Consider the following 56,826-nt stretch of genomic DNA (forward strand, 5'->3'; position numbering starts at 1 on the left):
CGCCGGCCCACGTCCACCAGGTGCGCGCGCCGACGTCGGCCGAGCGCAGGAGCAGCAGCACGCCGCCGAGCAGGGTGACGGTGCCCAGGGGCTCGAGCAGCGTGAGCCGGTCGGCGTAGGCGGCCGGGGCGGCGACGGCGTAGAGCAGCCCGCCGACGACCGCGGCGGCGGTGCCCCACCGCCAGGCGATCCGGGTGACCAGGACCGCGCTCACCGCGCCGACCACCATGAAGCCGACCCGTGCCGCGACCAGGGCGTCCGAGTCGCTCACCAGGTGCGTCAGCGCGGCGAACGGGGTCAGCGCGAGCGTGATGCCGGGTGGGTGCAGGAAGAGGAAGTCGCGGTAGGGCAGCTCGCCGTGCACGAGCGCGACCGCGGACGCGAAGTACACGCCGTCGTCGTACCCGTGGTACCCGCGGACCCCAGGACCGCCGCCGCACACGATCCAGCGGACGACGAACGCGACGACGCCGGCGCCGGCGGCGACCAGCCAGCCGAGCGTGCGCCGGGGGAGCACGAAGCGCACCGCGGGTGTCGCGGCGGGGCGGGTGCTCAGGTCGACGGCCAACGCAAGGCTCCAGGGTTCGGGTCGAGGGGCGCGTCGTTGCACCCCGATTCTCGCACCCCGCCTGCGTCGGCCGGGTATCGCGGCCGAATAGGGTGATGCCCTCGCCGACGAGAGGGAACGCTTCCGATGGACAAGGCCTGGCTGGACGCCACCCGCACCGCTGCGGAACGCGCCGAGCTGCTGCTCGCCCGGATGACCCTCGCAGAGAAGGTGGGGCAGCTGCACCAGCCCGCCAACATCAGCGCGGTGGACGACGCCGACGACCTGCGCGCCGGGCGGATCGGAACGTCGCTGTCGGCCAGCGGCGCGACCGCGGGCAACATCCGCGACGAGGGCGTCGCGGTGCGCGCGGTCAACGACGTGCAGCGCCTCGCGGTCGAGGAGTCCCGGCTGGGCATCCCGCTGCTCCTGGCCCGCGACGTGATCCACGGGCACCGGACCGTGCTCCCCATCCCGCTCGGGCAGGCCGCGACCTGGGACGCCGGGCTGGTGCAGCATGGCGCCCGGGTGGCCGCCGTGGAGGCGAGCGCGGTCGGGATCGGCTGGACCTTCACGCCCATGATGGACATCACCGGCGACCACCGCTGGGGCCGGGTCGCGGAGAGCCTGGGGGAGGACCCGGTCCTCGCGGGCCGGCTCGCGGCGGCGATGGTGCGTGGCCTGCAGACGGACGACCTGTCGGCGCCCGACGCGATCGCGGCCTGCGCGAAGCACTTCGTCGGCTACGGCCTGGCCGAGGGCGGGCGCGACTACGGCTCGGTGACCGCGGGGGAGACCAGCCTGCGCAACCTCCAGCTGCGTCCGTTCCATGAGTGCGTGCGCGCCGGCGTCGCCACGGTGATGTCGAGCTTCAACGACATCGACGGCGTCCCGGTGCACGCGAACAAGCGGTACCTGCGCGAGATCCTCAAGGACGAGTGGGGGTTCGACGGCGCGATCGTCAGCGACTGGGACGGCGTCGGCGAGATCGTGCAGCACCGGGTCGCGGCGGACGCCGCCGACGCCGCGCGCCAGGGCCTCGAGGCGGGCGTCGACATGGACATGGTGTCGGGGTCCTACGCCGCGCACCTCGAGCAGCTGGTGTCTGACGGCGTGGTCCCGACGGACCTCCTCGACGACGCCGTGCGCCGGGTGCTCACGCTGAAGTTCCGCTGCGGAGTCTTCGAGCACCCGTACACCGACGAGGGTCGCGAGGCGCAGGTCGCGGGTTCCGACGAGCACCGCGCCGCCGCGCGGCAGACCGCGGCGTCATCGCTCGTGCTGCTGAAGAACGACGGGATCCTCCCGCTGACGGCGGGCTCGGAGGAGGCCGTCCTGTTCACGGGACCGCTGCTCGACGCCACCGACGCGCTGTTCGGGACCTGGACGCTCGACGGCCGCGCGGACGAGGTGGTGACGATCGCCGCCGGGCTGGCGCCGCACACGGGGTCGGGCGCCCGGTCGGTGCCGTGGACGCACAGCGACCAGGTGCTGGCCGCCGCCCGCGAGGTCTCGACGGTCGTCGCCTTCGTCGGCGAGCACCCGGTGCGCTCGGGCGAGGCCAACTCGGTCACCACGCTCGACCTGCCGGTCGGCCAGCTGGAGACGCTGCAGGCGATCAAGGCGGTCGGCGTCCGGCTCGTGGTCGTGGTGCTCGGCGGACGCGCGCTCGCGATCCCGTGGCTCGCCGAGCACGCCGACGCGGTCCTGTACGCGTGGCACCCGGGCTCGGAGGGCGGGAACGCTATCGCCGACGTGCTCTTCGGCGCGGCCGGTCCGCGCGGGCGCCTCCCGATCACGCTGCCGCGGTCGACCGGCCAGCAGCCGCTCGTCTACAACCACCGCTCGACGGGCCGGCCCATCGAGCCGGCGCAGGACCGGACGACCGGTCGCTACCAGGACAGCCTCTCCTCGCCGCTGTACCCGTTCGGGTTCGGGCTCACCTACGGCCAGGTCGAGTACGCGGACGTCACCGTGTCGGCGGGGTCGTCGGTCGCCGCGTCGGTCGTCGTGACCAACACCGGCGACCGGGCGTGCACCGAGGTCGTGCAGGTCTACGTGCGCGACGAGGTCGCCGCCGTCACGCGACCGGTCAAGGAGCTCGTCGACTGGGCGGTCGTCGAGCTGGCACCGGGGGCCTCGCAGACGGTCCGGTTCACGATCGACGCGGACGCGCTCGGCTACTACGGCCCCGACGGCCGCTTCCGGGTGGACCCGGGCGCGTTCGCGCTGTGGATCGCGCCGGACTCCGCGAGCGGGGAGCCCGTGTCGTTCGCCCTGGGGTGAGCGCTCAGCGGGTGGTGGTCAGGTGCCGCGCGCGGCGGGGTTCCGGCACGCCGTTGTGCGTCGGGGCCGGCACGCGGCGCTCGAGCTCGTCGGCCACCGCCCGCCAGCAGCGCTCGGCCTGCCGCAGCTGGGCCGACACGTCGTCGGGCCCCACGTGGCCCACGCTGCCCAGACCGTCGGCGGCGTCGAGGGCGTCGAGACCACGCTCGATCGCCTGCTTGGACGCCCAGTAGTTCGTGGTGTCGCGCGACGTGGCCGGCGTCATGACCTCGAGGGCGGCCGCGGCGTCGTCGAACAGGGCACGGACCAGCGCGATCGCGTGCGGCCGCTCGCTGAGCGACATCTGACCCGCCGCGACCGCGACCGCGCTGACGATCGTCGACTGGGCCAGGTGCTCGACCGTCTCCCGCAGCGCGCCGGGCCGGACCTGGATCAGCAGGAGCAGCGCGACGGTCCGGCCGAGCAGGGTCTCGTGCCGCGCGCGGTTGATCCGCTGCCGCTCGGCCGCCTCCCGGGCCTCGCTCTCGGCGCGCAGCGCGTCGGCGAGGGCCGCGCGCTCGCGCCGCTCGGCCTCCTGCCGGGCCGCGGTGGCGTGCCGCGACACGATCTCGCTGGCGGTCCGCACCTGTCGGGTGCTCTCGGCCTGGGCCTTGAGCACGAGGTCGGTGGCGCACTGGTTCATCGGGGACGCGTACCCGGAGTCGGTATACCCGAACAGGGCGACGTGGTGCTCCTCGGCGTAGAGGATCGCGACCTTGGCGAACCCCGACCGCGAGTAGAAGACGGCGACGGTCGACCCCGCTGCGGACCGCAGGCGCTCGATCTCCGCCCGCTCGACCGGGCTGCGCCCGTGCTCGACCCGGCCCGAGAAGTCGTAGCCGATCAGGTCGATCGCGTTGTCCGGCTGGGTCTGGGGGTCGAGGTTCACGCGGACGTCGACGAACGCCAGGACCGTGCGGGCGTGACGCTCGGCGAAGTGCTCGGCGTCCCGCCACTGCGGGTTCTTGGCCACCTGGTTCACGTCCACCTCCTCGCGTCGTCGTGGGCGTCCAGTCGTCACACCGACGCTATGCGCTGTGACAGACGGGGCGCTCGGGCCGTTGGAGTGACCCGCGGGCGGACAAATCGGCACCGCAGCAGGACGCACCCGGACGAATGCGGCTGGTGGGCGTCAGTCGTTCGTGGTGGCAGGGTGGGGGCATGACGGCACGGTGGCCGCAGTTCGAGCCGGCGCTCGAGCGCGCGACGGAGCACACCCGCGAGTGGATCACCTCGCTGCACGACCGGCCCGTGCACCCCAGGGAGCGCAACCTCGCGTTCGGCGGCCCGCTCCCCGACGGTCCCACCGACCCGGCGCTCGTCGTCGACGAGCTGGCCGCGCAGATCGAGCCCGGGCTGATGGGCATGCCGTCGGGGCGGTTCTTCGGGTGGGTGATCGGCGGCTCGCACCCGGCCGCGCTCGCTGCCGACTGGCTCACGAGCGCCTGGGACCAGAACACCGCGATGCGGTACGCGACGCCGGGCACCGTGGCCGTCGAGGACGCGGCGGCGACGTGGCTGCTCGACCTGCTCGGGCTGCCGGCCACCGCGGACGTGGGGTTCGTGACCGGCGCGACGATGGCGAACTTCACCGGGCTGGCCGCCGCACGCCAGCACGTGCTCTCCGAGGCCGGCTGGGACCTGAACCGGGATGGGCTGGCGGGCGGGCCACGCGTCCGGGTGGTCGTCGGCGAGGAACGGCACGGGACGCTCGACCTGGCGTTGCGCTACCTCGGACTGGGCGTGCCGCAGACCGTGGCGGCCGACGCCCAGGGGCGTCTGGTGGTCGACGCGCTCGCGGAGGCGCTGGCCGCCGTCGACGGTCCGACGATCGTGTGCCTGCAGGCGGGCAACCTGCACTCCGGGGCGTTCGACCCGATGGCCGAGGCGATCGAGGTCGCCCACGCGCACGGCGCCTGGGTGCACGTCGACGGCGCGTTCGGTCTCTGGGCGGCCGCGTCGCCGCGCCTGCGGCACCTGACCGACGGGCTCGCGGGCGCCGACTCCTGGGCCACGGACGCGCACAAGACGCTCAACGTGCCCTACGACTGCGGCGTCGCCGTCGTCGCCCGGCGTGAGCCCCTGCGGCGCGCCTTCGGCATGCAGGCCGAGTACTTCGCGGCGTTCGCGGGCGAGGGCGACCCGCACGACAAGGTGCCCGAGCTGTCGCGACGGGCGCGCGGGGTGCCGGTGTGGGCGACGCTGCGGTCGCTCGGGCGGTCGGGGGTCGAGGACCTGGTCGACCGGCTGGTCCTGCGGGCCCGGCAGATCGCCGACGGGCTGGCCACGATCGAGGGAGTCGAGATCGTCAACGACGTGGTGTTCACGCAGGTCAGCGTCGCGTTCGGTTCCGACGAGCGGACCCGACGGGTGGGGGAGGCGTTGATCGCCGACGGCGGCACCTGGATGTCCGGGTCGCACTGGCAGGGCCGCGACATCGTGCGGGTGTCGGTGAGCAACTGGTCGACCGACGAGGAGGACGTCGCCCGGTCGGTGGAGGCGGTGCGTCGAGCCGTGGCCGCGGCGGGCTGAGCGCCGTGGCGCCCCGCCCGCCGCTGCTGCTGCTGCCTGCTTCCCCCTACTCGTACGGGTTGTGCGCGGGCGGCGCCTGCGGCGGCTGACCCGCACCGACGCCGACCGGGATCCGCTCGTGCTCGATCGGGCCGGGCTCCGGCTGCGGGTGGCGCCGCTGGTAGCGCCGGTAGAGGACGACGGCGCCCCAGGTGATCAGGCCACCGGCGACGAGCCACGGCAGCAGGACCCCGAGCACGATCGCGATGCCCCCGAGGACCTCGACGAACGAGCCCCAACCGGCGGACAGGCCGTCGAGGAACGAGTCCGGTCCCGGTTCCGCGACGACCTCCTCCTCGACGGGCGGAGGCGCGACCGCGGGGCCGTGCAGCGAGATGGTCAGCGTCGAGAGGGAGACCTGCTCGGCCAGCCGCGCCCGCTGGCTCTTGAGCTGCTCGAGCTCCGTCTGCCGCTCGGTCAGCGCCGCCTCCGCCTGGACGATCTCGGCGTTGGACTGGGCCTTGCTGAGCAGGTCGGACATGCGGGCGACGGACAGCTCCAGACCGGCGATGCGCGCGTCGAGGTCCTCGGCTGCGCTCGTCACGTCCTCGGTGCCCAGCTCGATCGTGTCGACCGTGCCGAGCTTGCGCAGCTCGACGACGATCCCGTTCACCGACGTGGACGGGATCCGGATCGTGAGCTCGGCGGTGGCCACGCTGTCCTCGGTCGCCGCCTTCTCGGTGCGGCTGTCGGTGCGCCCGCCCTGCTCGTCGGTGAGCGTGACGATCGCCTGGGCGGCGTCCTGCGGCTCGTCCACGGTCATCGCGATGTCGCCGGTCTGGATGACCTGGCGTCCGTCGTCGACGTTCGTGGCCGTCGCGTCGGTGCCGGAGTCGGTGCCGACGTCGGCTGGGGGCGCCGCCTCGACCGGGCCGGCGGGGTCCCCGCCGACTGCGTCCTGCACGGAGCCGTCGGTGCTGCCGCTCGTCTCGCCGGCGCTGCAGCCGGCGAGCAGGGCGCTCAGGGACAGGACGACGCCGGTTGCGAGGACGGCGCCGCGGTGGGCGGTGGATCGGCTTCGGTGACTCGTCGTGGGCTTCATGGCGCGAACGTAGGGGAGTCGCAATCGTCATGGTTCGGTGCGGTGTCAATCGTGACCGCCGACCCCCCGAAGTGGCCTGATCGTGACCGCGCCGTGGCGCTTCAGATGCTGGACGCGCGTCCGACCTGCACGAACGGCGTACGGCAGTGAGGGTTACACCGCGTACGCACTGCTGGTCCACAGGTGGACCGCGGCGAACGCGCGCCACGGACGCCAGCGCTGCGCGGCGTCGGCGACCGCGCGTGCGTCGGCGACCCCCAGGGCGCGCCGCAGCACCAGGTCGCCGACCGGCATCGCGTCGCGGTCGCCGAGCACGCGCAGGGCGAGGTAGTCGACGGTCCACGGACCGATCCCGGGCAGGGCCAGCAGGCGCGCCCGGACATCGGCCTCGTCCTGCGCGCCCGGCTCCAGCGAGAGGCCGTCAGCGCACGCGACCGCGAGCGCGTGCAGCGTCCGGGCGCGCGAGTGGGTGATCCGGACGACCCCCTGCAGCTCGACCGGGTCGACGGCCGCGAGCTCGGGTGCCGACGGGTACGCGAGGAGCCCGGCAGGCCCCGGCGTCCCGTAGGCGGCCGCGAGCCTGCCCCCGAACGTGCGTGCGGCGCCGAGCGAGACCTGCTGCCCGAGGACCGTGGTGACCGCGGCCTCGAACCCGTCGGGATGCCCGAGGATGCGCAGCGCCGGCCGCGCGGCCACGAGCGGTCCCAGGACCGGGTCGTCGGCGAGGGCGTCCACGACGAGCCCGAGGTCGTCGGCGAGCCCGAACCACCGGCCCGCCAGGCGCTCGAGCGCGGCCGTCGAACCCGCCGAGGCGTGCAGGGTGACGCAGTCCACCGCCAGGTGGGCCTCGACGACCGAACTCTGGCCGTCGAGGACCACGAGCCGCCGGACCGTGCCGTCGGCGACCACCTCGACCCCGGGAACGGCGTGCGCGACGAGCGAAGCGAGGGCGGGCGCAGGGTCGAACGGGCGTCGGACGGTCACGGTGGTGCTCACGGACACCCACGCTACTTTGCGTTTTCGAGGAGGATTCATGGTCCGCTTGCGGCAGTTCTGTGGGAGGGTGAGAATCGTCGCAGCCGACCTCCTCACGAACCTGGGGTGATCGGCTGGTCGAAGGTCTGAACCGCGTTGCAGAGGGTCACGGCGAGAGCCGGACCGCCCTTCCAGGGTTCAGGGAGTGCGCCAAGCCTCGTGCCGGCGAGACGCCTCTCCGGTGGGCCCCGTCTCCGAAGCAGGGGACGGGGCCCCTCTACGTCCGGGACCCGAAAGATGAGGTCTGCGCCGCATCTGCCTACGCTGAGGCGCGTGCCCCTGCTCAACGTGCTCCCCGCCACCACCACCGACGACGGCGTCGCCCACGACGTCCAGGGCGTGGCCGTCCCGGTTCTCTCGATCCTCGCCGCGATCGTCGTCGCCTACGTCCTGGCGACCCTTGTCGCGGTGCTCGTGGGCCGGGTCGCGCGCAAGTCCCCGCTCGCCGCGGACCTGAGCCGCCGGTCGCGCCGGCCGCTGCGGGCCGTGCTGCTGGTGATCGCCATCTGGGTCGCGCTGCGGCTCAGCACCGATCCGGCGGACTGGACGGTGCAGGTCGAGCACGTGCTGCTCATCGCCCTGATCATCACCGTGACGTGGCTGATCGGGAGCCTCGCGTTCGTCGTCGAGGATGCCGCAGTCCAGAAGTACCGCATCGACGTCGCGGACAACCGGCACGCCCGCCGCGTCCGCACGCAGGTGCAGGTGCTGCGCCGGATCACGGTCGCGATCCTCGTGGTGTGCGCGATCGCGGGCATCCTGCTCACGTTCCCGCCGGCCCGCGCGCTCGGCGCGAGCCTGCTCGCCTCTGCGGGCCTCATCTCGATCGTCGCCGGCCTGGCCGCGCAGAGCTCACTGGCCAACGTGTTCGCCGGCGTCCAGCTGGCGTTCACGGACGCGATCCGGGTGGACGACGTGGTCGTCGTCGACGCCCAGTGGGGCCGGATCGAGGAGATCACGCTCACCTACGTCGTGGTGCACATCTGGGACGACCGTCGGTTGATCCTGCCGTCCACGTACTTCACGACGACCCCCTTCGAGAACTGGACCCGGCGGGCGGCCGACCTCCTGGGCACCGTCGAGCTCGACCTCGACTGGGAGGTGCCGGTGGAGCCGATGCGCGCCGAGCTGGTGCGCCTGCTCGAGCACACCGACCTCTGGGACCGGCGCGTCGGCGTGCTGCAGGTGACCGACGCGGTCAACGGGTACGTGCGGGTCCGCGCCCTGGCCAGCGCCGTCGACGCCCCGACCCTGTTCGACCTGCGCTGCTACGTGCGCGAGGGGCTGCTCGCCTGGCTGCAGGACGTGGCGCCGCAGGCCATGCCGCGGACGCGGTTCGAGGGCGCGGCGCCCGTCGCGAGCGAGACCCGGCGCGCTCGTCGCGAGGAGGCCGCTTCCCGGCCGACCCCGGTGCTGCCGCCGCCGGGCCGGTGGGCCGGGAACGACTCCGACAACGGCACCGCCGACGACACGATGACGATCACGACCGGCAACAACGACGCGCGCCTGTTCACCGGGAGCATCGAGGGGCTCGAGCGGTCGCGGCAGTTCTCCGGGCCGGGCAAGGACGTGATCGAGGAGCGCGAGCAGGCGGCCGAGGAGCACGGCGAGGGTCGATCGAACGCGTGAGCATCGAACCGGTCTCGCTCGACGTCCTCGTCGAACGGGTGGTCGTGGCCGTGCTCGCCGCGGGTGCCGGACGGGTCCGCGTGATCGTCGACGGCGCACCGCCCACCGAGCCGGCCGCGCTCGCCGACGCCCTGGTCGGGCCGCTGCGCGCCGCCGGACGGTCCGTGGCGCGCGTGCACGCCGACGACTTCCTGCGGCCCGCGTCCCTGCGCTGGGAGTTCGGCCGGTACGAGCCCGATGCGTACCTGGAGGACCGGCTCGACCTCAACGCACTGGGCCGCGAGGTGCTCGACCGGTTCGCCGACGAGGGCCGCTACCTGCCGACGCTCTGGGACGCCGAGGCGGACCGAGCCACCCGCGAACCGTACGCGGAGGCGCCCGACGGTGCGGTGCTGGTGCTCGACGGGAGCCTGCTGCTCGGCCGCTGGCTCGAGCACGAGCTCGCGGTGCACCTGACGCTGCGTGCGGCGTCCCTGGAACGCCGGACGCCCGCCGACGAGCGGTGGACCCTGCCGGCGTTCGCGCGCTACGACGAGGAGATGCTGCCGTCGGCCGTCGCGGACCTCGTCGTGCACGTCGACGACCCGCGCCGTCCTGCGCTGGAGGTCACGCGACCGCCGCAGTGACGCGGTCGGCGAGCCGGCGCATGGCGTCGACCAGCTCGGTCGGGCCGACGACCTGCAGCGGCGCCCCGAACATGGCCATCTGCGCGGCGAGGCCGTCCCACGACCACGACGACAGCACGACCCGGCTGCGGCCGTCGGGCAGCGCCTCGACCAGGCCGTCCCGGCCCGCCCACCGGACGATCTCGTCGGCCGGCCGGTCGATGAGGGCCTCGCCGCGGATCGACGACTCCCACGGCGAGATCGACCGGAACCGCTCCGCGACGAACGTCGCGACGTCGGCTTCCGGCAGGTCCCGCGGTGCGTACCGCGGACCCGACGGCGTCTTCGGGGTCATCCGGTCGACACGGAACGTGCGCCAGTCGTCGCGCTCCAGGTCGTAGCCGACGAGGTACCAGCGCCCGCCCCACGTGACCAGGTGGTGCGCCTCGGCCCGGCGGGGGATGCCCAGCGCGTTCGCCGTGCCGCCCGCGTAGTCGAACCGCAGCACCTCGCGCGCCCGGACCGCGCCGCCGACGACCATGAGCGTCTCGGCGTCGACCGACGGTCGCTCTCGCGCCGGCGCCCGGGTCACGGCCGTGACCTGCAGGGCCTCCGCGGCCGACCGCAGCCGGGCGGGCATCACCTGGCGCAGCGTGGCCAGGGCCCGGACGGCGGCCTCGTCGACACCGTCGACCCCCGTCGACGCGGTCTGCAGCGCGACGACGAGCGCGACGGCCTGCTCGTCGTCGAGCAGGAGGGGCGGCATGTGCGTGCCGGGCTCGAGCCGGTAGCCGCCGTCGGGGCCCTTGGCGGCGTGCACGGGGTAGCCCAGGTCGCGCAGCCGGTCGACGTCGCGGCGCACGGTGCGCGGGCTGACGCCGAGCCGGTCGGCGAGCACGTCGCCGGGCCAGTCGCGGCGCGTCTGGAGCAGCGACAGGAGCGAGAGGAGTCGCGACGACGGCGTGGACATGACCTCAGGATGGCACGCAGTAGCGGACAGGATCTGACCTCTATCTCCGAGAGAGTCGTGTCGTACCCCTCCCGAGAGGAAGAGCCCATGATCCAGACCCGAGGACTGACCAAGGATTTCGAGGTCAGCAAGTCGCAGACCGTGCACGCCGTGCGCGGGATCGACCTCGACATCGCACCCGGCGAGCTCGTCGCGGTGCTCGGCCCGAACGGTGCCGGCAAGACGACGACCATGCGGATGCTCACCACGCTGGTCCGGCCCACCTCCGGCACGGCCACCGTGGCGGGCGTCGACGTGGTGCAGGACGCCGCGACCGTCCGTCGGCACATCGGCTACGTCGGCCAGGGCAACGGCGCAGGGCACACCCAGCGCGGCGTCGACGAGCTGTACTCGCAGGGCCTGATCTACGGCCTCGACCGCGTCTCGGCCCGGCGCCGGGCGAACGAGCTGGTCGAGGCCCTGGACCTGTCCGCGCACGCGACCCGCAAGGTCAGCGAGCTGTCCGGCGGGCAGCGGCGCCGGCTCGACGTGGCGCTCGGGCTCGTGCACGCGCCCCAGCTGCTGTTCCTCGACGAGCCGAGCACGGGCCTCGACCCGCAGAACCGCGCCAACCTCTGGGACCACATCCTGCGCCTGCGTGCCGAGCACACGATGACGATCATGCTCACCACGCACTACCTCGACGAGGCCGACACGATGGCCGAGCGGGTGGTCGTGGTGGACCACGGCCAGGTCATCGCCGACGACACCGCCGACGGGCTCAAGCGCACGCTGGCCGGTGACCGGGTGGTGCTCACGACGACCGGGTCTGCGTCCGTCGTCGCGGGGCTGCTCGACCGCTTCCCCGGGGCGCGCGACGTGACCGTGGACGGGTCGCGGGTCGAGGCGCGCGTGGCCGATGCCGGGACCGCGATCCCGGAGCTGGTGATCGCCGCCTCGCAGGCCGGCGCTCCTCTGCTCGAGGCGCTGGCGGTTCGGCCGACGCTCGACGACGTGTTCCTGGCCCTGACCGGTCGCTCGTTGCGCGACGAGGGGCCCTCTACCTCCGACGAGACCGAAGGGCAGGACGCAGCATGAGCACGCTGACACTCGACACCCCGACCCTGGCCGCCCCGACCCAGGCGCGCCGTTCCTGGTTCTCGGACGTCTGGCTCGTCATGACCCGCGAGCTGCGGCCTGTGGTCCGCGAGCCGTTCTCCGTCGTCTTCGGCCTGGTCCAGCCGCTGGTGTTCCTGGCCCTGTTCGGTCCGCTGCTCGCGGGGTCGACCGACCTGCCGTCCGCCGACGTCTGGCAGTGGTTCGTGCCGGCGATCCTCGTGATGACCACCCTGTTCGGCACGTCGATCACGGGCTCCAACCTGCAGGTGGACATGCAGACCGGCGCTCACGAGCGGCTCCTGGTCACGCCGCTGTCGCGTTCGTCGCAGCTGGTCGGGCGCTCGCTCAAGGAGATGGTGCCGCTCGTGGCGCAGGCACTCATCGTCATCCTGGTGATGCTCCCGTTCGGCTTCCGCGCCGACCCGCTGGGTGCCGTCGTGGGCCTGGCGATGCTCGCGGTGCTCGGCATCGGGCTCGGGTCGCTCAGCTACGCGCTGGCCATCGCGGTGCGCAAGCAGGAGTGGATGTTCTGGGTCGTCCAGCAGACAGTGCTGTTCCCGCTGCTGATCCTGTCGGGGATGCTGCTGCCGATCGAGTCCGGGCCGCAGTGGATGAAGGTGGCCTCGGCGTTCGACCCGCTGCGCTGGGTGGTCGAGGCCGAGCGGTCCCTGTTCGCCGGTGACCTGACCGCCTCGGTGGTCGGGTGGGGCTGGATCGCGGCGGTGCTGACCGCCGTCGTCGGGCTCGTCGTCGGGGTGCGGACCCTGCTGCGCTCGACCGACTGACCTCACGTTCCGGGCTCGTCGCGCGTCTTCCACCCGAGGGCGCGCGACGGGCGTGTCGGAGGGAGGGACCAGGATGGGCACCATGCTTGTCGACGTGGAACGTCTGGTGGTTGCGGATGCGGTGGTGACGCACACGGTGGTGCCGACGCCGCTCGGCCCGACCACGCTCGTCGCGCACGACGGTCGGTTGAGCGCGCTCCTGATGCCCAGCTCCAAGTACTCCGAGGTCCAGGGGCCGTTCGGCCAGCGCGACGACGAGGGTTTCGACGAGGTCCGCACGCAGCTCGAGGAGTACTTCTCGGGTGCGCGGACGACGTTCGACCTCCCGCTGGCGCTGCTGGGCACGGACTTCCAGGTGCGGGTCTGGGAGGGGCTGCTGAAGATCCCCTACGGGCAGACGTGGTCCTACGGCGAGCTCGCCGAGTCCGTCGGCCTGGACCCGCGCACCTCGTCGCGCGCCGTCGGCGCCGCCAACGGGCGCAACCGGATCGCGATCGTCGTCCCGTGCCACCGTGTCATCGGCGCGAACGGCTCCCTGACGGGGTTCGCCGCCGGTCTGGACCGCAAGCGGTTCCTGCTGGACCTCGAGCAGGGCGTGCCCGATCTGCTGTTCTGACGGGGTGCTGACGCTGCGCGACGGCCGCTGACCTGGAAGGGTCGTCCCATGCGGGTCGTCGTCGTGGGTGCGAGCGGGAACGTCGGCACCGCCGTGCTGCGCAGGTTCGCGGCCGATGCGACCGTCACCTCGGTCGTCGCGGTCGCGCGCCGCGCCCCCTCGGACGCCCCGTACGACGCCGCCCGGTGGGTCTCGTGCGACGTCGCCGACCCGTCCTCGGTCGGCGAGCTCGCCGCCGCGTTCGCGGGCGCCGACTCGGTGATCCACCTGGCCTGGGCCGCGCAGCCGTCGCACGACCGCAAGAAGCTGCACGCGGTGAACGTCGACGGCACGCGCAACGTCGTGGCAGCGGCCCGTCGCGCGGGTGTCGGCCAGCTCGTCGTCGCCTCGTCCGTCGGTGCCTACTCGCCCGGCCCGGACGACGTGCCGCGGGCCGAGGGCTGGCCCACCGACGGCGTGCCGACCTCGTCGTACAGCGCCCACAAGGTCGAGGTGGAGCGGCTCCTCGACGAGGTCACGGACCTGCCGGTCGCCCGCCTGCGGCTCCCGCTCGTCCTCCAGCACGACGCCGGGAACCAGCTCGCGCGCTCCACCCTGGGCCCGTGGGTGCCCAAGCGTGCGCTGGCCGGCCACCTCGCCACGCTGACCTGGCCGACCGGCCTGCGGTTCCAGGTGGTGCACGCGACCGACGCCGCCACCGCGTTTCGTGAGGCCGTGGTCCGCCGCGTGCAGGGCCCCGTCAACGTGGCCGGCCCGGGCGTGCTGCGCGGGCAGGACGTCGCGGACGTCGTCGCGCGCGGGCGTCTGCGCGAGATCGCGCCCGCACAGGCCCGCCGCCGACTGGCCCTCGCCTGGCACGCCCGCACCGCTCCCGTCGGGCCGGCCTGGCTGGACCTGGCGCTCGCCGCTCCACTGCTCGACACCGCCCGCGCCGCCCGCGAGCTCGACTTCCGCCCGCAGTGGTCCGCCCTCGCCACCCTGCGGGACGCGGTCGCGGGCATCGCCGCCGGCGCCGGGACGTCGAGCGAGCCCCTGCGTCCGCGCCGGTGACGGCCGAGCGCGCGTTCGCCCGGCTCGACACGGTCGCGCCCGGGCTCGTCGACGTCATTCGTGCGGCAACGCTCGACGAGCAACGACGGATCGCCCTGGCTGCGGCCCGACGCGCCGTCGTGGATGCCGGGGTCGAGGATCCGGTGCTCGTCTCCACAGTCGGGTCGGGTTCGGCCGACGCCGCGGCGCTCGACCATGTCCGCCGCGTGGCAGGGGTCCTGGACCAGCAGTCGTTCGAGCTGCAGGACGACGTCGACACAGGGCGTGCCGCCGCCCGTGACCACGCGATCGCGTTCGCTCGCGCGCGAGCGGCGAGCGCGGTGGCGTTCGCGCTCGACCAGGACGCGCTCGAGGCCGTCTACGAGGCTTGGCACGCGGTCGACGACACCGCAGGTCTCACGCGGGTGGTCGAGAACTCGGGAGTGGAGTGGTGAGCTCGAGCTTCTCCGAGTCAGGCCGATCCGTCGTCTGTGAGGCATCCTCGACCCATGGCTGACGAGTTCCCCGCCGAGCGGCACGTGTACGGCCGCCCCGACGCCCCGGTCACGATCCTCGAGTTCGGGGACCTCGAGTGCCCCTACTGCCGCGCGGCGGCGGGTCCGCTCAAGGAGCTCGTCGACACGTCCGACGGGCGGGTGCGGCTGGTCTGGCGGCACTTCCCGCTGTTCGAGGTGCACCCGTACGCGCTGTCGGCGGCGCTCGCGGCGGAGGCGGCCGGCAAGCACGGCAAGTTCTGGGAGATGCACGACGCGCTGCTGGTCGACCAGTCCCGGCTGGGCGAGCGGGACCTCCAGCGGGCGGCCGCTGCGCTGGGCATCGACCCCGCCGAGGTCGTCGGCGACCGGGCCCAGGCGCTCGCGCTCGCGGTGCAGCAGGACTACACCGCGGGCATCGAGCTGGGCGTGCGGGGGACGCCGGCGATCTACGTCGACGGCGTCTACTTCCGCGGCAAGGTCACGCTGGAGCGGCTGCGGGAGGCGGTGGACGCGGCATGAGCGTGCTGCGGACGGCGATGGTCACGGGGGCCGGGCGGGGGATCGGCCGGGGGATCGCGATCGGGCTCGCGTCGGCGGGCTACCGGGTCGGCCTGGTCGGGCGGACCCGATCGTCGCTCGATGCGGTGGCCGACGAGATCGGTGGTTCGGCGTTCGTGGCAGCGGCCGACCTGATCGACCCGACCGAGGTCGACGACGCGGTCGCGCGGGTCGAGGACGAGCTGGGCGGCATCGGGCTGCTGGTCAACAACGCGGGCGTGATCGAGCGCGGCGCCACCGACTTCGTCGACGACGACGTCGAGGACTCCTGGCGCGTGATCGAGGCGAACGTGCGCGGCCCGCTCCTGGTCACGCACGCCGTGCTGCCGGGGATGCTCGCGCGCGGCAGCGGGCACGTGGTGAACCTCAACTCGGGCGCCGGGCACCGCGCGATGACCGAGTACACCGGCTACGCGATCAGCAAGGGCGCGCTCGCGCGGTTCACCACCCAGCTCGACGCGCAGTACCGCGACCGCGGCCTGCGCGTGATCGACCTGGCGCCCGGCCACGTCGAGACGCAGATGACCACGGGCATGCCCATGCACGCCGGGCGGACGGACTGGACGCCGGTCGAGGCGGTCGCGGACCTGGTGCGCGCGTTCGGCGACGGCGAGCTCGACGCGTTGTCGGGCCGGTTCGTGCGGGCGGGGACGGACACGCTCGAGTCGCTCGAGGCGGCGACCGCGCAGATCCTCGCCACAGACGCGCGCACCCTGAGCCTGACGCCGTACGGGTCCGAGGACCCGATCAGCTGAGGACGCCGGTCACACTCCGCCGTTTCGTCTGGACCGGTCCGCGGACGACCGGCACCATCGACCGATGGACACCTCGCCGATCCGCCACGAGTACGTCCTGCCGGTCACCCCGCGCGAGGCCTTCGACGCCTACGTCGAGCACATCGGCGACTGGTGGGACCCCACCTACTCCCCGAGCGTCGACGACTACCGCGGGATGACGATCGAGCCGCGCGTCGGCGGTCGCGTGTACATCGCCGACGCCTCTCTGGGCGACGTCGTCTGGGGTCACGTCCTCGCGATCGCCCCCGGCGCGATCGTCGTGCACACCATCGCGATCGGTCCGGGCACGGATCACCCGAGCCGCGTCACCGCGCAGTTCGTCCCGCTCGACGAGGGCGGCACCCGGTTCGAGTTCGAGCACGGCGGCTGGACCGAGGAGAACGCCTCCGATCGGGCGCGGTTCCGGGACTGGACGCACATCCTCGACCGCTACGCGTCCTTCGTCGCGACGCTTCCTGCGTAGCTCCGCGGCCTACGTCACCGGGGCCGTCCACGGGAGCGGTGGGAGCGCGGGCGGGGGACCGTCGCCGGCGGGGGAGCACAGCGGCAGCTTCTCGCCGAGCCACCGCAGCAGGATCGAGCCCAGCACCGCGGCGGTCAGCGACCCGGCCAGGATGCCGATCTTCGCGTCGTCGAGCATCGCCGGGTCGTCGAACGCCAGCTCGGCGATGAACAGCGAGATCGTGAAGCCGATGCCGGCCAGCACCGCGCCGCCGAGCAGGTGGCCCCAGCGCACGCGTCCCGGCAGCTCGCCCAGGCCGAACTTCAGCGCGATCGTCGAGGCACCGGTGATGCCGATGGCGTTGCCGAGCACGAGCGCGACGGCGACGCCGATGGCCAGCCGGGAGTGCGCGGCGGCCTCGATCGTGTCGGCGTTCAGCACGATGCCGGCGTTGGCCAGCCCGAACAGCGGCACGACGACGAACGCGGACCAGGGGTGCAGGATGCGCTGCAGCCGGTCGCTCGTCGGGACCGCCGCCCGCGCCGCGAGCTCGGCGGCGTGCTCGCGGTCGGCCGTCGGGGTGTCGATCAGGTCGCGACCGTACTCGGCGACCTCCTCGACGACCTCGCGGTCGGCGGGCCGCGCGGGCACCAGCAGCCCGATGATCACGCCGGCCAGGGTCGCGTGCACACCGGACGCCTGGACCGCGAACCACAGGGCGATGCCCGCGACGGCGTAGGGCGCGAGCTGCCACACCTTGAGCCACCGCATGACCACGATGCCGAGCACGATCGCGGCGGACAGGGCCAGCGCCATGCCGTCGATGTCGGAGGTGTAGAAGATCGACATGACGGTGATCGCGCCGATGTCGTCGACGATCGCGAGCGTGAGCAGGAAGAGCCGCAACCGATCCGGGCACTTGGGCCCGAACAGGGCGAGGATGCCGACGAGGAACGCGGTGTCGGTCGACATCACGACGCCCCAGCCGTGGGCCGCGTCGGTGCCGCCGTTGAACGCCAGGTAGATCAGGACCGGGACGAGCAGCCCGCCGAGCGCGCCGAGGGCGGGCACGGCGACGGTCCGCTTGTCGCGCAGGTCCCCGGTGGTCGCCTCGCGGCTGATCTCGAGCCCGACGACGGCGAAGAAGATCGCCATGGCCGCGTCGTTGACCCAGCCGTGCAGGTCGAGCTCGACCCCCCACGTGCCGATGTGGAAGCCCGCCATCGTGTGCCACAGCGACTCGTAGGCGTCGGACCAGGGCGAGTTCGCCCAGACCAGCGCGACGATCGTCGCCGCCAGCAGGTAGACGGCGCTGCCGGCCTCGTTGGTGAGGAAGTCCTTGACGGTCGGCTGCAGGCCGGGCAGCGAGACCCGCAGCGACGGCCCTGGACTAGTGGAGGTCGCCGACATGCGCACCAAACTTGCAGGTCGACGACCCCTTCGCAACGGCGTTCACGCTGAGCGTCAGAAGTCCTTCTCGGGGTCGCCCCGCAGGAGTGCGGTGGCGTGGTCCGGGACGTACGACGACAGCTCCCGCGGCGGGCGGACGTAGCCGGTCGAGGCGGGCGGCCGGTCGGGCAGGACGACCTTCTCGTGGGGGACGTCGGTGTAGGGGATGGTCGAGAGCAGGTGGCTGATCATGTTGAGCCGGGCGTGCTTCTTGATGTCCGACTCGATGATGTTCCAGGGGCTGGCCGGCACGTCGGTGTGCACGAGCATCTCGTCCTTGGCGCGCGAGTACTCCTCCCAGCGGCTGATCGACTCCAGGTCCATCGGGCTCAGCTTCCACTGCCGCAGGGGGTCGCTCAGCCGCGAGCGGAACCGCCTGAGCTGCTCCGTGTCCGACACGGAGAACCAGTACTTGCGCAGCAGGATGCCGTCCTCGATGAGCATCTGCTCGAAGATCGGCGTCTGGCGCATGAACCGGCTGTACTCCTGTGGGGTGCAGAAGCCCATGACCTTCTCGACGCCCGCGCGGTTGTACCAGGAGCGGTCGAACAGGACGATCTCGCCTGCCGCGGGCAGGTGCGCCACGTAGCGCTGGTAGTACCACTGGGTCTTGTCACGCTCCGTCGGCGAGGGCAACGCGGCGATGCGCGCGACGCGGGGGCTGAGGTACTCGGTGATCCGCTTGATGGTGCCGCCCTTGCCGGCCGCGTCTCGTCCCTCGAAGATCACGACGACCCGCGCCCCGGTGGCCTTGGCCCACTGCTGGACCTTCACGAGCTCGGCCTGAAGGCGGAAGAGCTCGGCCTCGTAGACGTCGTTGGGAATCTTCCCGGACTTCTTCTTGTGAGATTTCTTCGCCATGTCCAGACGCTATCTGCTGGACGGTTCGGGCACGTGTCCAACGGCCCTCACGGAGTCGCGCCGATGCCGTCCGCCCGGCCCCCGAGGCGGGGACCGGGCGGCTCGGGGCTGTCAGACGGCGGGCTCGGGCTCGGCGCCGACGGGCTCGGGGATCGTCTCGTCGGGCATGCCGTCGGCGATCGACCAGGCCTCCTCGCTCACGGTGCGCGGCCAGATCGCGGCGGCGGCCAGGTAGGCGAGCAGCGACGCACCGAACGCCCAGAACGTCGGCCAGCCGTCGAACGACGGGTCGATCCACGTGTTCTCGATGTACCAGACGTCGTTGGGCACGCCGTAGATCGTCGGCGTCAGGACGAACAGCACCAGGCGGACGCCGATGCCGAGCACCATGGCCGCGACGGCCGCGCGGGTGCCTCCGCGCTTCCAGAACAACCCGAGGATGAACGGCACCAGCAGCCCGGCGAGCATGAGGTCGAACGCGAGGGTGAGCAGGATGCCGGTCTGCGCGACCTTGAGCGCGATCGCGATGCCGAGCAGCACGATCGGGATCATCGCGACCCGGGTCCACAGCAGCAGGGGGTCGCGGACGCCCTCCTCCTTGACCGACACCACGCGGCGGACTCCGAAGATGTTGCGCACCGCCACCGCCGAGGTGGCCAGGATCGCTCCGGAGGCGGTCGAGAAGGAGGCTGCGACGATGCCCGACAGGACGAGGATCGTCAGGCCGGAGGGCGCGTAGTCGTCGAGGAGCTGGAACAGGATCGGTCCGGCGTCGGTGGTCAGGCCCAGCACGGACGACGCGGACAGCGCGACCATGGCGAAGGCGATGCCGATGATCGCGGTACCGGCCGCACCGGTGAAGCAGGACTTGCGGGCCGTCTCGGGGTTGCGGGCCGCGAAGATGCGCTGCATGAAGTCGATGGCGACGATGTCGCCGATGCCGAGCGCGACGAGCGTCGCCCAGTTGATCGGGGCGCCGGCGCTGGTCTGCGTCAGCTGCTCCAGGTCGAACGGACCCATCCCGTCGGCCACCTGGAAGCCGTACGTCGCGCCGAACCAGATGACGAGCGAGGCCGTCGCGACGATCGTGATGACGATCTGGATGGCGGCCGTGTAGGCGTCGGAGAACATGCCGCCGCCGATCGTGTAGACGAGCACGAGGGCGACCGCGATCAGCACGCCGACGGTGTAGTCGATGCCGAGGAACCGCTCGAGCAGGAACCCGCAGGCCACCAGGTTGCCGGCCATGAGGATGGCGAACGCGAAGATCATGAAGATCGACGACGCCACCTCGACGCCGCGCCCGTACCGGAGCCGGTAGAAGTCGGCCAGCGTGAACAGCTTCATGCGGTTCATCGGCTTGGCCAGGAACAGGCCGGTGAGGAAGAGGCAGATGGCCAGGCCGAGCGCGAGGGACGCGCCCGCCCAGAAGCCGAAGGACGCCGAGAGGTCGGTGTTCCCCACGGTGGCGTTCGAGTCGACGGCGGCGGCCATGAGGGAGGCCGCGACGAGCGGGACGCCCAGGCGGCGTCCGGCGACGAGGTAGTTGGCGCTGTCGCCGTCGACCTTGCGGGCGACGACGATCCCGACGATGACGACGGCCAGGACGGTGAGACCGACTCCGGTGATGATCATGAGGGCTCCGGGAGGAAGGCCGCGGACACGGGTCCGCAGGCGGGGCCAGCAGGTCGGGGCATGGACTCCGGCCGGAGTTTCTGTCGGCCGACAGGTTCATTGACCACCCGGGCTGTGTCAGATCCGCTGCGGGCACGAAACGCTTGTGTTAATTCGGCGGCTGCAGCACTCGCGTGACGCCCGCACGCGCGAGGGCGTGCGGGACGCGCGGGACGGGCGGCGGCTCAGACGTTGAGGGCGACCGGCAGCGCGCGGGCCCGCGCGACCTCGGCCGGCGTGCAGCCGACCAGCCGCAGGACGCCGTCGGCGACCGCGTCCTGCACGGCGGCGACGTCGAGGTCGGGGGTGTCCCGGCGGCGCAGGATCACCGACTCGACCAGCCCCAGCACGAGCTCCCCGCGGTCGGGTGCGTCGCCCACGGCCTGGTCCGCCGCCGCGTCTGCCAGCTCGCTGTACCGGGCCCGCAGCCGCGACCGCAGCGCGTGGAACTCCGTGAACTGGTCCCCGGCCACCTCGGGCAGGACGTAGAGGACCCCGAGGTTCACCGGGCCGGCGCTGAGCAGCCCGACGTCGGCGTGCGCCAGCGCCCAGAGCCGGGCGGGAGCGGGCTCGGTACCGGCGGCGAGGGCGTCGGCCAGGTCGAGCGACGGGCGGACGGTGCCCAGCAGGAGCTCCAGCAGGATCGCGTCCTTGCCGGCGAAGTGGTGGTAGATCGAAGCCTGCCGCACCCCGGCGGCATCGGCGATCGCCCGGGTGCTCGTCGACGTGAATCCGACGGTGCAGAACAGGGCCGCGGCGGCGTCGAGCACGTCCCGACGAGTGTCGCGCTCGCCGTCGGGATCGCCGCTCGCGCGGGGTCGTCCGGGTCTGCGTGCCATGGCGAGCCGACGCTACCACCGGGCCCTGCGCGCCCCGTAACAGGAGGTTTACCTGGCGGTGATCGCGGCGGAACGTCGGGGTCGGAGCCTGTTTCTGTCAGCCGACAGAAATCGAGGACGCGATGACCGCCACCACCACCGGGACCACCGCCGGTGCCCGTGAGCACGCCCGGGCGCAGGAAGCCGCCGCCGTCGGCACGGTCGCCACGATGCCGATCCGGCCCGCCAGCAGCTGGCCGAGCCCGCCCAGCGAGGTCGACCCGGAGACGCTCGTGCACGCCGAGGTCGTCGCGGGCGGCGGCTACACGCACCTGAGCGTCGCGCGTGGCACCCACATCCGTCTCACGGACCTCGCCGGCGACGCCTGCGCCCACGTCCTGGCCTACCGGCTCGACCGACCGTGGGAGCGGCTCAACGTCGCCGACACGGTCAAGGTCCAGTGGCAGGTGTACCTGACCGCGGGTCACTTGCTGCTCAGCGACCAGGGCCGGGTGCTCGCGAGCATCGTCGGGGACTCGTCGGCACACCAGGACGCCCTCTACGGCACGACGACCCGCGCCCGGAACGACGAGCGCTACGGCGACGGCAGCGCCCAGGGTCCGACTCCGGCGGGCCGCGAGCTCTTCGCGCTCGCGGCCGCCAAGCACGACCTGGCCCGTCGCGACCTGCCGCCGAGCATCTCGTTCTTCCAGGGAGTCAGGGTCGACGACGAGGGTCGCCCGGTGTTCGAGGGATCGGCCGGCCCCGGTGCGGCGGTGACGCTGCGCGCCGAGGTGCCGCTGCTGCTGCTCGTCGCCAACACGGCGCACCCGCTCGACCCGCGCGAGTTCACGAGCTCGCCGCTCGAGGTGCTCGCGTGGACCGGGCTGCCGACGACCGAGGGCGACCCGCTCTGGGACGCCACCCCCGAGGGCCGCCGCGCCTTCGTCAACACCCGGGAAGACCTCACCGCACGGGGGATCGCATGACCACGCTCGTCGACGACGTCGTTCCCGCCCGCGCTCCCTGGTCCGCCGTCGTGCGGCGGGGCGACGTGCTCACGATCATCGACCTCGGCGGCAACCAGGCCGTCGACTTCCTCGTGTTCGACGCCGCCGACACCACCCTGCGGTACAGCGCCCCGGACACGATCCAGGGTCAGGACTCGGTGTTCCTGACCACCGGGTCGGTCCTGCGCGACTGCGAGTACGGGCCGCTCATGACGGTCGTCGCCGACGAGGTCGGGCGGCACGACACCCTGGGCGGCGCGTGCTCCAAGGAGTCCAACACGCTGCGCTATGGCAACCACACGTGGGCCCAGCACGCCTGCGTGGAGAACTTCCTGGCCGAGGGCGGCCGGCACGGCCTGGGCAAGCGCGACCTGGTCTCCAACATCAACTGGTACATGAACGTGCCGGTCGACCCCGACGGCGCCCTCGGCATCGTCGACGGCATCTCCGCGCCGGGCCTGTCCGTGTCGATGCGCGCCGAGCGGGACGTGCTGGTGGTCGTCAGCAACTGCCCGCAGATCAACAACCCGTGCAACGGCTTCGACCCGACGCCCGTGCGGATGGTCGTCACCACGGGAGACCTCGCATGAGGTTCGACACCCTGCTCGTCGCGAACCGCGGCGAGATCGCCGTCCGGATCCTGCGCACCGCCCGCGAGCTCGGGCTGCGCACGGTCGCCGTGTACTCCGACGCCGACGCGGGCGCGCCGCACGTCCACCTCGCCGACGCCGCGGTCCGCCTCGGCCCGGCGCCGGCCGCGCAGTCGTACCTGCGCTCGGACCTCATCCTGGAGGCCGCGCTCGCACAGGGCGCCGGCGCCATCCACCCCGGCTACGGATTCCTGTCCGAGAACGCCGAGTTCGCGCGCGCGGCCGAGTCGGCGGGGATCGCGTTCGTGGGTCCGACGCCGGCGCAGCTCGAGCTGTTCGGGTCGAAGCACACGGCTCGCGACGCCGCCCGGGCCGTGGACATGCCGATGCTCGCCGGCACCGGCCTGCTGGACACCGTCGAGGAGGCCGTCGCGGCTGCCGGGTCGATCGGCTACCCGGTCATGCTCAAGGCCACGGCGGGCGGCGGGGGGATCGGCATGCGCGCGTGCGCGAGCCCCGACGAGCTCGTCGCCGCCTGGGAGGCCGTCCGGCGCACCGCCGGAGCTGCGTTCGGGTCCGCCGGGGTCTACCTCGAGCGGCTGATCACGGCCGCCCGGCACGTCGAGGTGCAGGTGTTCGGCGACGGGCTGGGCCGGGTCGTCACGCTCGGCGACCGCGACTGCTCCCTGCAGCGCCGGCACCAGAAGGTCGTGGAGGAGGCCCCGGCCCCCGGGCTTCCCGACGAGGTCCGCGCGCTCATCGCGTCGTCGGCGCGGACCCTCGCGGAGTCGGTCGACTACCGGTCCGCGGGCACCGTCGAGTTCGTCTACGACGCCGAGCGGCAGGAGGCTGCCTTCCTCGAGGTCAACACGCGCCTGCAGGTCGAGCACCCGGTCACCGAGGCGGTGTTCGGCGTCGACCTGGTCGGCTGGATGATCCGCCTGGCGCAGGGGGACACGTCCGTCGTCGACACCCCGCTCGACCCCCAGGGCGCCGCCGTCGAGGCCCGCGTCTACGCCGAGAACCCCGACCGCGACCACCTGCCCAGCGCCGGCACGGTGACCGCCTTCGAGGTCCCCGACGGCGTCCGCGTCGACACGTGGGTCGAGCCCGGGCTCGAGGTGTCCACCCACTACGACCCGCTCCTGGCCAAGGTGGTCACGGCAGGCCCCGATCGCGAGAGTGCCTGGTCTGCCCTGGGTGACGCCCTGCACGGGACCCGCCTGACGGGCATCGCGACCAACCTGGGCCTGCTCGCCACGATCGTGCGCGCTCCCGAGGTCGCCGCCGCCGTGCACCACACGGGCACCCTCGCGCACCTGCGCGACGAGACCCCGCGCATCGAGGTCCTGCGCCCCGGGATGCTCACGACGGTCCAGGACTGGCCCGGCCGGACCGGCCTGTGGCACGTCGGCATCCCGCCGTCGGGGCCGATGGACGACCTGTCCTTCCGGCTCGGGAACCTCGCGCTCGGCAACGCCGAGGGAGCCCCCGGCCTGGAGTGCACGATGGCCGGGCCGGAGCTGCGGTTCGCCACCGGCGTGACCGTCATGGTGACCGGGGCCCCGGCCGCGGTGACGCTCGACGACGTCGCCGTCCCGCAGTGGGAGCCGGTCGACGTCGCCGCGGGCGGGGTGCTCGCCATCGGAGCCCCCGCCGTGGGCATGCGGACGTACCTGCTGGTCCGGGGTGGGCTGGACGTCCCGCGGGTGCTTGGCTCGGCCGCCACGTTCGACCTGGGGCGTATCGGCGGCACGACCGGCGTCCCGCTGCGGCCGGGCGACCAGCTGGCGATCGCGCCGTCCGCGGGGCGTGCCGCCCGACCGGTCCCTCACGAGGACCGGCCCGTGCTCACCGGCGACTGGGAGATCGGCGCGCTCGAGGGTCCGCACGCGGCGCCGGAGTTCTTCACGCCGGACGACGTCGAGGAGTTCTACGCCACCACCTGGGCGGTGCACTTCAACTCGGCGCGCACGGGCGTCCGGCTCGTCGGGCCCAAACCGACCTGGGCCCGACCCGACGGCGGCGAGGCCGGCCTGCACCCGTCGAACATCCACGACACGCCGTACGCGGTCGGCGCGGTCGACTACACCGGCGACCTGCCGATCCTGCTCGGCCCCGACGGCCCGTCGCTGGGCGGGTTCACGTGCCCCGCGACCGTCGCCCTGGGCCAGCTCTGGAAGCTGGGCCAGCTGCGCCCGGGGGACAGCGTGCGGTTCGTGCCGGTCGACGAGGCGCAGGCCGACGCCTTGCGACGACGCCCGCAGGCGATCCCGCGGCCGACGAGACCGGCGCACGACGACGGCGGCATCCTCGCCCGCAAGGACAGCGACACCGAGGTGACCTACCGACGCAGCGGGGACGACAACCTGCTCGTCGAGTACGGCGCGATGACCCTCGACCTCGCCTCGCGGATGCGCGTGCACGCCCTCGCGCAGGAGGTGCAGCAGCGGGTCGACCACGAGGGGCTGCGCGGCATCGTCGACCTCACGCCGGGGATCCGCTCTCTCCAGCTGCACGTCGACCCCGAACGGCTGCCGCTGCGCAAGGCGCTCGACCTCGTCCGCGAGATCGAGGACGCGCTGCCGGCCACCACCGACCTCGTCGTGCCCAGCCGGACGGTCCACCTGCCGCTCAGCTGGGACGACCCGGCCACGCGCGAGGCCATCGAGCGGTACATGGCCGGCGTCCGCGACGACGCCCCGTGGTGCCCGTGGAACATCGAGTTCATCCGCCGGATCAACGGGCTCGGCGCGGTCGACGACGTCTACCGCACCGTGTTCGACGCGTCGTACCTGGTGATGGGTCTGGGCGACGTCTACCTCGGTGCCCCCGTCGCGACCCCGCTGGACCCGCGTCACCGGCTGGTCACGACGAAGTACAACCCGGCGCGCACCTGGACCCCGCAGAACGCGGTCGGCATCGGCGGCGCCTACCTGTGCATCTACGGGATGGAGGGCCCGGGCGGCTACCAGTTCGTCGGCCGCACCATCCAGGTGTGGGACACGCACGCCCGGCACCGGCCCTTCGAGCCGGGCACCCCGTGGCTGCTCCGGTTCTTCGACACCATCCGCTGGTACCCCGTCGGCGCCGACGACCTGCTCGACATGCGTGCCGACATGGCCGCCGGCCGACTCGACGTGGCCATCGACCCCGGCACGTTCTCGATCGCCGAGCACCAGCAGTTCCTCGCGGCGAACGCCCCGTCGATCGAGGCGTTCCGCGCCCAGCAGGCCGACGCGTTCGGCGCCGAGCGCGACGCCTGGGCCGCTGCCGGTGAGTTCGACCGGCGGGCCGAGCCGGACCTCCCGCTCCCGGCCGTCGGCGGCGGGCTCGAGGTGCCGGACGGTTGCGAGGGCATGGAGGCGCCGTTCGTCGCGACGGTGTTCCGCATCGACGTCCGCCCCGGCGACGTCGTCGAGAGAGGGCAGCAGCTCCTCGCGCTCGAGGCCATGAAGATGGAGGCGCCCGTGACGGCGACGGTCGGCGGGACGGTGGTGGACATCGTCGTCACGCCCGGCGACCAGGTCGGCCCGGGCCAGGTCCTGGTGATCGTGGAGCCAGCTGCCGTGACGACGGCCGCGTGAGCGAACCTCACAGTCGCCCTCGGCACCCAGTGCGCGAAAGGTTCCGCACGCGCAACCGGGGGCGCAGTCCGGCGGAAACACGGCCTCCCTAGCGTTCGGGACGTACCCCACCCCCCAGCTTCCCGGAGGTCCTCATGGCGACACCGCTCGCGACCGCCGACGCCCCAGACACCACCACGGCGTCCACCACGCTCGACACCGGCGCCCTCGCGGGTGCACCGATCACCACACGACCCGGCCGGTGGATCGACGGCTGGAACCCCGAGGACGCAGGCCAGTGGGCAGGCGTCGGCAGGTCGATCGCCCGCCGGAACCTGATCCTGTCGATCTTCGCCGAGTTCCTCGGGTTCGCGGTCTGGGCCGTCTGGAGCATCGTGGTCCCGCAGCTCGCGGGCGTCGGCTTCGTGCTCAGCGTCGACCAGACGTTCTGGCTCATCGCGGTGCCGAGCCTCGTCGGCGCCACGCTGCGCATCCCCTACACGTTCGCGGTCCCGCTGTTCGGCGGCCGCAACTGGACGATCATCTCGGCGCTGCTCCTGCTCATCCCGACGATCGGGCTCGGCGTCGTCGTGCAGAACCCCGACTGGGGCTTCGGCGCCCTGCTCGCGGTGGCCTGCCTGGCCGGCGTGGGCGGCGGCAACTTCGCGTCGTCGATGGCCAACATCTCGTTCTTCTACCCGGAGAAGGAGAAGGGTCGCGCGCTCGGCTTCAACGCCGCCGGCGGCAACCTCGGCACCGCCGCGGTGCAGTGGGCCGTCCCGCTGGTGATCGTGATCGGCGCCGGCATCAGCCTGGAGCGCGCCGGCTTCATGTTCGTGCCGCTGGTCGTCCTGGCGGCGGTCCTGGCGTGGAAGTACATGAACAACCTGTCCAACGCCAAGTCGGACCCGCGCTCCTACGGCGTGGCCACGCGGTCGCGGCACACCTGGATCATCTCGTTCATCTACATCGGCACGTTCGGCTCGTTCATCGGGTTCGCGGGTGCCTTCCCGACCCTCCTCAAGGGTCAGTTCCCCGAGATCAGCTGGAACATCGCGTTCGCCGGTGCGCTCGTCGGCTCGCTGGCCCGTCCGCTCGGCGGGATCCTGGCGGACAGGCTCGGCGGCGCACGCGTCACCATCGCGGCCTTCACGATCATGGGCGCCGGCGTGGTCTGCGCGATCTTCGCGCTGCGGGCCCACTCGTTCGGCGCCTTCCTGGCCTCGTTCCTCGTCCTGTTCACCGCGACCGGCGCGGGCAACGGCTCGGTCTACCGGATGATCCCCGCGGTGTTCCGCTTCGGGGTCACCGACGAGGCGGACCGACTCCGTCGGATCAAGGCCGCGGCCGGCTGCATCGGCATCGCCGGTGCGATCGGGGCCTTCGGCGGGTTCCTCGTGCCGCGTGGCTTCGCGGCGTCCACCTCGCTGACGGGCAACATCCAGGCCGCCCTCTGGGCGATCGTCGGGTTCTACGTGGTGATGGGCGTGACCACCTGGTTCGTCTACCAGCGTCGCTCCGGCAAGTTCGGCGCGACGGTCATCTGACTCCCGACGCGTGCAGGAGCCGGCCGAGCCGGCCGCGGGAACGCCCGCGGCCGGCTTCGCCGCGCCAGGCCCCGTGCACGTCCACGCGGTCTGGCCTGCGCCTGGGTTACCGTTCGCGACGTGGACGTCTTCCGTTGCCCCCGCTGCGCAACCATCGCCTTCATCGAGTCGACGCAGTGCGCGGGGTGCGGGCTGGAGATGGGACTGCACCCGCCGACGCTGACGATGCGCGCGGCACCCGAGCAGGGCACGGACGTCGGGGGCCAGTGGTGGTTCCCGTGCGGCAACCGTGACTGGGGCTGCAACTGGCTCGTCGCGGGAGACTCCGGTTCCGGGCGCTGCCTCGCGTGCCGGCTCACGCGCACCAGGCCCAGCAGCGACGACACCCTGGCCCTGGAGAAGCTCGCGAGCGCGTCCGCGGACAAGCGCCGGCTGCTCGTCCAGCTCGCCGACCTCGGCCTGCCCGTCACGCCCTGGTACGCGAAGGAGGGCGGCCTGGGCTTCGACCTGCTCTCCTCGCGGTCCAGCGGCACCCGAGTGGGCATCGGGCACGCGAACGGGATCATCACCATCGACCTGGCGGAGTCGCTCGACGCGCACCGCGAGGCGCTGCGGATCAGCCTCGGCGAGCCGTACCGCACGATGCTCGGCCACTTCCGGCACGAGGTCGGGCACTACTACGAGCTGATCCTGGTCGAGCGCACCGACTGGATCGACGAGTGCCGCACGATCTTCGGCGACGAGCGCGCCTCCTACTCGGACGCGATCTCCCGCCACTACAGGACCGGCGCCCCACGGGACTGGGCCGAGAGCTTCATCTCCCAGTACGCGACCATGCACCCGTGGGAGGACTTCGCGGAGTGCTTCGCGCACTACCTGCACCTCACCAGCACGCTGATCACCGCCGGCGCGGGAAACCTGAGTGTGCAGATGGAGGGGGTCCCGACGATCCCCGACGGCGAGATCACCCCGCGCACCAGCTACGCCGACGCGACGATGGACGAGATCCTCGGCGACTGGCTCCCGCTCGCGACCTTCTTCAACCGGGTCAACCGTGCGATGGGCAAGCACGACCTGTACCCGTTCGACATCCCCGAGCCGGTGGCCCGCAAGCTCGACTTCGTGCACCGCGTGGTGACGGCCTCGCGCGTGCCGGTACCGCTCAGCTGACCTTCACGCGGACCGTGTCGTAGCCGGTGGCGCCGTCGGGGATCTCGCCCTGGACGGCACCGGTCTGCGGGCCCTGCGGGTCGAACGCCCGCACGAACAGCTCGTGGTCGCCGGGCTCCGCGTCCCAGGACCAGGTCCACTGCCGCCACGAGTCGATGCCGCCGTCGTCGGCGAGCGTGGCGTCGTTCCAGGCGCCGTCGTCGACGCGGACCTGGACGCCCTTGACGCCGCGGTGCTGCGCCCACGACGTGCCGGCCACGACGACCGTGCCCGCGGGGACGGTCGTGCTCGCCTTGGGCACGTCGATGCGGGACTGGGTCTTGACCGGGCCCTCGGGCGACCAGCCGCGCTTGGTCCAGTACGCCTCGGCGTCCGCGAACCGCGTCACCTCCAGGTCGGTGACCCACTTCGTCGCGGAGACGTAGCCGTACAGGCCGGGAACCACCATGCGCACCGGGAAGCCGTGCTCGAACGGCAGCGGCTCGCCGTCCATCGCGATCGCCAGCAGCGCATCGCGCCCGTCCATGAGGACCTCGAGCGGGGTGCCCGCCGTGAAGCCGTCGACGCTCGTGGACAGGACCATGTCGGCGTCGCCCGTCGGGTTCGCCCGCTCCAGCAGCCCCTTGATCGGCAGCCCCAGCCACTTCTGGTTGCTGATGAGGTCGCCGCCCACCGGGTTCGACACGCACGCCAGCGTCACGTACGCCTCGACCAGGTCGGAGCCGAGCAGCTCGTCCCAGGTCAGCGTGATCTCCTTGTCGACCATCCCGTGGATCCGCAGGCTCCACGTCGACGGGTCGACGTGCGGGACGGTCAGCGCGGTGTCGATCCGGTAGAAGTCCTCGGCGGGCGTCAGCCACGGGTCCACGCCCTCGACGCCCACGTCCACGCCCGCCGGGACCGGGGCCACGGGCGTGCCGGCCTTCGGGATCTTGAGGGCGTCCCGGGCGGTCTGGGCGCCGCGTGCGTTGCTGCCGATCGTCCGGCCGACGAGGAGGGCGACCACGCCGAGTGCACCCGCCGCGAGCGTCGCCTGCAGGAAGCCGCGGCGGCCGATCGCCGCCTGACGCGCGCTCGCGTCGGGCGCGGGGATCTTCCGGATGAGGAACCGCAGGGTCCAGAGCCCGGCCACGGTGCCGACGACCGCGGGCAGCCCGGCCAGTGCACCGGCGTCCGGCCGTGCCATCGCGGCGAGGGCGGCGGCGGCGCCGAGCAGCACGACGAGGATCGCGCCCCACGCCCACCGGCGGGCCGCCAGCACGCCGGCGAGTGCCGCCAGGGCCAGCAGGACCACCAGCTCGCCGAGTCCGAGCACCACCTTGTCCGAGGTGCCGAACGTCGAGGTCGCGAACTCCTTGAGCCACGCCGGCGTCGCGTCGACGAACGCCGAGCCGACCGCCACGAGCGGGTCCGACGACGGCCCCGTCACCAGCGCGACCACCGCACCGACGCCGATCGTCACGATCCCGGCGACGAGCCCCGCAACCGCGGCCAGACCGGTCTGTCGACGTCCTGCCATCCCGAATGCCTCCTCGTCGCCGCGCCTAGGGCCGACTCTGCCTCCTGCGGCGCGGCTTGTCGTCACCCTGCGCAGTTCCGTCAGGCAACCGCAAGGAACTCACCGGTCGGGTGCCTGCACGAGGAAGGTCCGCAGCTTGTCGACGACCGGCTCGGTGAGGTCCACCAGCCGAGCAGCGGTGACGTACCAGTCGTAGTCGCCGACGACGAGGACGCGCTGGTCGAGCAGGAAGAACCACGCCTCTTCGATGTCCGCCATGTTGTCCTGCGCGGTGCGGGAGCTCATCGCAACGGCGGCGGTGCCGACGCCGCTCCAGACCACGACGACGGTCTCGTCGTCGGTCGAGTGCGCGCGCAGGACCTCGACCAGCTCCGCCGCGAGCTCGGAGCCGGTCGCGAACGGTCCCGAGCGGCTCAGGAACCGGTAGGCGTCCCAGTCGATCTCGTTCGAGGTCCATGACGTCGTCGGGACGCCCTGCAACGCGTACCGCAGGAACTCGAGCTCCTGCTCGTCCGTGAGGACGACCAGGTGGTCCTTCGACCGGCCCGGGCCGTCGAGCACGAACGCCGGCAGACCCGCCCAGCGGCTGGACTCGTGGCGCGTCATGCGCGCCATGTCAGGGAGCGTCCGGCCCGAGCGCAGCGGAGCCGAGCACAGCGGAGCCGAGCGACGTCGGGACGTGGGCGCCGTGACCCAGCTCGATCAGCGCGGTCCGGACTCGCTCGGCGGAGGCGTCCAGCGACGCGGCGGGTAGGTCCGGGCGCGCGTTGCGGAACGTCAGGCTCGCCTCGTCCCAGGCCGGGAGCACGTGCAGGTGCAGGTGGGGGACCTCGAACCCGGCGACGAGCAGCGCGGCGCGGGGTGCGTCCCAGGCGCGCTGCTGCGCCTGGCCGATGGTGCGCGCGACGAGCATCAGGTGGGTCAGGACGTCGTCGGGCGCGTCGGTGAGCTGGAGGATCTCGGCGCGGGGGACCACGAGCACGTGCCCGTCGGTGATCGGCGCGATGGTGCCGAACGCGACGGCGACCTCGTCGGCCCACACGAACCGGCCGGGGATGTCGCCGTCGATGATCTTGGTGAACAGGGTGGCCATGGGCCCACGCTAGACGCGTTCGCGCGCGAGCTTCTGGAGGGCGAGGACGGTGTTCCAGTTGCGGGCGGTGCCGACCCGCCCCGACGCCTTGGCCAGCACGTCCGGCGTCAGCTTCGAGCGGCCCTGCCCGTCGGGGTAGTAGGCGTACGTCTCGCGCTTCGCCCACACCAGAGTCTCGCGGCCGTAGCGCGACGGGTCGAAGTCCTTGGCGGACGCGGCGACCGGACCGTCCCAGAACACGGCGACGACGTGGGCGGGGTCCTCCGCGACCTCTGTGGTGAACGGGACGGCGTCGACCACCGCGTCCCACTCCTCGAGGGTCCGTGCGATCACCGGGACGTCGAACCCGAACTCGTCGGCGAACGCCGCGGACAACCCGGCGGCGACGTCCGACCCCGACGCCGGGACGAGCACGAGGTTCCCGCTGTTCACGTAGGTGGTCACGGACGTGTGCCCGAGGTCCGACGCGACGGACCTCAGCTGGGCCGAGGTGACCTTGCGGCCGCCGACGTTCACGGCGCGGAGCAGGGCTATCACAGGACTCATGCGTCCCACTCTCACACCTCGCACCCACCCCGTGTGCGCGAAAGGTTCCTCCGGGGTAACGGTGCCGCACCCGTCGCGCAACACCGGCTTCCTACCGTCGGAGGTGCCCCAGCCCCCGATCGACGGAGCACCCCATGACCCAGCACCTCGTCGTCGTCGGCGGCGGCATGGTCGCCCAGCGCCTCGTCGAAGCCCTCCGCGACCGGGACGCCGCCGGGACGTGGCGGATCACGGTCCTGGCCGAGGAGCCGCGCCGGCCGTACGACCGTGTCGCGCTCACCAGCTACTTCTCCGGCCGCGACGCCGACGACCTGGCCCTCGGCGACCCCGCCCTGTGGGACGACCCGCTGGTCACGCTGGTCCGCGACGACGCCGTCGTGGTGCTGGACCGGGACGCCCGCACGGTCACCACCGCGCACGGCCGCACCGAGCACTACGACCACCTGGTGATGGCGACCGGCTCGTCGGCCTGGGTCCCTCCGCTCGAGGGTGCGGACCTGCCGGGCGTCTTCGTCTACCGGACCGTCGACGACGTCGCCGAGCTGCGCGGCTACGTCGAGAAGCTGTCGCAGGACCGCGTGGTCAAGGGCGCGGTCCTCGGTGGCGGCCTGCTCGGCCTCGAGGCCGCCGGTGCTCTGCAGGCGCTCGGGGCGAAGACCACCGTGCTCCAGGTGGGCACGCACCTCATGTCCGCGCAGATCGACCTCGGCGGTGGCGAGGCCCTGCGGCGCCTGATCAACCAGCTCGGCGTCGGCGTCCGGCTCAACGCGATGACCACGAGGATCCGCCCGCACCGCCGCGGCGGGGTGGGTCGCCTCGAGCTCGCCGACGGGGGCCGCGTCGACGCGGACGTCGTCGTGATCGCGGCGGGTGTGCGGCCGCGCGACGAGCTCGGGCGCGCCTGCGACCTGGCCATCGGCGCGCGCGGCGGCATCGTCGTCGACGACACCTGCCTGACCAGCGACCCGTCCATCTCGGCCGTCGGCGAGGTCGCGTGCATCCAGGGCGCCTGCATCGGCCTCGTCGCACCCGGGTACGCGATGGCCGAGATCACCGCGGACCGACTGCTCGGTGGCTCGTCCACCTTCCCGGGGGCCGACACGGCCACGAAGCTCAAGCTCTCGGGCGTCGACGTCGCGTCCTTCGGCGACGCGTTCGGCGAGACGCCCGGCGCGCTGGAGATCGTCTGGGCGGATCCCGTGGCGGGCGTCTACAAGAAGCTCGTGATGTCCGACGACGCGCGCAAGCTGCTCGGTGGCGTCCTCGTCGGCGACGCCTCGGCCTATGCGAGCCTGCGCCCGATGCTGGGCCGGGAGCTGCCCGGAGACCCGGCCGCGTTCCTGCTCCCCGAGGGGGGCGGCGGCGCGCCGGAGCTGGAGCTTCCCGACGACGCGGGCGTGTGCTCGTGCAACAACGTCTCTGCAGGGACCATCCGCGGCGCGGTCACCGAGCACGAGTGCACCGACCTCGGCGCGGTCAAGGCGTGCACCCGCGCGGGCACGTCCTGCGGGTCCTGCCTGCCGCTGGTGAAGAAGCTCATGACCACCGAGCTGACCAAGCAGGGCGTGACCGTGAGCTCGGCGCTGTGCGAGCACTTCGCCCTGAGCCGGGCGCAGCTGTACGACGCGGTCCGGGTCTCCGGGGTCTCGTCGTTCACCGCCGTCATCGAGCGCTTCGGCACCGGCCGCGGCTGCGACATCTGCCGCCCGACCGTCGCGTCGATCCTGTCGACGACGTCTCCGGCGCACGTGCTCGAGGGCGAGCGTGCCGCGCTGCAGGACACCAACGATCACGTCATGGCGAACCTGCAGAAGGACGGGTCGTACTCGGTGGTCCCGCGGATCCCGGGCGGCGAGGTGACCCCCGAGGGCCTCATCGCGATCGGGTCGGTGGCGCAGGAGTTCGGGCTCTACACCAAGATCACCGGCGGGCAGCGGATCGACCTGTTCGGCGCCCGGATCGACCAGCTGCCCGTGATCTGGCGTCGCCTGGTGGACGCGGGCTTCGAGTCCGGGCACGCCTACGGCAAGTCGCTGCGCACCGTGAAGTCGTGCGTCGGGTCCACGTGGTGCCGGTTCGGGGTGCAGGACTCGGTGGCGCTCGCGGTGATGCTCGAGCTGCGGTACCGCGGCCTGCGCTCGCCGCACAAGATCAAGCTGGGCGTCTCCGGGTGCGCGCGCGAGTGCGCGGAGGCCCGCGGCAAGGACGTCGGGGTCATCGCGACCGACAAGGGCTGGAACGTCTACGTCGGCGGCAACGGCGGCTTCACGCCCCGGCACGCCCAGCTGCTGGCGGAGGACCTCGACACCGAGACCCTCGTGCGGACGATCGACCGGTTCCTGCTCTACTACGTCCGCACCGCCGACCGGCTGCAGCGCACGGCGCCGTGGATCGACGACGTCGAAGGCGGCCTCGCGGGCGTCCGGGCGGTCGTGATGGACGACTCGCTCGGCATCTGCGCCGACCTCGACGCACAGATGGACCTGCACGTCGACGAGTACGAGGACGAGTGGCGCGCCACCCTCGAGGACCCCGAGAAGCTCAGCCGGTTCGCGTCGTTCGTGAACGCCCCGGAGACTCCCGACCCGTCGCTCGCCTACGTCCCGGAGCGCGGCCAGTCCCGCCCCGCGACGGCCGACGAGCGCGCAGCCGCGCGGCCGACTCCGCACCATGAACCCGTCCTGGTTGCCGGCACCACCCTGGAGGTCCGCTCATGACCGCGCTGGACGTCGCACCCGCCGCCTCGAGCACCGCCGGCTGGACGGTGGTGTGCCGGCTCTCCGACCTCGCCCCGGAGCGCGGTGCCGCGGCGCTCCTGGCGGACGGCGACCAGGTCGCCCTCTTCCGGCTCGTCGACGACCGCGTCTTCGCGGTCCAGCAGCACGACCCGTTCAGCGACGCATACGTGATCTCGCGGGGGATCGTCGGGTCGCGTCGGCTGGGCGACACCGATGTACCGACGGTTGCGTCGCCGATGTACAAGCAGGTCTTCGCCCTGGAGAACGGGTCGTGCCTCGATGTGGCCGGCAAGGCCCCGCTCCGCGACCTGGCCCCTGACCTGCGCACCTGGCCCGTGCGGGTGCGCGACGGGCTCGTCGAGGTGGCGTCGTGACGACGATGCTCGGGCTCGACCTCACCGGTCGGCGCGTGCTGGTCGTCGGGGGCGGCCCGGTCGCCGCACGTCGGGTCCAGGCGCTGCTGGCCGACGCGGCCCGCGTGGTCGTCGTCGCGCCGCAGCTGTGCGAGGCGCTGAAGGACATGCACACGTGGGGGCTGCTCGAGTGGCGTGCGCGCGAGGTGGTCGAGGCGGACCTCGACGGCGTGTGGCTCGTGCACACCGCCACCGGTGACAAGGGCACCGACGCCGCGGTCGTCGGCTGGGCGGACTGTCGGCAGACGTTCTGCGTGGACGCGGGTGCGTCGAGCGGCTCCGCCCGCACCCCGGCCAGCACCCAGCACGGGGACGTCCTGGTCGGCGTCGTCTCGACCGGTGCGCCCGATCCCGTGCGGACGCGGGTCGTGCGCGACGCCCTGGCGACCCACCTGCGCGAGGGCCACGTCGACCTGCGTCGGCACCGCGCGGGTACGGGTCGCGTGGTGCTCGTTGGCGGCGGACCCGGGGACCTCGGGCTGCTGACCATCGCCGGTCGACGCGCGCTCGCCGAGGCCGACGTCGTGGTCACCGACCGCCTGGGACCCGTGAGCGTGCTGGACGAGCTGCACGCGGGCGTCGAGGTCATCGACGTCGGCAAGACCCCCGGCAACCACCCCGTCCCGCAGCACGAGATCGGTCGGATCCTCGTCGAGCAGGCGCAGCGGGGGCGTGTCGTCGTCCGACTCAAGGGCGGCGACCCGTTCGTCTACGGGCGTGGCGGCGAGGAGGTGCTGGCCTGCCGTGAGGCCGGCGTCGACGTGTCGGTGGTACCGGGCGTCAGCAGCGCGTTCGGTGCGCCGGCCGCGGCGGGCATCCCGCTGACGCACCGCGGCACGGTCGGCGCCGTGCACGTGATGAACGGGCACGACGGTTGGTCGTCGGCCGCTCTGCTGGGCCTGCGGGAGAAGTCCTGCACCGTCGTGGTGCTCATGGGCGTCGGCGCGCTGCCCACGCTCGCGCAGCAGGCGCTCGACGGCGGCGTGGACCCGCAGACGCCCGTCGCCCTGGTCGAGGATGGCACCCTGCCCGGTCAGCGCGTCACGCGGGCGGTTTTGGCCGACGTCGTCGACGTCGCGGCCGCCGCAGGCGTGCGGGCGCCGGCCGTCATCGTGCTCGGCGATGTGGCGAACGCGGACCTGCTGAAGCCTCCAGCCGTCACAATGTCCTCGTGACCGAACCTATCGACCAGACCCTCGCCGGCTGCGTCGTGCTCGTCACCGCCGACCGTCGTTCCGCAGAGCTGGCCGCGGCACTCGGCCGCAGGGGCGCCGCGATCCGGCACGCGCCCGCGCTGAGCATGGTTCCGCACACGGACGACGCCGCACTGCTGGAGGGCACGCGCTCGCTGCTGGCGGACCCGCCGGACACCGTCATCGTCACCACCGGCATCGGGTTCCGCGGCTGGATCGAGGCCGCCGACGCGTACGGGCTGGCCGAGCCGCTGGTCGCGATGCTGCGCGACACCCGGATCGTCGCGCGCGGCCCCAAGGCGCGCGGTGCGATCCAGGCCGCCGGCCTCACCGCCGACTGGGTGGCCGAGTCCGAGACGAGCGCCGAGATCGCCGAGGTGCTGCTCGACGAGGGCGTCGCCGGCCGCGACATCGCCGTGCAGCACCACGGCGCCGGGGCCGACGGGCTCGACGAGGCCTTCGCCGCCGCCGGTGCCCGCGTCCGCAGCCTCATCGTCTACCGCTGGGGTCCGCCGCCCGACGCCGCCGTGGTCGAGGCCTCGGTCCGCTCCGTCGCCGCGGGCGAGGTCGACGCGGTCGTGTTCACGTCCGCGCCCGGTGCGGCGGCCTGGCTCGCGGCCGCCGACGACGCGGGCGTCTCCGAGCAGATCGAGCGGCTGGCCCGGCGGGGGAGCGTCGTGATGGCGGCCGTCGGACCGATCACGGCCAAGCCGCTGCAGGAGCGGGGGATCGAGCCGCTCGTGCCCGACCGGGGTCGGCTGGGGTCGCTGGTGCGCGCGGTCGTCGGCCACTACGGCGGGCTGCAGGCCTTGCAGACGATCGCCGGCCCGCTGCAGGTGCACCGCGGCGCGGCCGTGCTGGACGGGCGCGTTCTGGCCTTGACCCCGACCGGGCTCGAGGTGCTCCGCCTGCTGGTCAAGGCCGGTGGATCGGTCGTCCCGCGCGACCACGTGCTCGCCGTCCTGCCCGGTGACTCGACCGACCCGCACGCCGCGGAGGTCGCGATCGCGCGCCTCCGGGACGCGACCGGCAGCCGGGCACTCATCAAGACTGTCGTGAAGAGGGGATACCGTCTCGAGCTGGAGGAGGTTCGATGACCAACGCACTGCATGCTCGCGGTCCGGTGCCCGACTACTCGTCGCCGGCCCACCCCGTCCTCGTCGGCTGCTCGCACGGCACCGACGACGTGCAGGGCCGTGCGGCCGTCCGCTCGATCCTCACCGGTGCCGCCGCCGCGCGCCCCGAGCTGGACGTGCGTGAGGCCTTCGTCGACGTGCAGCAGCCCGAGGTGGCCAACGTCGTCGCCGACGCTCTCGACGGCGACGCCGCCGGCGCGGTCGTCGTCCCGCTGCTCCTGTCGACCGGCTTCCACGTCCGCGTGGACATCGCCGCGGCCGTCGACCAGCCGGGCGCCACCGCGGCCTCGCCGCTCGGCCCGGACCCGCGGCTCGTGGACATCCTCGTCGACCGGCTCCACGCGGTCGAGCTCGCTCCCGACGACCTCGTCGTGCTCGCCGCCGCAGGGTCGACCGACCCGGCCGCCGCGCTCGCCGTCGAGGCCATCGCCGCCGGTCTGGCTGACCGCATCCCGCAGCCCGTGACCATCGGCTACGGCGCCGGTGCCGAGCCGCGGGTGCCGGTCGCGGTCGCCGCCGCCCGGGCGGACCTGCCCGAGGGCGGGCGCGTCGTGGTGGCGTCCTACCTGCTGGCCCCCGGCTACTTCCACGACCGGGTGCTCGAGGCCGGGGCCGACGTCGTCACCGACCCGCTCGCGCCCGACGACCGGCTCGTCGAGATCGTCCTCGACCGCTACGACGAAGCCACCTGACACCTCCTCCACCAACGAGAGCGGGATCCGTCGCACGCGACGGAYCCCGCTCTCGTTCCTGGTGCGTCAGGCGATACGGCGCCCGACCAGCGTGGCGATCCCGATGCCGGCCGCGAAGAACACGATCGCCAGGATCAGCCGGGCGAGCGCGTTCACGCCCTCCCCGTCGGCGCCCGCGATGTCGATCGAGTACGCGGTCGCCCCGGTCGCCCCCTCGGGGGCTCCGTAGGCCATCGACTCGTCGGCCGCCCGCTGCGCCCCGGCGGTGAGCACGGCGTACTTGACGCCGAAGTCGGCCGCCGTCTCCTTGCCGCTCGCGACGACCTGCGACGTGCCCTCGTCCGAGAGCTGCTGCGTGCCGTCCACGAGCTTGGGTGCGCCGGTCGCGGCGTCCCCGAGTCCGTCGGCGAGCTGCGTCGACCCGTCGGCCGCGTCTCGCAGCCCTGCGGCAAGGTCGTCGGCGCCGTCGCTGAGCCGGCCGGCGCCGTTGCCCAGCTCACCCAGGCCAGAGACGAGCGCGGTGCCACCGCTGCTGAGCTGGTTCGTGCCGCCCTGCAGCGCGTGGACCCCGCCGCGCAGGGTGCCGTTCGCCTTCGTGTCGCCGGCACCGCCGATCGCGGCTCTGGCGTCGACATACCCCTGCAGGAGCGCTGACACGCCGCCGCTGACGAGCGCGACACCCTCGAGGAGGCCGGGGTCAGCTCCACAGTTGGAGAAGGTCTTGTTGCTCAAGCCGCACTCGACCCGGTAGAGGCCGGGCGCCACCTGGTCCCGCAGGCCGGCTGCGATGGCGGTCGTCCCGCCGGCGATCGTCGTCGGGTCGGCAGTGTTCGTGAGGACTGGGAGGCCGTCGTTCAGGCCGGCGACGATCAGGTCGTACGTCGGCAGGTACGCGGGGTTCATCCCGGCTCGGATCTGGCCGAGAGCGGTGATGGCGTTCGAGAGCTCGCCGCCCGCCTTCAGGGATCCGGCGACCACCTGGTCGAGGGACCCGGCCGCGGACAGGACCCCGAGTCGCGACTGGTCGACGCCGAACAGGAGGGTCTGAGGGGTCGTAGTCGTGCCGATGGCGGCCCGCATCCTCGCGATGCCGTCGACGAGCGGCTTCGCCGAGTCCGGTACAGCGCCGAACTTCGCGTACATGGCCGCGAGGCCCCCGTCGACCAGCGCCAGGCCCGAGTCGACCTGCTTGAGTCCGTCGATGAGAGCCGGAGCGGATGCCCGGGCCTTGGCCAAGCCCGCGTCGAGCTGGTGGGCGCCGTCGGCCAGCTGTCCGGCACCAGGGACGGCCGAGTCGTTGAGCCCGCTCGACAGCTGGGTGGCGCCGTCGTGCAGCTGCAGCAGGCCGGCCAGGAGCTGGGCCGCGCCGTCGTGCAGCTGGAGCACGCTGTCGTCGATCTGCAGGGCGCCGCCGGTCAGGTCGACGCCCTTCTGGGCGCCGGCCTCGTAGCTCGCCGCGCCGCCCTTGAACGACGGGTAGTCGAGCGGGGAGACGGCCATCGAGGTGAGGTTGGCCGGGGGCACCACGCCGTGCGACACGTGTGCGGTGTAGCCGAACTCGGCGGTGTCCGAGCCGATCGGCGGGAAGAGCGTCATCTGGAACGTGAGCCGGTTGCCACCGTGGCCGTCGCCCGCGACGCCGGCCTCGTCGGAGCGGATGTCGGTGAAGCTCGAGGGCAGGGTGGTGACCAGCTGGCCGATCATCGGCACGACGGTCTCGGCCGACGCGGTCGCGCGGGTGCCGGTGCCGTCGTCGTAGGTGACGTCCTGCGTGCGGCCGGTGACGTTGGTGACCGTGTAGTGCACGCCGAGCGTGCCGCTGCGGCCGACCACGTGACCCGGCTCGACCGGCTCGCCCTCCAGCGTGTAGGTGACCTTGACCGTCAGGGGCAGGTCCTTGTCGTAGTCGCTGACGGAGCGCTGGCGCTTCTCCCCGTCGACGGTGACCTGGCTGACCAGCGTGCCGCCGACCACCTTGTACCCACCGAACCCGTCGAGGTTGCGCAGGCCCCTGGTGGAGACGGGGTTGGAGATCGTCGCGGTGCCGTGGCCGGAGAGCGCGAGCTGCTCGTAGACGCGCGCCTCCAGCAGGGCGCCCTTGGCGTCGAGCTTGGCCTGCACGGTCTCAGTGTTGGTGACGGCCACGTCGCCGCTGTCGGCTGCGGCCAGGGCGGGGGCGCTCGCGGCGCCGAAGGTCAGCGGGAGCAGGACGACGGCGACACCGGCCGTCGCGAGGGAACGGCGCACGTCAGGCCTCCGTCTGAGGGTCGAAGGACAGGGTGTTGGCGGGCACGGAGCGCCGGGTCGGGGGCTCCTCGACGACGAGCGCCTCGGCCTCCCGCTCGAGCTCGCGCTCCTGGACGATCTGCGGGCCGAGCAGCGCGGTGGCCAGGAAGCCGGCTCCGGCCGCGAGCAGGATCGACGTCGCGGTCGTGGCCGACGAGGCGACGAAGGTCGTCGGGTCCGCGGCGTAGGTGGCCTCGTACGCGCCGGCCATGGCCGCGGCGCCGAGCAGGGTCGACCACAGGGGCAGGCGGCCGCGGGTACCGGCGGCGACCGCGAGGCAGGCGAGCAGGACGAGCAGGACCGCGACGGCGCGGCCGGAGGTGGCGTCGGGCAGCACGGCGGCGCGCAGCGCATAGCCGAGCCAGGCCGCGACGAAGCCGACCGCGAACCCGCCGACCCGGTGGGCGGGGGACCGGTCCGGGACCAGTCCGAGGGTGCCGCCCAGGGCCGCACCGAGCAGCGCGACGCTCTGCAGCTCGGGAGACGCGAACAGGACGACTGCTGTCGTGACCAGGGCGAGGACGAGCCCCGCCAAGAGGTACCGCTTCATGACCACCCCGTCGTGGTTGTGCCGTGGAGACGGGACGTGCCCGCTCATGAACGAGGTCCGCCGAAGTGCTCGGTGCGCTGCCGTGATCGCCGTTGACCGCGCGGCTCACCGGGCACTTCGGGCGGAACCCGGGCACTGTCTAGCACCCGGGACAACACCTGAGCCATGCGGTACTAGGTACTTGGTCACCGGTACTACATACATTGTTACCGGTCCGTAACCTGGGGCTCCGCTGTGAGCCCGAGAACCACCCGTCAGAGGTAGCGCAGCGGGTCGAACTCGTCGAGCGGGATGATCCGCAGCCGGGGCAGCTGGACGTTGAACGCCGCCACGTCGCCCTCGAGGTCGAACGTCGACAGACCCTTCGCGGTGAGCGCCGCGAGCTGGGTGCTGGTGAACTCCCGGAACGCCAGCAGGCCCACGCGCCGGTCGTCGTCGTCGACGAGCACCTCGAGCTCCGGCGCGAAGTCGCCGTCGTGGCTGGCCAGCAGCACGTCCCCGCTGCGGCCGGCGATGGCGTCCAGCGTGCGCTTGATGCCGATGTCGACGACCTTCTCGTACGACTCGCCCGACAGGGGGATCGGCTGGAAGCCGATGGCCAGCAGTGCCTGGACGAACGACATGGGCAGCGAGCCGTTGGAGGCGTTGAGGAAGAACAGCGCCTTGACCGGCTGGTCCCACGTCTGCTGCGCGAAGGTCAGCACGCGCTCCCAGCGGGGGCGCTGCTCCGGCGTCGGCCGGCCCCCGAGGATCGACGAGCCGAGGGTGGCGTCGATGTTCTCGCCGTCCACCAGCAGGTAGGTGGTGCGCGGGGCCGCCTCGGTGGTCATCGACTGAGCGTATCCGCAGGTGGATCGCGGAGCCCGGGCGGAACACCGGTGACCTGCGCCGGGTTGAGAATGCATACGTACGCATGGACACGAAGGAGCGAGCGGTGAGCGAGAGCACGGACCTGCCCGGGACGCGGGAGGCAGCCGAGGCGTGGGAGTCGTTGTTCCGCGCCCAGGTGGCCCTCATGCGCAGGTTCCAGCGCGACGACGTGTGGGGTCCGCTCACCATCCGCGAGTACGACGTGCTGTTCACGTTGTCCGGCTGCCCCGGCGGCGCGGCGCGGCTGCGCGAGCTGGGCGAGGGCAGCCTGCTGACGCAGCCCAGCCTGTCCCGGCTGGTCGAGCGGCTCGAGAACGACGGACTGGTCACGCGAGGCCCGGTGGAGGGTGACGCCCGGGGCGTGCTGGTGACCCTCACGCCGGAGGGCCGGCGCATGCAGCGCGAGATCGGGCGGCGGCACGTGCGCAGCATCCGGCACCTCGTCGGGGGAGCCCTCGACTCGGGGGAGCTGGCGACCCTGCGCGCCCTCACGGACAAGCTCCGCGCTGCTCAGCCAGGCATCCCCGACCCGACGCCGTAGCCCCGTGACACGCCGATGTGCACCGCTTGCAACGCTCTGCAAGCGGTTTGCGCGTCAGCGCGTACGATGACGCGCATGTCACGGCGACTCGCAGAGGTAGCGCGCAAGGTCGGTGTCTCCGAAGCGACCGTGAGCAGAGTGCTCAACGGGAAGCCCGGAGTGTCCGAGTCCACCCGCGAGGCGGTCCTGACCGCGCTCGACGTCCTGGGCTACGAGCGGCCCACCAAGCTCCGCGGCGAACGGGCCCGGCTGGTCGGTCTGGTGCTCCCCGAGCTCCAGAACCCGATCTTCCCGGCGTTCGCCGAGGTGGTCGGGGGAGCGCTCGCGCAGCAGGGCTTCACGCCGGTGCTGTGCACCCAGACGGCCGGCGGGGTGTCCGAGGCGGACTACGTCGAGCTGCTCCTGGGCCAGCAGGTCTCGGGCATCGTCTTCGCGGGCGGCCACTACGCCCAGCGTGACGCGACGCACGACCACTACGAGCGCCTGACAGGCCGCAACCTGCCGGTCGTGCTCATCAACGCCTCGATCGAGGAGCTCCCGTTCCCGCGGGTGTCGTGCGACGACGAGGTCGCCATCGAGCAGGCGATCGGGCACCTGGCGTCCCTCGGCCACACGACGATCGGGCTCGTCCTCGGGCCCGTCGACCACGTGCCGTCCGAGCGCAAGCTCCGCGCGGCGCAGGTGATCATGCGGCGCCTGGGCCTGGAGCTGGGCGAGAACCACGTGGTCCGGAGCGCGTACTCGCTCGAGAGCGGGCAGGCGGCGGGCAACCGGTTGCTGCGCGAGGGCGTGACCGGGATCGTGTGCGCGAGCGACCCGCTGGCCCTCGGTGTCATCCGGGCCGCGCGCCGGGCAGGCCTGAACGTGCCCGACGACATCTCGGTCGTCGGCTACGACGACTCGGCGTTCATGAGCTGCACCGAACCGCCGCTCACGACGGTCCGCCAGCCGATCGAGCCGATGGGCCGGGCCGCGATCGACCTCCTCGTCAGCCAGATCCACGGCGCCGCGGTCCCGCACGACGAGCTGCTGTTTGAGCCCGAGCTCGTCGTGCGCGGCTCCACAGGTCCGGCGCGCGCACGCCAGGTCGCGGCCGTCTAGACGCACAAGCGTGTCGTCGCCGTGACCTTCGGGTGCGAGCCTCCTCCGCGAGCGTCCGACGACACCGGCGGCCCACAGCTGAGGCGTGAGGACCGCGCGGAGCTCCTCGTCGCCTCGTGCGGCGGGGGGCTCTCGTGTCGGCGTGGGCGTCTCTCCCGGCGAGAGGAGCGCGGGGGTCGATCGAGTATCGGCCGTCGTTTGGTCACACTTCGATAACTTGGCTGTCAGGTTCTTGCGTACTTTCAGTCGAGTCCTTTAGTGTCCATCTCGCGACGATGACGTGGCGATGGCACATGAGAGACGAGACCGCAGTGACGCAGCCTCAACCGGAGACCGACCCTCAGTGGTGGCGCGGCGCGGTGATCTACCAGGTCTACCCCCGCAGCTTCGCGGACGGGAACGGCGACGGCACCGGCGACCTGGAGGGCCTGCGATCGCGCCTGCCGTACCTGCGGGACCTCGGCGTCGACGCGATCTGGGTCACTCCCTGGTACGTCTCCCCGCTGGCAGACGGCGGCTACGACGTGGCCGACTACCGGGCCATCGACCCGGCGTTCGGCACGCTTGCCGAGGCAGAGCGGCTCATCGACGACGCGCTCGCCGTCGGGATCCGCACGATCATCGACGTCGTCCCCAACCACGTCTCCGACCAGCACGCGTGGTTCCAGGCGGCCCTCGCCGCCGGACCGGGCTCCCCGGAGCGGGCGCGGTTCTGGTTCCACCCCGGCAAGGGCGAGAACGGCGACGAGATCCCCACCCACTGGGTCTCCGACTTCCAGGGCAGCACGTGGACCCGCACGACGAACCCCGACGGCACCCCCGGCGAGTGGTACCTGCACCTCTTTGCACCGGCACAGCCGGACGTCAACTGGTCGCACCCGGACGTCGTCGCGGAGTTCGAGGACGTCCTGCGCTTCTGGTTCGACCGTGGCGTGGCCGGCATCCGGATCGACTCGGCAGCGCTCCTCATCAAGGACCCGGAGCTCCCCGAGGTGCCCGAGCACCCGGGCCCGGGGGGTCACCCGCACGTCGACCGCGACGAGCTGCACGACGTCTACCGCAGCTGGCGCGCCGTCGCCGACTCCTACCCGGGCACCCGGGTGCTCGTCGGCGAGGTCTGGCTGCGGGACACCGAGCGGTTCGCGCAGTACCTGCGCCCCGACGAGATGCACACCGCCTTCAACTTCGACTTCATGGCCCGCCCGTGGGACGCGAAGAAGTTCCGCGAGTCCATCGAGCTGACCCTGGCCGCGCACGGCCCCGTCGGTGCGCCCGCCACGTGGGTGCTGTCCAACCACGACGTCACGCGACCGGTCACCCGATACGGGCGCGAGGACAGCTCGTTCGCCTTCAGCGCCAAGCGGTTCGGCACGGAGACGGACCTGACGGTGGGCCGGCGCCGTGCCCGCGCCGCCGCGATGCTCACCGCGGCGCTGCCCGGATCGCTGTACATCTACCAGGGCGACGAGCTGGGCCTGCCCGAGGTGGAGGACCTGCCGCTGGAGCTCCTGCAGGACCCCATGCACTTCCGATCCGAGGGTGTCGACCCCGGCCGGGACGGCTGCCGCGTGCCGCTGCCCTGGTCCGGGACGTCCGCCCCGTTCGGGTTCAGTCCTGACGGCGCCACGGGGGAGCCTTGGCTTCCCCAGCCCGCCGCCTGGAGCGAGCTCACGGTCGAGGCGCAGGAGTCGGACCCGACGTCCACCCTGCACCTGTACCGCGACCTGCTCGCGATCCGCCGGTCCGAGCCCAGCCTGGGCGACGGGCCACTGAGATGGCTCGACCAGCTGGACACCTCCGACGACGTGCTCGCGTTCGCCCGTGGCGACCTCGTGTGCGTGGTCAACCTGGGCGACGCGCCCGCACCACTGCCCGCCCATTCCGACCTCCTGCTCACGAGCGCGCCGCTCGAGGCAGGGCTGCTCCCGCGCGACACCGCCGCGTGGTTGCGCACCGCTCGACCCTGAGCACCGCCCCCGCAGAAACCCCGCACGAACCAGACACGAACCAGAACGACTCCGAACCGGTATCCCGCCGGGCACGGAACCTCTCCCGAAGGAGTGACGATGAGGTCCTCACGCACCACCGCGCTCGCCATGGCCGGTGTGCTGTCCATCGGCCTGCTGGCCGCGTGCAGCTCGAACGACGACTCGGGCGACGACTCGTCCGCATCCAGCGACAGCAAGGTGACCATCACGGTCGCCGGCCTGCAGCCAGGAGCCGAGCAGACCGCGGTCGACGCGCTCAACGAGCGCGTGACGCAGTTCGAGGAGAAGTACCCGGACATCAAGATCGAGACGCAGGAGTACAACTGGCTCGCGTCGACGTTCGCCGCCGACCTCGCCGGTGGCACGCTGCCGACGGTCTTCGAGGTCCCCGCCACGGACACCAAGACGCTGATCCAGAACGGGCAGATCGCCGACATCGACGCGCAGGTGCAGCAGCTGCCCTACGCGGGCGACTTCAACGAGCAGGTCCTCGCGGCCGGCCTGAGCGACGACGGCAAGATCTACGCCGTCCCGGCCAAGTCGATCTACGCGGTCGCCCTGCACTACAACCGCAAGCTGTTCTCGGACGCCGGTCTGGACCCGGACAAGCCGCCGACGACGTGGGACGAGGTCCGCGAGTACTCCAAGACCATCCACGACAAGACCGGCGTGCCGGGCTACGCGATGATGGCGCTGGACAACGCGGGCGGCTGGCAGCTGACCGCTGCGGCCTACTCGCGCGGTGGTCGCACGCAGGTGCTCGAGGACGACAAGTACAAGGCCACGCTGACGGACCCCGCGGTCAAGGAGTCGCTGCAGTTCCTGGGCGACCTCAAGACCGACGGCTCGCTGTTCGAGAACACGCAGCTCGGCTGGGGCGACATCAACAGCGGCTTCGCGGCCGGCCAGTTCGCCATGTACACGTCGGGCTCGGACATCTACACCGCCCTGGTGCAGAACAACGGCGTCACGGCCGACAACCTGGACTACGGGCTGACGGCACTTCCCACGGCCGGTGAGGGTTCGGGCACGCTCGGCGGCGGTACCTACGCAGCCGTCGACCCGAACGCGACCGACGCGGAGAAGGACGCCGCCGTCAAGTGGATCGACTTCTGGTACCTGTCCAAGCTGGTCGACCAGGACCAGGCCGTCGCGGACGCCAAGATCCTCGCCGAGCAGTCCCCGCCGCAGGCCGTCGGCACGCCGACCCTGCCGATCTTCAGCAAGGACCAGTACAACACCTCGCTGGAGTGGATCAAGGACTACATCAACGTCCCGCTCGACCACATGACGGGCTACACCGACGTCATGTTCACGCAGCCGGTCATCCCCGAGGCCGCTCGTGCCACGCAGGACACCTACGGGCTGCTGTTCCCGATCGTCCAGGCGGTCATGACCGACCCGAGCGTCGACCTGGACAAGCTCCTCGCTGACGCGAACGAGCAGTCGCAGACCCTGATCGACCAGGCGGGCTGACCCACCACGACGGTGCCCGGTCGGAGCTTGCGCTCCGGCCGGGCACCGTTGGATCGTCCGACTACCGAACGACACGCACCGAGAGAAGGACCCGATGACCACCACCGACGCCGTCGTCGACAAGCGCCGGGAACGCAGACGCTCCCCGGTCACCTGGGTACGTGGCGGCGGCCTGACCACGCTGCTGTTCGCGCTCCCCATGCTGGTGATCTTCGGGGTGTTCTCGTGGGCGCCGATCGTCAAGGCCGTCGTCATGAGCTTCCAGAAGACGAACCTCATCACGACGTCGTGGGTGGGCCTGCAGAACTTCGAGCGCGTCTTCGCGGACCCGGTGCTCCCGATCGCGATCCGGAACACCGCGTACTTCGCGGTGCTCGCCCTCATCTTCGGCTACCCGGTCCCGCTGATCGCCGCGGTGCTCATGAGCGAGGTGCGGCGAGGCAAGGGGATCTTCTCGGCCCTGGCCTACCTGCCCGTCGTCGTGCCGCCGGTCGTCGCGGTGCTGCTGTGGAAGTTCTTCTACGACCCGCGGCCCGAGGGCGTGTTCAACACGATCATCGGCTACGTCGGGATACCACCCCAACCCTGGTTGCAGAGCGCGACGTCGGCCATGCCGTCGCTGGTGCTCGAAGCCACCTGGGCCGCGGCCGGTGGAACGGTGATCATTTACCTGGCCGCCCTCACCAGCGTGCCCACCGAGCTGTACGACGCCGCCGAGGTCGACGGTGCGTCCATCTGGGGCAAGATCTGGCACGTCACGATGCCGCAGCTGCGCGGCGTCCTGCTCATCACCTTCATCCTGCAGATCATCGGGACGGCCCAGGTGTTCCTGGAGCCCTACCTGTTCACCGGCGGTGGTCCGGCCAACGCGACCGTCACCGTCCTGCTCCTCGTGTACAGGTACGCCTTCCAGAACAGCCTGGGCGGCAACTACGGCATGGCGACGGCGCTGAGTCTGATGCTCGCGGTGTTCCTGGCCGTGATGTCCCTCATCTACTTCCGCATCACCCGTAGCTGGAGCACCTCGTGACCACCACCACTCCCACCCCCGGCAGCGTCCCCCTGCCCGAGGCGTCCGAGACGCCGGTCGACGAGGGCGGCGCGCTCCCGACGCAGGAACCGACGGTCCGGCGCAAGGCCACCAAGGGCGACACCGCCGACCGCAGCGCCCTGTCGGTCGCCGACTGGCGCCGGCCCCGCGTCCGACGGACCTGGCGGACCATCCACGTCGTGCTCCTGATCCTGCTGGTCGTCGTGTGCGTCGGCCCGCTGCTCCTGCTCGCCAAGTTCGCGATCACCCCGACGATCGACATCCTGAGCGAGCCGCTCGCGTTCTTCCCGAACGGCGTGAAGTGGTCCAACCTGCACGAGGCCTGGTACGGCATCGACATCAGCAAGTACTTCGTCAACACCGTCGTGCTGGCGATCGGGTCGTGGGCCATGCAGCTGCTCGTCGCGACGACCGGCGGGTTCGTCCTGTCGGTCCTGCGCCCGGGCTGGGCCAAGTACGCGCAGGGCCTCGTGCTGGCCACGCTGTTCGTGCCGGCCGTGGTGCTGCTGGTGCCGCTGTACCTGATCATCCTTCACCCGCCGCTGATCGATCACTCGCTGGTGAACTCGTACTGGGCCGTCTGGCTGCCCGCGGGCGCCAGCGCGTTCAACGTCGTGCTGGTGGCGCGGTTCTTCGACAACCTCCCGCGTGAGGTGTTCGAGGCCGCCAAGGTGGACGGGGCCGGTCCGTTCCGGCTGTTCTGGTCGATCGTGCTGCCGATGAGCAAGCCCATCCTCGGCGTGGTGTCCGTGTTCGCGGTCATCGCCTCGTGGAAGGACTTCCTGTGGCCGCTGCTCGTCCTGCGCAACCCCGACCTCCAGCCGCTCTCCGTGCGACTCCCATCCATCGAGGCGACCACGGACAAGGGCACGCTCATGGCCGCCTACGCGATCGCCACCGTCATCCCGATCCTCATGTTCCTGATCTTCCAGCGGATGTTCCTGCGGGGCGCCGGCCTCGGTGGAGCGGTCAAGGGCTGACGCCCGCACGATTCTGACAACGCGTCCCGACAATCTCACGCGCCCGTCGGTGGGCTCACCGCCGGGCGCGCGGGTGCGCGGTGCGATGATCGATGCCGTGGTTCCCGACACTGCAGTGAGCACGCCCCCGTCCACCGCCAGCCCCGTCGCCCCGTACGACGCGCTGCTGCTCTTCTCGTTCGGTGGCCCGGACGGTCCCGACGACGTCCTGCCGTTCCTGCGCAACGTCACCGCCGGCAAGAACATCCCCGACGAGCGTCTCGCGGTGGTCGCCGAGCACTACCACCACTTCGGCGGCGCCAGCCCGATCAACGGCCAGAACCTCGCGCTGAAGAAGGCGCTCGAGGCCGAGCTCGCCCGCCGGGGCATCGACCTCCCGGTCGTATGGGGCAACCGCAACTGGACGCCGTACACCAGGGACGCACTCTCGGCCGCGCACGCCGACGGCGCGCAGCGCCTGCTCGCGCTCGTGACCAGCGCGTACTCGTCCTACTCGGGCTGCCGCCAGTACAGAGAGAACCTCTGGGCGTCCCTCGACGAGCTGAGCGTGGACGTCGGCCTCTCCGACGGCGAGCACCCGCTCGTCGTCGACAAGGTCCACTCCTACTTCAACCACCCGGGCTTCGTGCAGGCGAACATCGACGCGGTCGTCGAGGCGTACGACACGGCGCCGGCGGACGCGCGGCTCGTGTTCGTCACGCACTCCATCCCGGACACGATGGAGGAGGCGTCCGCGGTCTCCGGCGCGTCCTACAGCGCGCAGCACCTGGACGTCGCGGCGCTCGTCGCCGCCGGTGCCGCCGAGCGGCTGGGGCACCCGGTCACCTGGGACCTCGCGTACTGCTCGCGTTCCGGCCCGCCCAGCCAGCCGTGGCTCGAGCCCGACGTCAACGACCACCTCACGGCCCTGGCCGCCGACGGCGTCACCGCGGTCGTCCTGTCGCCGATCGGGTTCGTCTCCGACCACATGGAGGTCGCGTTCGACCTCGACACCGAGGCGCTCGAGACCGCGGCGCAGCTCGGGCTCGTCGCCGTCCGCGCCGACTCGGTCGGGGTGCGCGAGCCGTTCGTGCGGGGGCTCGTCGACCTCGTCGTCGAGCGCGCCGCCACCGCGCGCGCCCACGACGCCGGCGCCGAGCCGGAAGCGCCCGTCGCCGTCGGCAGCTACTCGGCCTTCCGCGACGTCTGCCGGCCCGGCTGCTGCCTGATGCGCGCCGGCCAGCCGACCGGCATCCCTGCCGCCTGCTCGACCGACCCGCTGTCCTGACGCACTGGAGATCCCTGCGATGACGCACGACGACGCCGAGGCCCTGAACGCGACCGTCCGATACACGATGTGGACCGTCTTCGCGCTCGAGGAGGTGCTGCCCGAGAGCGACCGCGAGCGTGCGGAGCTGATCTCGGACGCCCTGAAGGCCGTGTCCGACGACGGCCTGGTGATCCGCGGCTGGTACGACGTCGCCGGTCTGCGGGCGGACGCCGACCTCATGGTCTGGTGGCACGCCGAGACCGTCGAGGAGGTCCAGGGCGCCTACCAGCGGTTCCGCGCGAGCGACCTGGGGCGCCACCTGCTGCCCGTGTGGTCGGTGGTCGGGCTGCACCGCCCGGCCGAGTTCAACCGGTCCCACGTCCCCGCGTTCCTGGCGGGTGAGCCCGCCGGCGACTACATCTGCGTCTACCCGTTCGTGCGGTCCTACGACTGGTACGTGCTGCCCGAGGACGACCGCCGACGCATGCTCGTCGAGCACGGGCAGGCCGCCCGGGGCTACGCGGACGTCCGCGCGAACACGGTCTCCGCCTTTGCGCTCGGCGACTACGAGTGGATCCTCGCGTTCGAGGCCGCCGAGCTGCACCGCATCGTCGACCTCATGCGCGACCTTCGTGCCACGGACGCGCGCCGGCACGTGCGCGAGGAGATCCCGTTCTACACGGGCCCGCGCGTCACGCTCGAGGCCTGGGCGGACCGGCAGCCCAGGGGCTGAGCCGTTCCTCGCGCGCGGTGGCAGGATCGGCCTCATGGTCGACCTCGCGGGGACATGGCGGTTCACGGCGGTGCAGGGTGCCGACGTCACGGCGGGGCTGCGCTCGGCGCCCTTCCTGACGTTCGACGGGGACGGCGTGGTCTACGGGGACGCCGGGGTCAACCGCGTGCGCGGCACGTGGGAGCTCGTCGGCACACGGCTCGTCTTCGGGCCGATGGTCTCGACGATGATGGCCGGACCGCCCGAGGCGATGACGTGCGAGCAGCGGATCTTGCGCCTCGTCGGCGACCCCGTCGAGGTGATCGCCCCCGACGGCGACACGATCGAGCTGGACGGCTCGGGCGGCGCGGCCACGCTGGTCCGCGACGAGCACGCAGGAGACCGTCGGGTCTAGGGCACGCGGCGTCCGACCTTCGTCGGTCTGCTCGCACCTAGCCGCACCTGGGACGCGTGCGCACTCCTGAGGCACCGCTGGTGCCCCACGCGTGCACCTGCGCCCCCAGTGCGGCGAGACAGGCGCGCGCGTCAGGCAGTGACGCGGGCCGGCCAGCGGGAGGCGATGGCCTCGACCGTGTGCTGGCGGGTCGCGATGTCGAACGCGGTGCCGGTGATCATCAGCTCGTCGGCCGCGGTCCGCTCGACCAGCGCCGCCAGCTCCTCGGTGGCGCGGTCCGCCGTCGTCGCGATCTGCGTGCCGGGGAACTTCTCGAAGAACTCCGCGGCCTGCACCGGGTCGATCTCGGCGAGGACGGCAGCGGCGTCCTGCGGGGAGACGATCGGGCCGAGCGGCCGGCCGGAGCGCAACGACAGGGCCATCACCCGGCTCGGGCCGGCCAGGTAGTGCGCCTCCTCGTCGGATCCCGCGACGAGCACCGACGCCGAGATCATGAGGTGCGGCTGGTCGAGCACGGGCGACGGTCGGAAGGCGTCCCGGTAGGCCGCGGCCGCCTGCAGCGTCAGGCCGGTGTTGAAGTGGTTGGCGTACGAGAACGGTAGGCCGAGCTGGCCCGCGAGCTGCGCGCTGAACAGTGACGACCCGAGCAGCCAGACCTCGGGGGCGGAGGTGGCGGCGGGCGTCGCGGAGAGCCGGGAGGCCCGCAGGGAGCCGGCGTGGCCGTTCACCGAGACGCCGAGCAGCACCAGCACGTCGATGAGCTCGGCGGGGAAGTCCTCGGCGCCCAGCCCGTCGACCGTCCGACGGAGCGCCGCGGCGGTCATCGGGTCGGCACCGGGAGCGCGGCCGATGCCGAGGTCGATGCGTCCGGGGTGCAGCGCCTCGAGCATCGCGAACTGCTCGGCGACCACGAGCGACGGGTGGTTGGGCAGCATCACGCCACCCGAGCCGACGCGGATCGAGGTCGTCGAGGCCGCGAGGTGCGCGATGAGCACGCCCGGGGACGTCGAGGCCACCGCGGCCATCGAGTGGTGCTCGGCCACCCAGAACCGCTGGTAGCCGGCCGCCTCGGCGGTGCGGGCCAGGGCGGTGGACGCGGCGAGGGCGTCGCCCGAGGACTGGCCGGCGGAGACGGGTGCGGTGTCGAGGACGGAGAGGGGTGCGAAGGTCACGTCTGTCGCAACGTCCGCACCCCCGTCCGTACTCCCTTACGGGTACAGACCCCGGATCTGGTGAGCCTCGGCGACCCGTCGGACCCCGATGGTCAGCGCCGCGTCCCGCAGCGAGATCCCCTCGGCCTGCGCGAGCGCCGCGACGGCCCGGTGCGCCGTGACCATGCGGTGCTCGAGTCGGTCCTCGATCTCGCGCTCGGTCCACCAGTACGCCTGGTTGGCCTGCACCCACTCGAAGTAGGAGACGACGACACCGCCGGCGTTGGCCAGGATGTCGGGCACGACGACGACGCCGCGCTCGCCGAGGATGCGGTCGCCCTCGGCCGTCGTCGGACCGTTGGCGCCCTCGACCACCCAGCGTGCCTTGACGTTCACCGCGGTCTCCGCGTCGATCACGCCCTCGACCGCAGCCGGGACGAGCACGTCCACGTCGAGGGCCAGCAGCTCGGTGTTGTCGATCGGGTCACCGCCGTCGAAGCCGACGACGTGACCGGTGAGCTGGACGTGCCGGGTCAGCGCCGAGACGTCGAGCCCGTCGCTGCGGAACACCCCGCCGGTCTCGTCGGAGACCGCGACCACGCGCGTCCCGGCGTCGTGCAGGAAACGCGCCGCGTGCGACCCGACCTTGCCGAACCCCTGGACGGCCGCGCTCACCTCGTTGAGCTGCACGCCCGCGTCGCCGAGTGCCGCCGCGGCCGCGTGCACCACACCGCGCGACGTCGCGGTGGCCCGGCCCAGCGACCCGCCGACGGCGACGGGCTTGCCGGTGGTCACGCCGGGGATCGTGTAGCCCTGGCTCACCGAGTACGTGTCCATGACCCACGCCATGGTCTGCTCGTCGGTGCCGATGTCCGGCGCCATGATGTCCCGCTCGGGGCCGATGATCGGCATGATCTCGCTGGTGTAGCGCCGGGTCACGCGCTCGAGCTCCTGCTGCGAGTGCTCCCGCGGGTCGATCGTCACGCCGCCCTTGGCGCCCCCGTACGGCACGTCGACGACCGCACACTTCCAGGTCATCCACATCGCCAGCGCCCGGACCTCGTCCACGTCCACCGACGACGAGTACCGCAGCCCGCCCTTGCCCGGCCCGCGCGAGATGTTGTGCTGGACGCGGTACCCCATGAACAGCTCGATCTCGCCGTCGTCGCGCCGCAGCGGGACGGCCACGTTCATCTCGCGACGAGGGGTGGCGAGCATCTGGTGCAGGCCATCGCCATAGCCCAGGATCTCGACCGCGGACGCGAGCTGCGCCTTGGCGGTGTCGAGCGGGCTGGCGGGTTCTGGGGTCTCTGTGAGGTCGGTCACGTGGGACACCCTGTCACTGTCGGCGTCGGACGCCAGGGAGGCCCGAGGGGCGAGCCGTGGATGTCCAAGCCTCGGAAGCGGTCGCGTGAACTCCGGCGGTATCGGGCGCTGATCTGGCCCTTCGACGCCGCAGGCCTGAGACTGGACCGGACCCCGACGAAGGAGCGGCATGTCGCAGGACGTCTCGAACGATGCAGTCCGGCTGGCTCGGCAGTGGCTGTCGGCGACGGAGCAGGGGCAGACCTCACGCGAGCGCAGGACGACCGGCCGGCTGGCCGACCTCGTCGCCGATCCCGCCGGGCTGGAGCTCGCGGTGCGGTTCGTCGACCGGGTGGCGCGACCGCAGGACGTGCGGGTCGCGGCGCGTGAGCTGGCCGAGCTGAGCGCGTCGTCGGCGGGGTTCCTCGGCCGTGCCGACAAGGCGATGCTCGGGCTCGGGTCGCGGGTCGGACCGATGCTGCCATCGGTCGTCGTGCCCGCGGCCCGGGAGCGCCTGAGGTCGCTCGTCGGGCACCTCGTCGCCGACGACGGAGCGGGGCTGGCCAAGCACCTCGCCCGGACGCGCGCCGACGGCTTCCGGCTGAACCTCAACCTCCTGGGCGAGGCCGTGCTGGGGGAGCGGGAGGCCGCCGCGCGGCTCGCGCGGGTCACCGCGCTGGTCGAGCGTCCGGACGTCGACTACGTGTCCGTCAAGGTCTCCGCCGTGGCCAGCCAGCTGTCGACGTGGGACACCGAGGGGTCGGTCGCGCGCGTGGTCGAGCGGCTGCGGCCGCTGTACCTGACGGCCGCGGCTCACGGGACGTTCCTCAACCTCGACATGGAGGAGTACCGCGACCTCGCGCTCACCATCCGGGTGTTCGAGCGGCTGGCTTCGGACCCGCTGCTGAAGGACGCCCCGATGGGGATCGTGCTGCAGGCGTACCTGCCGGACGCGTCCGACGCGCTCGACGAGCTGACCTCCGTCGCCGGTGGACGCACCGGCGACGCCCGCCTCAAGGTGCGGCTGGTCAAGGGCGCCAACCTCGCGATGGAGCAGGTGGAGTCCGAGCTGCACGGCTGGCCGCAGGCGCCCTACACGTCCAAGGCCGACGTCGACGCCGCCTACCTGCGGCTCGTCGACCGCTCGCTGTCGCCCGAGCGCACCCGCCACCTGCGCGTCGGCGTCGCCAGCCACAACCTCTTCCACGTCGCTGCGGCGCACCTCCTCGCGCAGGAGCGCGGGGTCGGCGAGGCCCTCGACGTCGAGATGCTGCAGGGCATGGCCCCGGCGCAGGCCCGCGCGGTCCGCGACACCGTGGGCTCGGTCCTGCTCTACACGCCGGTGGTCGCACGGCACGACTTCGACGTCGCCATCGCCTACCTGGTGCGGCGGCTCGAGGAGAACTCGGCGAGCCAGAACTTCCTGCACGCCCTGTTCGCCGACGACGCCGCGATGGATGCCCAGGAGTCGGCCTTCCGCGTCGCGTACCGGGACCGGCTGCTCCCGCCGACCGCGCCGCGCCGCGTGGCGCGCCCCGCGCTCGACCTCTCCGACGCGTTCGCCAACACCCCCGACACCGACCCCGCCGCGGCGCTCGCGCGGGCGTGGGCGCGGGGGATCGTCGAGCGCGAGATCGACGCGCCGCCCGGTGCGGTGGTCGTGTCGTCCGTGGAGGAGGTCGACGAGGTCGTCGCGAACGTCGGTCTCTCCTGGGCCTCGGTCTCGCCCGCCGACCGGGCCAAGGCCCTGCACCGGGTCGCCGAGTCGCTCGAGGAGGCCCGCGCGGACCTCGTCGCGGCGATGGTCCACGAGGCCGGCAAGACCGTCGCCGAGGCCGACCCCGAGGTCAGCGAGGCCGTCGACTTCGCCCGCTACTACGCGGACTCGGCCGCTGCCCTCGCGGACGTGCGCGGAGCCGTGCACACCCCGGCCGGCATCTCGGTGGTGACCCCGCCGTGGAACTTCCCGGTCGCGATCCCGGTCGGTTCGGTGCTCGCGTCGCTCGCCGCCGGCAGCCCGGTGATCGTGAAGCCCGCGCCGCAGACGCCGCTGTGCGGGCAGGTCGCGATGGCCGCGATCCAGCGGGGGCTGGATGCGCCGGGCGCGCTCACCGTGGTGCTCAGCCCCGAGGGGGCGGTCGGCAAGCACCTGGTCACGCACCCGTCGGTGTCGCGCGTGCTGCTGACCGGGTCCATCGAGACCGCCCGGCTGTTCGCCGGCTGGCGTCCGTCGCTGGACGTCTACGCCGAGACCTCCGGCAAGAACGCCCTGGTCATCACACCGTCTGCGGACGTCGACCTCGCGGTCGCCGACCTGGTGAAGTCCGCGTTCGGGCACGCCGGCCAGAAGTGCTCGGCCGCGTCGCTCGCCATCCTCGTCGGCACCGCCGGACGCTCCGACCGCCTGCGGCGCCAGCTCGCCGACTCCGTCTCGTCGCTGCGCGTCGGCCCGGCCACCGACCTCGGCAACGCCGTCGGGCCGCTGACCGAGCCGGCGAGCGGCAAGCTCCTGCGCGCCCTGACGACGCTGGAGCCGGGGGAGTCCTGGCTGGTCACGCCCCGCCGGCTCGACGACGAGGGCCGCCTGTGG

The 56,826-nt window shown here is 72.6% G+C and carries 50 protein-coding genes (2 of these 50 cut by a window edge); 32 read left to right on the forward strand and 18 right to left on the reverse strand.

Annotated elements, in window-relative coordinates; all coding sequences use genetic code 11:
• Positions 1-568, reverse strand: partial view of a glycosyltransferase 87 family protein gene (locus AC1DUE_RS04495; protein WP_477038196.1) — the 5' portion only. It extends 950 nt beyond the left edge of the window; only the first 568 of its 1,518 coding nucleotides appear in the window; the start codon lies at positions 566-568; its stop codon lies beyond the left edge, outside the window.
• 126 nt (positions 569-694) lie between these two features.
• Between AC1DUE_RS04495 and AC1DUE_RS04500 the strand changes: the two genes are divergently transcribed.
• Entirely contained in the window at positions 695-2,833 is a 2,139-nt protein-coding gene (locus tag AC1DUE_RS04500; RefSeq protein WP_477038197.1) for a glycoside hydrolase family 3 N-terminal domain-containing protein, read from the forward strand.
• A gap of 4 nt (positions 2,834-2,837) precedes the next feature.
• Here AC1DUE_RS04500 and AC1DUE_RS04505 read toward each other — a convergent pair whose 3' ends face one another.
• Positions 2,838-3,854, reverse strand: coding sequence for a hypothetical protein (locus AC1DUE_RS04505; RefSeq protein WP_477038198.1), 1,017 nt, complete (start codon positions 3,852-3,854; stop codon positions 2,838-2,840).
• Positions 3,855-4,033: 179 nt separating this feature from the next.
• On the opposite strand from AC1DUE_RS04505, the gene AC1DUE_RS04510 reads away from it, so the two are divergent.
• Positions 4,034-5,404 carry a pyridoxal phosphate-dependent decarboxylase family protein gene (locus tag AC1DUE_RS04510; protein WP_477038199.1) on the forward strand — a complete coding sequence of 457 codons (1,371 nt, stop codon included), beginning with the start codon at positions 4,034-4,036 and terminating at the stop codon, positions 5,402-5,404.
• Positions 5,405-5,450: 46 nt separating this feature from the next.
• On the opposite strand, the gene AC1DUE_RS04515 is transcribed toward AC1DUE_RS04510, so the two are convergent.
• The gene (locus tag AC1DUE_RS04515; RefSeq protein WP_477038200.1) at positions 5,451-6,485 is read right to left on the reverse strand and encodes a DUF4349 domain-containing protein; all 1,035 of its coding nucleotides are present in this window, start codon (positions 6,483-6,485) and stop codon (positions 5,451-5,453) included.
• A gap of 153 nt (positions 6,486-6,638) precedes the next feature.
• Complete coding sequence (locus AC1DUE_RS04520; RefSeq protein WP_477038201.1) at positions 6,639-7,481, reverse strand: DNA-3-methyladenine glycosylase family protein; 843 nt, start codon at positions 7,479-7,481, stop codon at positions 6,639-6,641.
• 312 nt (positions 7,482-7,793) lie between these two features.
• On the opposite strand from AC1DUE_RS04520, the gene AC1DUE_RS04525 reads away from it, so the two are divergent.
• The gene (locus AC1DUE_RS04525) at positions 7,794-9,149 is read left to right on the forward strand and encodes a mechanosensitive ion channel family protein (RefSeq protein WP_477038202.1); all 1,356 of its coding nucleotides are present in this window, start codon (positions 7,794-7,796) and stop codon (positions 9,147-9,149) included.
• Entirely contained in the window at positions 9,146-9,775 is a 630-nt protein-coding gene (locus AC1DUE_RS04530) for a nucleoside/nucleotide kinase family protein (protein WP_477038203.1), read from the forward strand. The genes AC1DUE_RS04525 and AC1DUE_RS04530 overlap by 4 nt, the downstream gene beginning before the upstream one ends.
• Here AC1DUE_RS04530 and AC1DUE_RS04535 read toward each other — a convergent pair.
• The gene (locus AC1DUE_RS04535; RefSeq protein ID WP_477038204.1) at positions 9,756-10,724 is read right to left on the reverse strand and encodes a helix-turn-helix transcriptional regulator; all 969 of its coding nucleotides are present in this window, start codon (positions 10,722-10,724) and stop codon (positions 9,756-9,758) included. The two genes, AC1DUE_RS04530 and AC1DUE_RS04535, sit on opposite strands and share 20 nt — an antisense overlap.
• A gap of 87 nt (positions 10,725-10,811) precedes the next feature.
• Here AC1DUE_RS04535 and AC1DUE_RS04540 point away from each other — a divergent pair, with 87 nt between their 5' ends.
• The 8 genes from AC1DUE_RS04540 to AC1DUE_RS04575 all read left to right on the forward strand — a co-directional run bounded on the left by AC1DUE_RS04540 (position 10,812) and on the right by AC1DUE_RS04575 (position 16,567).
• Positions 10,812-11,801 carry an ATP-binding cassette domain-containing protein gene (locus tag AC1DUE_RS04540; RefSeq protein ID WP_477038205.1) on the forward strand — a complete coding sequence of 330 codons (990 nt, stop codon included), beginning with the start codon at positions 10,812-10,814 and terminating at the stop codon, positions 11,799-11,801.
• Positions 11,798-12,607 carry an ABC transporter permease gene (locus tag AC1DUE_RS04545; protein WP_477038206.1) on the forward strand — a complete coding sequence of 270 codons (810 nt, stop codon included), beginning with the start codon at positions 11,798-11,800 and terminating at the stop codon, positions 12,605-12,607. Before AC1DUE_RS04540 ends, AC1DUE_RS04545 begins: the two co-directional genes overlap by 4 nt.
• A 73-nt stretch (positions 12,608-12,680) precedes the next feature.
• Positions 12,681-13,223 carry a methylated-DNA--[protein]-cysteine S-methyltransferase gene (locus AC1DUE_RS04550; RefSeq protein WP_477038207.1) on the forward strand — a complete coding sequence of 181 codons (543 nt, stop codon included), beginning with the start codon at positions 12,681-12,683 and terminating at the stop codon, positions 13,221-13,223.
• A gap of 48 nt (positions 13,224-13,271) precedes the next feature.
• Positions 13,272-14,273 carry an NAD-dependent epimerase/dehydratase family protein gene (locus AC1DUE_RS04555; protein ID WP_477038208.1) on the forward strand — a complete coding sequence of 334 codons (1,002 nt, stop codon included), beginning with the start codon at positions 13,272-13,274 and terminating at the stop codon, positions 14,271-14,273.
• Complete coding sequence (locus AC1DUE_RS04560; RefSeq protein ID WP_477038209.1) at positions 14,270-14,707, forward strand: hypothetical protein; 438 nt, start codon at positions 14,270-14,272, stop codon at positions 14,705-14,707. Before AC1DUE_RS04555 ends, AC1DUE_RS04560 begins: the two co-directional genes overlap by 4 nt.
• Positions 14,708-14,761: 54 nt before the next feature.
• Positions 14,762-15,268 (forward strand): DsbA family protein, encoded by a 507-nt coding sequence (locus AC1DUE_RS04565; RefSeq protein WP_477038210.1) that lies wholly within the window; start codon positions 14,762-14,764, stop codon positions 15,266-15,268.
• The gene (locus AC1DUE_RS04570) at positions 15,265-16,062 is read left to right on the forward strand and encodes an SDR family NAD(P)-dependent oxidoreductase (protein WP_477038211.1); all 798 of its coding nucleotides are present in this window, start codon (positions 15,265-15,267) and stop codon (positions 16,060-16,062) included. Before AC1DUE_RS04565 ends, AC1DUE_RS04570 begins: the two co-directional genes overlap by 4 nt.
• A 64-nt stretch (positions 16,063-16,126) precedes the next feature.
• Positions 16,127-16,567, forward strand: coding sequence for an SRPBCC domain-containing protein (locus tag AC1DUE_RS04575; protein WP_477038212.1), 441 nt, complete (start codon positions 16,127-16,129; stop codon positions 16,565-16,567).
• 9 nt (positions 16,568-16,576) lie between these two features.
• Here the strand turns inward: AC1DUE_RS04575 and nhaA are convergent, their stop codons facing one another.
• The 4 genes from nhaA to AC1DUE_RS04595 all read right to left on the reverse strand — a co-directional run bounded on the left by nhaA (position 16,577) and on the right by AC1DUE_RS04595 (position 21,369).
• Positions 16,577-17,956, reverse strand: a complete 1,380-nt coding sequence (nhaA, locus tag AC1DUE_RS04580) for a Na+/H+ antiporter NhaA (RefSeq protein ID WP_477038213.1) — start codon at positions 17,954-17,956, stop codon at positions 16,577-16,579.
• A gap of 54 nt (positions 17,957-18,010) precedes the next feature.
• Complete coding sequence (gene ppk2 / locus AC1DUE_RS04585) at positions 18,011-18,856, reverse strand: polyphosphate kinase 2 (protein ID WP_477038214.1); 846 nt, start codon at positions 18,854-18,856, stop codon at positions 18,011-18,013.
• A 111-nt stretch (positions 18,857-18,967) separates the two neighbouring features.
• The gene (locus AC1DUE_RS04590) at positions 18,968-20,491 is read right to left on the reverse strand and encodes a high affinity choline transporter 1 (protein ID WP_477038215.1); all 1,524 of its coding nucleotides are present in this window, start codon (positions 20,489-20,491) and stop codon (positions 18,968-18,970) included.
• Positions 20,492-20,715: 224 nt separating this feature from the next.
• Positions 20,716-21,369 (reverse strand): TetR/AcrR family transcriptional regulator, encoded by a 654-nt coding sequence (locus AC1DUE_RS04595; RefSeq protein WP_477038216.1) that lies wholly within the window; start codon positions 21,367-21,369, stop codon positions 20,716-20,718.
• A 122-nt stretch (positions 21,370-21,491) separates the two neighbouring features.
• Here AC1DUE_RS04595 and AC1DUE_RS04600 point away from each other — a divergent pair, with 122 nt between their 5' ends.
• The 5 genes from AC1DUE_RS04600 to AC1DUE_RS04620 all read left to right on the forward strand — a co-directional run bounded on the left by AC1DUE_RS04600 (position 21,492) and on the right by AC1DUE_RS04620 (position 29,231).
• On the forward strand, positions 21,492-22,337 hold the full coding sequence (locus AC1DUE_RS04600; RefSeq protein WP_477038217.1) for an urea amidolyase associated protein UAAP1: 846 nt from the start codon (positions 21,492-21,494) through the stop codon (positions 22,335-22,337).
• Positions 22,334-22,948: an urea amidolyase associated protein UAAP2 gene (locus AC1DUE_RS04605; protein WP_477038218.1), complete on the forward strand. Its 615-nt coding sequence runs from the start codon at positions 22,334-22,336 to the stop codon at positions 22,946-22,948. Before AC1DUE_RS04600 ends, AC1DUE_RS04605 begins: the two co-directional genes overlap by 4 nt.
• The gene (gene uca, locus AC1DUE_RS04610) at positions 22,945-26,535 is read left to right on the forward strand and encodes an urea carboxylase (RefSeq protein ID WP_477038219.1); all 3,591 of its coding nucleotides are present in this window, start codon (positions 22,945-22,947) and stop codon (positions 26,533-26,535) included. The genes AC1DUE_RS04605 and uca overlap by 4 nt, the downstream gene beginning before the upstream one ends.
• A 134-nt stretch (positions 26,536-26,669) precedes the next feature.
• A complete protein-coding gene (locus AC1DUE_RS04615; protein WP_477038220.1) occupies positions 26,670-28,061 on the forward strand; it encodes an MFS transporter in 1,392 nt (463 codons plus the stop codon).
• A gap of 120 nt (positions 28,062-28,181) precedes the next feature.
• A complete protein-coding gene (locus tag AC1DUE_RS04620; RefSeq protein ID WP_477038221.1) occupies positions 28,182-29,231 on the forward strand; it encodes a zinc-binding metallopeptidase family protein in 1,050 nt (349 codons plus the stop codon).
• Here the strand turns inward: AC1DUE_RS04620 and AC1DUE_RS04625 are convergent.
• The 4 genes from AC1DUE_RS04625 to AC1DUE_RS04640 form a co-directional block, all read right to left on the reverse strand.
• Positions 29,224-30,750 carry a molybdopterin-dependent oxidoreductase gene (locus AC1DUE_RS04625; RefSeq protein ID WP_477038222.1) on the reverse strand — a complete coding sequence of 509 codons (1,527 nt, stop codon included), beginning with the start codon at positions 30,748-30,750 and terminating at the stop codon, positions 29,224-29,226. The genes AC1DUE_RS04620 and AC1DUE_RS04625 overlap by 8 nt on opposite strands.
• Before the next feature lie 99 nt (positions 30,751-30,849).
• Positions 30,850-31,365, reverse strand: a complete 516-nt coding sequence (locus tag AC1DUE_RS04630; protein WP_477038223.1) for a hypothetical protein — start codon at positions 31,363-31,365, stop codon at positions 30,850-30,852.
• A gap of 1 nt (position 31,366) precedes the next feature.
• A complete protein-coding gene (locus AC1DUE_RS04635) occupies positions 31,367-31,843 on the reverse strand; it encodes an HIT family protein (protein WP_477038224.1) in 477 nt (158 codons plus the stop codon).
• A 9-nt stretch (positions 31,844-31,852) separates the two neighbouring features.
• Positions 31,853-32,389, reverse strand: coding sequence for a DUF1697 domain-containing protein (locus tag AC1DUE_RS04640; protein ID WP_477038225.1), 537 nt, complete (start codon positions 32,387-32,389; stop codon positions 31,853-31,855).
• A 134-nt stretch (positions 32,390-32,523) separates the two neighbouring features.
• On the opposite strand from AC1DUE_RS04640, the gene nirB reads away from it, so the two are divergent.
• From nirB to AC1DUE_RS04665, 5 genes are read left to right on the forward strand one after another with little or no spacing between them, the layout of a single operon-like run.
• Complete coding sequence (gene nirB, locus AC1DUE_RS04645; protein WP_477038226.1) at positions 32,524-35,106, forward strand: nitrite reductase large subunit NirB; 2,583 nt, start codon at positions 32,524-32,526, stop codon at positions 35,104-35,106.
• Positions 35,103-35,501, forward strand: a complete 399-nt coding sequence (gene nirD / locus AC1DUE_RS04650) for a nitrite reductase small subunit NirD (protein ID WP_477038227.1) — start codon at positions 35,103-35,105, stop codon at positions 35,499-35,501. Before nirB ends, nirD begins: the two co-directional genes overlap by 4 nt.
• Entirely contained in the window at positions 35,498-36,715 is a 1,218-nt protein-coding gene (cobA, locus tag AC1DUE_RS04655; protein ID WP_477038228.1) for a uroporphyrinogen-III C-methyltransferase, read from the forward strand. Before nirD ends, cobA begins: the two co-directional genes overlap by 4 nt.
• Entirely contained in the window at positions 36,712-37,830 is a 1,119-nt protein-coding gene (locus tag AC1DUE_RS04660; RefSeq protein WP_477038229.1) for a uroporphyrinogen-III synthase, read from the forward strand. Before cobA ends, AC1DUE_RS04660 begins: the two co-directional genes overlap by 4 nt.
• The gene (locus AC1DUE_RS04665; RefSeq protein WP_477038230.1) at positions 37,827-38,561 is read left to right on the forward strand and encodes a sirohydrochlorin chelatase; all 735 of its coding nucleotides are present in this window, start codon (positions 37,827-37,829) and stop codon (positions 38,559-38,561) included. Before AC1DUE_RS04660 ends, AC1DUE_RS04665 begins: the two co-directional genes overlap by 4 nt.
• A gap of 66 nt (positions 38,562-38,627) precedes the next feature.
• Here the strand turns inward: AC1DUE_RS04665 and AC1DUE_RS04670 are convergent, their stop codons facing one another.
• The 3 genes from AC1DUE_RS04670 to AC1DUE_RS04680 form a co-directional block, all read right to left on the reverse strand.
• Positions 38,628-40,808, reverse strand: coding sequence for a hypothetical protein (locus AC1DUE_RS04670; RefSeq protein ID WP_477038231.1), 2,181 nt, complete (start codon positions 40,806-40,808; stop codon positions 38,628-38,630).
• Position 40,809: 1 nt separating this feature from the next.
• Positions 40,810-41,445 carry a hypothetical protein gene (locus AC1DUE_RS04675; RefSeq protein ID WP_477038232.1) on the reverse strand — a complete coding sequence of 212 codons (636 nt, stop codon included), beginning with the start codon at positions 41,443-41,445 and terminating at the stop codon, positions 40,810-40,812.
• 206 nt (positions 41,446-41,651) lie between these two features.
• Positions 41,652-42,227, reverse strand: a complete 576-nt coding sequence (locus AC1DUE_RS04680) for an NYN domain-containing protein (RefSeq protein ID WP_477038233.1) — start codon at positions 42,225-42,227, stop codon at positions 41,652-41,654.
• A gap of 83 nt (positions 42,228-42,310) precedes the next feature.
• On the opposite strand from AC1DUE_RS04680, the gene AC1DUE_RS04685 reads away from it, so the two are divergent.
• The 9 genes from AC1DUE_RS04685 to AC1DUE_RS04725 all read left to right on the forward strand — a co-directional run bounded on the left by AC1DUE_RS04685 (position 42,311) and on the right by AC1DUE_RS04725 (position 51,780).
• Positions 42,311-42,808, forward strand: a complete 498-nt coding sequence (locus tag AC1DUE_RS04685) for a MarR family winged helix-turn-helix transcriptional regulator (RefSeq protein WP_477038234.1) — start codon at positions 42,311-42,313, stop codon at positions 42,806-42,808.
• A 75-nt stretch (positions 42,809-42,883) separates the two neighbouring features.
• Positions 42,884-43,909, forward strand: coding sequence for a LacI family DNA-binding transcriptional regulator (locus tag AC1DUE_RS04690; RefSeq protein ID WP_477038235.1), 1,026 nt, complete (start codon positions 42,884-42,886; stop codon positions 43,907-43,909).
• Between the two features lie 293 nt (positions 43,910-44,202).
• Positions 44,203-45,876 carry a glycoside hydrolase family 13 protein gene (locus tag AC1DUE_RS04695; protein WP_477038236.1) on the forward strand — a complete coding sequence of 558 codons (1,674 nt, stop codon included), beginning with the start codon at positions 44,203-44,205 and terminating at the stop codon, positions 45,874-45,876.
• A gap of 99 nt (positions 45,877-45,975) precedes the next feature.
• Positions 45,976-47,373: an ABC transporter substrate-binding protein gene (locus tag AC1DUE_RS04700; protein ID WP_477038237.1), complete on the forward strand. Its 1,398-nt coding sequence runs from the start codon at positions 45,976-45,978 to the stop codon at positions 47,371-47,373.
• Positions 47,374-47,467: 94 nt separating this feature from the next.
• The gene (locus AC1DUE_RS04705) at positions 47,468-48,403 is read left to right on the forward strand and encodes a carbohydrate ABC transporter permease (protein WP_477038238.1); all 936 of its coding nucleotides are present in this window, start codon (positions 47,468-47,470) and stop codon (positions 48,401-48,403) included.
• Positions 48,400-49,404, forward strand: a complete 1,005-nt coding sequence (locus tag AC1DUE_RS04710) for a carbohydrate ABC transporter permease (RefSeq protein WP_477038239.1) — start codon at positions 48,400-48,402, stop codon at positions 49,402-49,404. Before AC1DUE_RS04705 ends, AC1DUE_RS04710 begins: the two co-directional genes overlap by 4 nt.
• 85 nt (positions 49,405-49,489) lie before the next feature.
• Positions 49,490-50,671 (forward strand): ferrochelatase, encoded by a 1,182-nt coding sequence (locus tag AC1DUE_RS04715; protein WP_477038240.1) that lies wholly within the window; start codon positions 49,490-49,492, stop codon positions 50,669-50,671.
• Between the two features lie 19 nt (positions 50,672-50,690).
• Entirely contained in the window at positions 50,691-51,386 is a 696-nt protein-coding gene (gene hemQ / locus AC1DUE_RS04720; RefSeq protein ID WP_477038241.1) for a hydrogen peroxide-dependent heme synthase, read from the forward strand.
• A gap of 34 nt (positions 51,387-51,420) precedes the next feature.
• Positions 51,421-51,780, forward strand: coding sequence for an META domain-containing protein (locus AC1DUE_RS04725; protein WP_477038242.1), 360 nt, complete (start codon positions 51,421-51,423; stop codon positions 51,778-51,780).
• A 131-nt stretch (positions 51,781-51,911) separates the two neighbouring features.
• Here the strand turns inward: AC1DUE_RS04725 and AC1DUE_RS04730 are convergent, their stop codons facing one another.
• Positions 51,912-52,952, reverse strand: coding sequence for an LLM class flavin-dependent oxidoreductase (locus AC1DUE_RS04730; RefSeq protein WP_477038243.1), 1,041 nt, complete (start codon positions 52,950-52,952; stop codon positions 51,912-51,914).
• A 36-nt stretch (positions 52,953-52,988) separates the two neighbouring features.
• The gene (locus AC1DUE_RS04735; RefSeq protein ID WP_477038244.1) at positions 52,989-54,257 is read right to left on the reverse strand and encodes a Glu/Leu/Phe/Val family dehydrogenase; all 1,269 of its coding nucleotides are present in this window, start codon (positions 54,255-54,257) and stop codon (positions 52,989-52,991) included.
• A 169-nt stretch (positions 54,258-54,426) separates the two neighbouring features.
• Here AC1DUE_RS04735 and AC1DUE_RS04740 point away from each other — a divergent pair, with 169 nt between their 5' ends.
• Positions 54,427-56,826: the 5' portion of a proline dehydrogenase family protein gene (locus AC1DUE_RS04740; RefSeq protein ID WP_477038245.1), read on the forward strand. It continues 843 nt past the right edge of the window; the window shows 2,400 of its 3,243 coding nt (coding positions 1-2,400); its start codon is at positions 54,427-54,429; the stop codon falls past the right edge of the window.

It is taken from the genome of Cellulomonas sp. P4_A2 (genome assembly GCF_056402515.1).

Bases quoted from the DNA above. Each gene is read 5' to 3' on its own strand.
- AC1DUE_RS04500 (WP_477038197.1), top strand. From the start codon at position 695: ATGGACAAGGCCTGGCTGGACGCCACCCGCACCGCTGCGGAACGCGCC.
- AC1DUE_RS04510 (WP_477038199.1), top strand. From the start codon at position 4,034: ATGACGGCACGGTGGCCGCAGTTCGAGCCGGCGCTCGAGCGCGCGACG.
- AC1DUE_RS04515 (WP_477038200.1), bottom strand. From the start codon at position 6,485: ATGAAGCCCACGACGAGTCACCGAAGCCGATCCACCGCCCACCGCGGC.
- AC1DUE_RS04535 (WP_477038204.1), bottom strand. From the start codon at position 10,724: ATGTCCACGCCGTCGTCGCGACTCCTCTCGCTCCTGTCGCTGCTCCAG.
- AC1DUE_RS04540 (WP_477038205.1), top strand. From the start codon at position 10,812: ATGATCCAGACCCGAGGACTGACCAAGGATTTCGAGGTCAGCAAGTCG.
- AC1DUE_RS04545 (WP_477038206.1), top strand. From the start codon at position 11,798: ATGAGCACGCTGACACTCGACACCCCGACCCTGGCCGCCCCGACCCAG.
- AC1DUE_RS04550 (WP_477038207.1), top strand. From the start codon at position 12,681: ATGGGCACCATGCTTGTCGACGTGGAACGTCTGGTGGTTGCGGATGCG.
- AC1DUE_RS04555 (WP_477038208.1), top strand. From the start codon at position 13,272: ATGCGGGTCGTCGTCGTGGGTGCGAGCGGGAACGTCGGCACCGCCGTG.
- AC1DUE_RS04565 (WP_477038210.1), top strand. From the start codon at position 14,762: ATGGCTGACGAGTTCCCCGCCGAGCGGCACGTGTACGGCCGCCCCGAC.
- AC1DUE_RS04570 (WP_477038211.1), top strand. From the start codon at position 15,265: ATGAGCGTGCTGCGGACGGCGATGGTCACGGGGGCCGGGCGGGGGATC.
- AC1DUE_RS04575 (WP_477038212.1), top strand. From the start codon at position 16,127: ATGGACACCTCGCCGATCCGCCACGAGTACGTCCTGCCGGTCACCCCG.
- nhaA (WP_477038213.1), bottom strand. From the start codon at position 17,956: ATGTCGGCGACCTCCACTAGTCCAGGGCCGTCGCTGCGGGTCTCGCTG.
- ppk2 (WP_477038214.1), bottom strand. From the start codon at position 18,856: ATGGCGAAGAAATCTCACAAGAAGAAGTCCGGGAAGATTCCCAACGAC.
- AC1DUE_RS04590 (WP_477038215.1), bottom strand. From the start codon at position 20,491: ATGATCATCACCGGAGTCGGTCTCACCGTCCTGGCCGTCGTCATCGTC.
- AC1DUE_RS04595 (WP_477038216.1), bottom strand. From the start codon at position 21,369: ATGGCACGCAGACCCGGACGACCCCGCGCGAGCGGCGATCCCGACGGC.
- AC1DUE_RS04600 (WP_477038217.1), top strand. From the start codon at position 21,492: ATGACCGCCACCACCACCGGGACCACCGCCGGTGCCCGTGAGCACGCC.
- AC1DUE_RS04605 (WP_477038218.1), top strand. From the start codon at position 22,334: ATGACCACGCTCGTCGACGACGTCGTTCCCGCCCGCGCTCCCTGGTCC.
- uca (WP_477038219.1), top strand. From the start codon at position 22,945: ATGAGGTTCGACACCCTGCTCGTCGCGAACCGCGGCGAGATCGCCGTC.
- AC1DUE_RS04615 (WP_477038220.1), top strand. From the start codon at position 26,670: ATGGCGACACCGCTCGCGACCGCCGACGCCCCAGACACCACCACGGCG.
- AC1DUE_RS04625 (WP_477038222.1), bottom strand. From the start codon at position 30,750: ATGGCAGGACGTCGACAGACCGGTCTGGCCGCGGTTGCGGGGCTCGTC.
- AC1DUE_RS04630 (WP_477038223.1), bottom strand. From the start codon at position 31,365: ATGGCGCGCATGACGCGCCACGAGTCCAGCCGCTGGGCGGGTCTGCCG.
- AC1DUE_RS04635 (WP_477038224.1), bottom strand. From the start codon at position 31,843: ATGGCCACCCTGTTCACCAAGATCATCGACGGCGACATCCCCGGCCGG.
- AC1DUE_RS04640 (WP_477038225.1), bottom strand. From the start codon at position 32,389: ATGAGTCCTGTGATAGCCCTGCTCCGCGCCGTGAACGTCGGCGGCCGC.
- nirB (WP_477038226.1), top strand. From the start codon at position 32,524: ATGACCCAGCACCTCGTCGTCGTCGGCGGCGGCATGGTCGCCCAGCGC.
- nirD (WP_477038227.1), top strand. From the start codon at position 35,103: ATGACCGCGCTGGACGTCGCACCCGCCGCCTCGAGCACCGCCGGCTGG.
- AC1DUE_RS04665 (WP_477038230.1), top strand. From the start codon at position 37,827: ATGACCAACGCACTGCATGCTCGCGGTCCGGTGCCCGACTACTCGTCG.
- AC1DUE_RS04675 (WP_477038232.1), bottom strand. From the start codon at position 41,445: ATGAGCGGGCACGTCCCGTCTCCACGGCACAACCACGACGGGGTGGTC.
- AC1DUE_RS04680 (WP_477038233.1), bottom strand. From the start codon at position 42,227: ATGACCACCGAGGCGGCCCCGCGCACCACCTACCTGCTGGTGGACGGC.
- AC1DUE_RS04685 (WP_477038234.1), top strand. From the start codon at position 42,311: ATGGACACGAAGGAGCGAGCGGTGAGCGAGAGCACGGACCTGCCCGGG.
- AC1DUE_RS04690 (WP_477038235.1), top strand. From the start codon at position 42,884: ATGTCACGGCGACTCGCAGAGGTAGCGCGCAAGGTCGGTGTCTCCGAA.
- AC1DUE_RS04695 (WP_477038236.1), top strand. From the start codon at position 44,203: ATGAGAGACGAGACCGCAGTGACGCAGCCTCAACCGGAGACCGACCCT.
- AC1DUE_RS04700 (WP_477038237.1), top strand. From the start codon at position 45,976: ATGAGGTCCTCACGCACCACCGCGCTCGCCATGGCCGGTGTGCTGTCC.
- AC1DUE_RS04705 (WP_477038238.1), top strand. From the start codon at position 47,468: ATGACCACCACCGACGCCGTCGTCGACAAGCGCCGGGAACGCAGACGC.
- AC1DUE_RS04715 (WP_477038240.1), top strand. From the start codon at position 49,490: ATGATCGATGCCGTGGTTCCCGACACTGCAGTGAGCACGCCCCCGTCC.
- hemQ (WP_477038241.1), top strand. From the start codon at position 50,691: ATGACGCACGACGACGCCGAGGCCCTGAACGCGACCGTCCGATACACG.
- AC1DUE_RS04725 (WP_477038242.1), top strand. From the start codon at position 51,421: ATGGTCGACCTCGCGGGGACATGGCGGTTCACGGCGGTGCAGGGTGCC.